Consider the following 57,671-nt stretch of genomic DNA (forward strand, 5'->3'; position numbering starts at 1 on the left):
CGCACGCTTTATCGAATGTCTTATCCTGATCCGCTGGACGCCCATCAACCTGGCGTCGGCGCTGCAATGCGATCTCTCGTGGGTCGAGGCGATGGAGGTCGGGAATGACGAAATTCCCGACGGCCTGGCGCTTTGGCTCGAAACCCTCGCGCAGGCGCATGCCGACCAGCCGCCGCCAAAGACCTATCGCGGCAAGCGGTCCAGGCTTTAAGCGTTGCGTTGCAATTCGGCATCGAGGCGATTGTACGTCGCCTGGATCATGTCGATATCGTTGATATGGCTGAGCACGGCCACTTCCACCATCACATTCGCGATCGCCGAATCGATCCGCAGGGGTGTTGCAGGGTGCGCGCTTGCGAGCGCCCGGCCGGCTTCTTCACTGCCGCCAAGCGCATAGAACAGATCCAGCGCCGATTTTAGGAAGAGCGTGCCGCGCTCGCAGGAGGATTGCGACGCGAGTGCGCTTTCATATTGCGCCGCCAGGGCGACCGCCTTGTTCTGTATTTCGCTCATATCGGGATTCTCGCGATCCTCTCCGCCGTCGCCTCTCGACCTATTCATTCCCGGCGAACCTAGTCCGAACCTGATGTTCCCGAATTCCTCCATCGCTCGCGCAATCCCGTCTGGCGCCATGAGGGCGGCAGCGTGGCCGAGTGGTAAGGAGAGCAGACTGGTAACGGCACGCCTCGGGATGGCATGTCAGGCGCCGTTCAGTCGCCTGGGGCTTTCTTTTTGAATGTCATCTTCACGACGTAGTCGCCGTTCCGCTTCCACTTGCGTTTCGTGCTCACCAGCATCTCAGGCCCGAAGGCCGCATCCGCTTCCGCGAACGCCCGCCGGACCGCCGCGATGGCGTGGTGATAGTCCGTGTTATCCCGCTTCGGCGCTTCGATCGCCGACTTCATGAGGGCCGTCACGCCCTCCTTTTCATCGCCCAATGCTGTAACTCCATGTAACCTTGGCGGCGTCGCTGCGATCGGCGATGGTCAACTCGTCGATAATCGCCTCTATTTCCTGCACCTTCCATAGGAACACAATGCGCATTCTCCTAATTCTTGGCTCCCGGGTCACTGGAACGATTGCCGGCATCTACCTGTTCGGGATGATCTGGAGAACCACGGCTCCGGACGGGGCGATGGCAATGGTCGTTGGCGGGGGCACGCCGGTCGTTCTGGCAACTTTGGCGTTTCTCGGCACGAAGGCGGCCGACGGCCAGCGGCCAAGTCTGCGCAATGCACGGACGTGGTTCGCGCTCCTGGGCCTGGCGGCCGCTGCGGCCGGAATGTTCCTGCTCTTGATCGTCGCCGCTTTTCTGGTGGTTCAGCGCGGCTAGACACCGGGCGCTCCGGCTCCGCGAATATGCCGACTTCGCCCCCCACGCGGGAAAGTCCCGCCTGCCCGTTCACGATGCAGGGCGCTATGCCTTACACCGCTTCGAAACTGCGCACGAACCGGTCCATCACCTCATCCACGTCGTCCATCGACAGGCAGAGCGGCGGGCACATGCGGATGACATTTCGGTAAGGGCCGGACCGGCTCGCGACGAGGCCGTTGCGGCGCGTTGCCTCGAAGACGGCGAGTGCCTCGTCCGGGGCGGGCTCCTTCGTCTGCCGGTCCTTGACGAGCTCGATTGCCAGCATCAGGCCTTCGCCGCGCACGTCGCCGACCAGCTCGAAACGATCCTTGAGTTCGGTGAGCCGTGCCTTGAGGGCACCGCCGACCTTTCGGGCGTTTTCCTGAAGCTTTTCCTCGCGGATGACCTTGAGCACCGCGCGGCCGGCGGCACAGGCGACGGGATTGGCGCCGTAGGTGTGGAACAGGAACTTGTCCGCCATCGATTCCGCCACGTCGCGCTTGGCGATGACGGCGCCGAGCGGGATGCCGTTGCCGACGCCCTTGGCGACCACGACGATATCGGGAACGACATCGTGGGATTCGAAGGACCAGAAGGCCTCGCCGGTGCGGGCGACGCCCGACTGCACCTCGTCGATGATGAGGAGGCCGCCGGCGGCGCGGATCTTCTCGGCGGCGCCCTTGATGTAGCCCTTCGGCATCGGCACGATGCCGCCATAACCCTGCACCGGCTCGATGATCATGCCGGCGAGGCGCCCGCTGGTCGAATAGTCGATCGCACGCTTGATTTCCGCGAGATAAGGCTCGACGCCTTCGCCATGGATGCCGCGATACTGGTTGGGCTCCGCCACGAAGGCGACGCCGCCGAGCTGCGGCACGTTGTGGCGGAAGCCGGCGATGCCGGTCAGCGCCTGGGCGCCGAAGGTCGCGCCGTGATAGCTCGAGCGCAGCGCCAGCATGTCGATATTGCCGGTATGCGCGCGCGCCATCAGAAGCGCCAGATCGATGGCTTCGGCGCCGGAATTGGTGAAATGCACCACCCAGTCATGGCCTTTCGGCATGGTTGCCGCCAGTTCCTCGGCATAGTGCGCCGGCACCGGATGGTAGAACATCGTTGTGCAATGGGTGAGTTCCGCGACCTGGGCTGTCGCGGCCCGCACGACTTCCGGATGCGCGTGGCCGACGGAAATGCAGAGGTTCATGCCGAGCAGGTCGATGTATTTGTTGTCGTTTTCGTCCCAGACATATTGTCCGCGACCGCGCTTGATGATCAGCGGATCCTTGAACGGCACGAACTTGCGCTGCGAGGCGGCGTAATACCGTTCGCGGCGCGCGACGATGCCGTCGGTCGACCAATCGATGTCCATCGCGGGCGGAAGTTGGGCCTGGTTCATGACGCGCTCCTCGTGAGATACGGGCCATGAAATCACCGAACGATCGACCTTGTCACGGTGAAACCACTGCATCAGAGAAACTGATGAAGCCGATTAGGCGTCAGATGTCCACGGTGCAGTATTCCGGAGCCAGCTGCGGCAGCCGGCGCGTGATGGTCTCCGAAAGAACCTCTGCCGAACGCCGCGCGAAGGCCTCCGGAATATCGCCAAGCTCCCGTTCGCGCGCCACCAGCTTCAGGCTGCGGGAGAAACCGGCGAAGGGCAGCGGATGCACGCCGATCTCCATGCCTTCGGCGAGGCCGTCGATCAGGAGCGTCGGCGTGAGGATGGTAAAACCCATGCCGTTGGCAACCGGCGCCATGACCACGCTCGACCGGTCACCATCCATGCCGCGCGGGATTTCGATCCGAAGACGGCTCAAATGCTGGTCGATGCGCATGCCGACGGGGGTTTCGCGGCTGAAGCGCACGAAGGGCAGCGTCTTCGCGATCTTGTGAATATCACCGACATCGCCGGCAAAACCCTTCGGCGTCACCAGCACGAATTTTTCCGTCATGATCGGAAAACGGATCAGGCCCTCGACCTCGAACATCTCGCTCGATGTCACCGCGAGGTCGGCCTTGCGGGCGCGCAGCAGGTTGATGTGATCGGTGGCGAGGCCCGCATAGAGGCTGAGTTCCGGCACGTTGAAGCCGTCGCGCGCCAGCACCGACAGAGCCGGCGCCAGCGTGGTGGCGACCGAGGCGAGCATGGCAATGCGCAGAAGCGGCAAAGGCGCCGAGTTGAGGCGGCGGACGTCCGTGCGCAATTCTTCGACCTCGCTGAGGATCGCGATCGAGCGGCGGTGCAGGGCGACACCGGCGCGGGTCAGCTCGATCGGTCGCAGGTTGCGGTCGAAGAGCCTCACGCCAAGCGCCGTTTCCAGGTTTTTCAGGTGCTGGGACGCGGCCGACTGGGTGATGCCGAGCATCTGCGCGGCCTGCGTCACATGTCGCGTTTCGACAACCGCAGCAAAGACTTCGATAGCACGGAAGAGGTTGAAATCGAAGCTACCCTTGAGCATGGAGGCCATCATCTGTTCGACACCATCAGTTTTTCTAATGAAGCGAAAATCGAGTTGAACGCAAGTCTCCTTCCCTGAATTCTCATGCTGGCGGCAGAGCGGGGTGACGTGCAGGTGACAGAAAGTGCGGGTATCGTAATCATAGGCGGCGGCGTCATCGGCCTTGGCATCGCCTATCATCTCGCCGAACGCGGCGTCAGCGATGTCGTGCTCATAGAGCGCAACCAGCTGACGAGCGGAACCTCCTGGCATGCGGCCGGCATCGTCGGGCCGTTGCGCGCCAGCCTCAACCTTACCCATCTCGCCCGCTATGCAATGGAGCTGTTTCCGGCACTGGAGGAGAAGACGGGCCAGAGTTCCGGCTACCAGCGCACCGGCGGCCTCTGGCTCGCCCGAAACGAAGACCGGATGGTCGAACTGCGGCGCATCGCCCATATGGGCGAGGTCACCGGCATGCATGTGGAGATGATCGGCCCGTCGATCATTGCCGAACGCGTGCCGAGCCTCTCGGTCGATGGCCTGGTCGGCGCGCTCTGGGTGGCCGAGGATGGGCAGGCGAACCCGGTGGATATCTGCGCGGCCTATGCCAAACGCGCCCGCTCGGCCGGTATCCGGCTGCGAGAGAATGTCGGCTGTGCGGGCTTCGACATCGAGAATGGCCGCGTCGCGGGCGTGAGGCTGACGACGGGCGAGACCATCCGCTGCGGCAAGGTCATCAATGCGGCCGGCGGCTGGGCGCGGGATGTCGGCGCGCTTGCCGGCGTGCCGGTGCCGTTGCAGGCCGTCGAGCACATGTATGTCGTCACCGAAGCGATCCCGGGGCTCGAACAGCCGTTTCCCATCGTGCGGGATCTCGACGAGGGCATCTATATCAAGGGCGATTCCGGCAAGCTGGTGCTCGGCGGCTTTGAGCCGGATGCAAAACTGTTCCAGACGAAAAGCGTGCAGGGCGGGCAGCCGTTCCTGGAGCTGCCGGAGGATTGGGAGCAGTTCGAGCCCTTCATGACGGCCGGGCTGAACCTCGTGCCGAAACTGGCCGATGCTGGCATCCGCCACTTCATGAACGGGCCTGAGAGTTTCACGCCGGACACAAGACCGCTGATGGGTGAATCGCCCTATCTGCGTGGCTTCTATGTCGCGGCTGGCTTCAACTCGACCGGCATGATGTCATCGGCCGGCGCGGGCAGGGCGATGGCGGAATGGGTGCTCGACGGCGAGCCGGGGCTCGATCTCTGGGCGCTCGATATCGCCCGATTCGATCGTTCGGCGGGGTCGAAATACTTTGCCGGCAAGCGGATGGAGGAGTCGGTTGCCGATCTCTTCCGCATGCACTGGCCTTACAAACAGGCCAAGGCGGGACGTGATGTCAGGCGTTCGGCCTTTCACCGGCAGTTTGCCGAGATGGGCGCCGTCTTCGGCGCCCCGACGGGCTGGGAACGACCGCTCTGGTTTGCCGGCAATGAGGCGGAACGGGACTTCCGCTACGCCATGGGCGAGCAGCATTGGTGGGCGGCTGCGGCGCGCGAGGCCAAGGCGATGGCGGCGAGCGCCGGCCTCTTCGAGCTCTCGCCCTTCACCAAGATCGACCTGCAGGGCCGCGATGCGCTGGCGCTGCTGGATTATCTCTGCGCCAACCGCATCGACGTGCCGGAAGGCAAGGCCGTCTATACCCAGATGCTGAACGCCGGCGGCGGCATCGAGGCGGATGTCACGGTGACTCGCTTCGGCGAGCGCCATTTCCGCGTCACCAGCGGTGCCGCAACCCGCCAGAAGGATGTCGCGTGGATCGCCCGACATGCCGAGGATCGCGGACTGGACGTCGTCGTCTCTGATGTCACCTCCTCGGAAGCCGTTCTGGCGGTGATGGGGCCGCAGTCGCGCGCACTGCTGCAAAGCCTGACGGACGACGACCTTTCGGATGCGGCATTTCCCTTTTCCGCATCGCGCCGCATCGATATCGGCATGGTCAACCTGCGGGCGACGCGCGTCAGCTTCGTCGGCGAACTGGGCTTCGAACTCTATGTCGCGACCGAGTTTGCCGAGCAGCTTCTCTCCACGGTGACGGAGGCGGGCAAGGCCCATGGGCTGGTGGCCTGCGGCCACTACGCGCTGGACGGCTGCCGGCTGGAAAAGGGCTATCGCCACTGGGGCCACGACATCGGGCCGAAGGAAACGCCGCTGGAAGCGGGCCTCGGCTTCGCGGTCGCCTGGAAGAAGTCCGGCTTCCTGGGCGAGGAAGCACTGCGCCGGCAGAAGGCGGAGGGCGTCACCAGGCGGCTGATGCATTTCGCCGTCGATGGCGCCAATCCGCTGCTGCTGCATGATGAGCCGATCTATCGCGACGGCCGGTTCGCGGGGCTGACGACCTCCGGCGGCCAGGGTTTTCGCACCGGGCTGGCGCTCTGCCTCGGCTATATCGCCTGCGTGCCGGGTGAACCGCGCGAGGCGCTTCTGACATCCACCTATGAAATCGCCATCGCGGGCCAGCGCTATCATCTGCGGCCGCTTGCGGAGGTTCCCTATGACGCTGCCGGGACCCGGCTGAGGAGTTGAACATGAGAACACAGGCACGGGTCGTGGTCATCGGTGGCGGCGCCATGGGCGTTTCACTGCTCTACCATCTGGCAAAGCGCGGCTGGAGCGACGTCATGCTGGTCGAGAAGACCGAGTTGACCGCCGGCTCGACCTGGCACGCCGCCGGGCTCTGCACGCATTTCGCCCACAACGCGACGATCATGGAAATGCGGGCGCATTCGATCCGGATGTATCGCGAGGGGCTGACGGCCGAGACGGGGCTGCCGACCGGCTTCCATGCCAGCGGCGCGCTGCGCGTCACCCGCTCGGAAGAGCGGATGAACGAGTTCCGCCACGTCCAGGGCATCGGCGACTTCGTCGGCCACGAATTCCGGATCCTGACGCCACAGCAGCTCAAGGAGATCTATCCGCTGGTCGAACTCGACGGCATCATCGGCGCCATCTACGAGCCCAATGACGGCCATGTCGACCCGACGCTCGCCACCAATGCCATGGCGACGGCGGCGCGCAATCTGGGTGCCGAGATCGTTCGCCACAATCCCGTCCTGTCGCTTCGCAAGAACGCCGCGGACGAATGGCTGGTGGAGACCACCAAGGGCACGATCGTTGCCGAGCATGTCGTCAACGCCGCCGGCACCTGGTGCCGCGAGATCGGCCAGATGATGGGTCTCGACCTGCCGGTCGTGCCGATGCTGCACCAATATGTCGTGACCGCGGAGGTGCCGGAGATCGTGGCGCGCATCCGTGCCGGCGAGCCGGAGCTGCCGATCATTCGTGACCCCGAGGAAAGCTGGTATCTGCGTCAGGAGCGCGACGGCTATATCGTCGGTCCTTACGAAAAGACCGCGCATCCCTGGGCCGTCGACGGCATTCCGCCGGCCTTCGGCATGGAGCTGATGCCGCCCGATCTCGACAGCATCGAACATATCATCGCCATGGCGATGGAGCGCGTGCCGGCGCTCGCCAATGCCGGCATCAAGACGGTCGTCAACGGCCCGATCACTTTCACGCCGGATGCCAATCCGATGGTCGGCCCGGCCTTCGGGGTGCCGAACGGCTGGCTGCTGACGGGCTCCAGCATGGGCGTCATGGAAGGCGGCGGTGCGGGCGCCTTTCTCGCCGACTGGATCGTCGACGGTGCGCCGCCGCGCGATGCGCTGGCGATCGACGGCCGCCGCTTCGGCAATTTCGCCGACCGCGACTATCGCATCGACAAGGCCGTCGAATGTTTCGGCCTGCAGTTCGGCATCCACTTTCCCTATGAAGAGCGCGAGGCCGGCCGGCCGCGCCGCGCGACGCCGGCCTACGACCAGCAGCAGGCCGAGGGCGCCGTCTTCGGCGCCGCCTATGGCTGGGAACGGCCCAACTGGTTTGCCAGGGACGATGCGGCACCGGACCTCACCTTCCGCCGCCCCGGCTGGTTCGAGACGGTGGCCGCCGAATGCCGCAACGTGCGCGACAATGTCGGCAGCGTCGATCTCTCCGCCTTCTCGAAATTCGAGGTCAGCGGGCCGGGTGCCGCGGACTTCATGGCCTCGCTCGGCTCCAACCGTCCGCCGGTGCGCGATGGCCGGATCGGCCTCATCCATGCGCTGACCTCGCGCGGCGGCGTCGCCTCGGAATTCACCGTCACGCGGCTTGCCGAGGATCGCTACTACCTCACCAGCGCCGCCTTTGCCGAACGGCGTGACGAGGATCTGCTGCGTTCCCGCGCGGGGGCCGGTGTCACCATCGAGAACCTGACGGAGAAGCGCGGCATTCTCGGCGTAGTGGGGCCGAAGTCACGCGACCTGTTGCAGGCGTTGACGGATGCCGACCTCTCGAACGTGGCCTTTCCCTGGCTGGCGGCCCAACAGTTGACTGTTGCCGGTGTGCCGGTGCTGGCGCTCCGCGTCTCCTATGTCGGCGAGCTGGGCTGGGAACTGCACGCCGATCTCGATCGCATCGGCGATCTCTACCGGGCTGTTTCAGGAGCCGGCAAGGGTTTCGGCCTGGCCCCCTTCGGCATCTACGCCGTCAACGCCATGCGGCTCGAAAAGGGCTATCGCGGCTGGGGCGCGGACCTCACGACGGAACGCACGCCGCTCGAAGCCGGGCTGGAGGCGCTCGTGCGAACGGAGGGCCGCAGCTTCATCGGCCGCGAGACGATGCTGGAGCGGGCCGCATCCGAAAACGCCTGGCGGATGGCGCTGTTTTCCGTCGAGGACGATGGCGTCTCGTTGCCCTTCTATAATCACACCGTCTGGCAGGACGATCAGGCCGTCGGCGTGGTGACGTCCGGCGCCTACGGCTTCCGCACGGGAAAACCTCTGGTGCTCGCCTATCTCACGCCGAAGGCGACGGCAGCGCCGATGCGCATCCGCGTCATCGACCGCGATCTCGCGATCACGGAACTGAAGGCGGCACCCTACGACCCCGACAATCTCAAGCCGCGCGGCATCGAAGCCGCCGTGCAGCAAATCAGGAAAGTGGGCTGAGCCATGGACACGACAAAAGAGAGCGCTTCGGACACGGTGCCGGAGCGCGGTCGTTCCCGCACCGGCGGCCGGTCGGGCCGGGTGGAGCAGCGCGCCAATGCGGCGCCCCCGCGAAAACCGTTCATCAACCGCAAGCTGGCGCCCTTCGAGATCCTCAACGAGGAAGGCCTCAACCTGATCGAGGGCAATGCCGACCGGCTGCTGAAAGAGATCGGCATGGAGTTCCATGACGATCCGGAAATCCTCGACATCTTCAAGAATGCCGGGGCGGATGTGCAGGGCACGCGCGTGCGCTTCGAGCCCGGCATGTGCCGCAAGATCATCCAGGCGACGGCGCCGCGTGAATTCCAGCAGCATGCCCGCAACCCTGCCAATACGGTGACGATCGGCGGCAACAACACGGTGCTCTGCCCTGCCTGGGGGCCGCCCTTCGTGCACGATCTCGACCGCGGCCGCCGCTACGCGACCTATGCCGACTTCCAGGATCTCATCAAGATCCACCAGATGATCCCGCATCTGCATCATTCCGGCGGCGTCGTCTGCGAGCCCGTCGACCTGCCGGCCAACAAGCGGCATCTCGACATGCTCTATGCCCATATCCGCCATTCCGACCGCTGCTTCATGGGCGCGTTCATCGGCGGCATGCGGGCGCAGGATGCGGTGGACATGGCGAAGATCGTGTTCGGCGAGGCGTTCGTCGGCAGCAATGCCGTGCTCTACAATGTCAGCAACACCAATGCGCCGCTGGTGCTCGACGCCAACATGTCGGGCTCGCTCAAGGTCTATGCGCGCAACAACCAGCCGGTCGCCTGCACGCCGTGGACGCTTGCGGGCGCGATGAGCCCGGTCACGGTGGCGGGCACCGTCGCGCAGGTGCTGGCCGAGGCACTCGCCACGCTCTGCCTCGTCCAACTGATCAATCCCGGTGCACCGTGCCTGATGGGCAGCTTCGCCTCGACGATCTCCATGCAATCCGGCGCGCCGACCTTCGGTACGCCGGAGGCGGGCAAGATGGTGCTCGCCTGCGGCCAGCTCGCCCGCCGGCTCGGCGTGCCGTTCCACACCGTCGGCACGCTGTCGGCCTCGAAGGTGCCGGACGCGCAGGCCGAGCAGGAGGCGACCTGGGGCCTGATGATGTCGATGCTCGCCGGTGCCAACATCGTCAACCACGCGACCGGCTGGCTGGAGGGCGGGCTGGTGACGGGCTACGAAAAGACCGTCATCGACGCCGATCTCTGCGGCAAGGTTTCCGCCTTCTTCGACGGGATCGATCTCTCGGAAAACGCCCAGGCGCTGGACGCCATCGCGGCCGTCGGCCCGGGTTCGCATTTCCTCGGCAGCGCGCACACCCAGTCGAATTTCATGAGCGCCTTCTACCTCTCCACCATCGCCGACAACAATTCCTTCGAGCAGTGGAGCTCCGAGGGCGGGCTGGACGCGGCGCAGCGCGCCAACCGCAAATGGAAACAACTGCTGGAAAGCTACCAGGATCCCGGCCTCGACCCGGCCATCGACGAGGCCCTGCAAGCCTTCATCGCCAGGCGCAAGGAGAGCATGCCGGACCAGAACTACTACTGAGAGGCGGCCGCTAATGCCGCCGATCAGTTTGGCTAATGATCCCAATTCCGTTGGAAGCGGACCAGCGATCTCAATACTTTATGAAAGAGCTCTACAAAAAGGGGAACCAGATGGGCCAACGTATTCTTACCACGGCATTGTTCTCGCTGCTGGCCGCCGGTGCCGTTCCGGCCCTCGCCGCCGACGTGACGATGCCGGACCCCAACTATGCCACGGCGACCGCCGTGATGAACGTCATCAAGGCCGCCGCCGAACAGGAACTCGGTCTCGAAGTTTCGACCGTCACCACCACGGCCGTGCCCGTCATCTGGGAGGCGATGGGCCGCAACAAGGGTGAGGTCGATATCTGGCCGGATGTGTGGCTGCCGAACCAGCAGGGGCTGGTCGACAAATATGTCGACGGCGACAAGACGGTGAAGCTGGCGAAGAACGGTTACGAGGCGGTGCAGGGATATTGCGTCACCAAGACGACCGTCACCGACCACAATATCAAGAGCGTCTACGACCTCGCCAACCCGGAAAACGCCAAACTTTTCGACAGCAATGGCGACGGCAAGGGCGAAATCTGGCTCGGCGCCTCCGGCTGGCAATCGACCAATATCGAGAAGGTGAAGGCACGCGACTACGGCTTTGCCGAATTCTTCGACCAGCAGGTGACCGAAGAGGCTGTCGCCACCGCATCGCTCGACCGCGCGGCCAAGGCCAACAAGCCGTGGGTCGGCTATTGCTACGGTCCGCACCAGAACTTCGCGCTCTACGACCTCGCCATGTTGGAAGAGCCGAAGAACGACCCGGCGAAATATGTCGTCGTGCAGCCGAACGACGATCCGGAATGGTTCGAGAAATCGAAGGTCTCGTCGGGTTATGCGACGACGACCGTCCATATCGGCTATGCCGCCTCGCTTGCGGAACGCCAGCCGGCGCTGGTGGAGGCGCTGGAGCGCATGAGCTTCAAGCCCGAGGACGTCAGCAAGATGGCCTATGAGATCATCGTCAACAAGAAGCCGGCGCCGGATGTCGCCAAGGACTGGATCAAGGCGAACACCGAGACGGTTTCGACGTGGTTTGGCCATTGACCGGGCGGCCCGATGACCGATCGGCAGAGGGCTGATGCAGACGGGCGCATGACTTATGGCGGTGAGCCGCTGATCGTCATGCGCAATGTCTGGAAGATCTTTGGCGAGCGGCAGGCCGAGGCGCTTGCCGCCCTGCGCGCCGGTGCGGCGGGCAAGCAGGAAATCGCCGAGCGGTTCAACTGCGTCGTCGGCGTCGCCGACGTCAATCTTTCGGTCGATCGCGGCGAGATCTTCTGCGTCATGGGCCTTTCCGGCAGCGGCAAGTCGACGCTGGTGCGGCATATCAACCGGCTTCTGGAACCCACGGCCGGCGAAATTCTTGTGGGCGGCGAGAACGTCATGGCGAAATCGCCGGCGGACCTGCGTTCTCTCCGCTCCCACAAGATCGGCATGGTGTTCCAGAATTTCGGCCTGCTGCCGCACCGCACCGTGCGCGACAATGTCGCTTTGCCGCTGGAGATCCAGCGTGCCTCGCGCCAGAAGCGTTTCGACATTGCCGAGGAAGCGCTCGAAAAGGTCAATCTTGCCGGCTGGGGCGACCGTTATTGCCATGAACTTTCCGGCGGCATGCAGCAGCGCGTGGGTCTTGCCCGCGCGCTTGCGGCCGATCCGGATATTCTTCTGATGGACGAGCCCTTCAGCGCGCTCGACCCGCTGATCCGCCGGCAGTTGCAGGACGAGTTTCTGTCACTCTCGACTGCCATGGGCAAGACCGTGGTCTTCATCACGCATGACCTGGAAGAAGCCGTGCGGATCGGCGACCGCATCGCGGTGATGAAAGACGGCATGATCCTCCAGGTCGGCACGCCGGAGGAGGTCGTCACCCGGCCGCAGCATGACTATGTCGAGAAATTCGTCACCGAGATTTCCCGCCTCAACATCCTGACGGCGCGCAGCATCATGGTGCCGGTCGGCGACCGTCACCCGGCCGGCCTTGCCGCGCTACCCTCGGTCCGTCCCGGCCAGGTACTGGGCGACCTCGTCGAGATCGCCGCCGGCCATTCCGGCGACATCGCCGTGCGGGATGCGGGCACGATCGTCGGCGTCGTCGACCGGACGGCGATCCTCAAAGGGCTGAAGCGGAGAGAGGCATCATGAGCGAGATTTCCTCAGAGGATGGGCTGGTCAGGGAATTCACGCGGCAGGGCGCGGACTATTACGCGCGCGTCTTCGCCCGCATCCGCAGCCATGCCGGCTTCACCTGGTCCTTCAACGGGGCCGCCGCTCTGCTCGGGCCGATCTGGGCCACCGCCCGCAACATCCCCGTCCTCTTCTGGCTCGCCTTGTTCCTCGAAACCCTCGCCGTCGCCCAGTTCGCCACCGGCTTTGCCGGCAATCTTGGCGGCGAGCAGCGCGTGCGCGCCGAGCGTCTCTTCAAGCAATCCGATGAGCGGCGCGTCGAGGCTGAGAAGGCCAAGACGGCGGGCGAGAGCAGCGCGGACAGCATGCTGCGCTCCGCCGATGGGCTCAAGGTCGCCGCGGAAAATGCCGCCCGGCAGGCCGAGGCCGCGGAGGCGCGCGGTCCGATGCTGATCGGCGCGGGCCTGCTGACATTGCTCGTCGGCAAACTCCTCGTCGGGGTACTGGCCAATCCGTTGCTCGAACGTCGTTTCAACCGGTGGCGTTCCAACCGGACGCTGCGGCACGGCTTCCATATGCCCGGCGCGCTGCTTGCGGCGGCGTTCTGTCTCCTTGCCTATGGGCTCGTCGCCTGGCGGGTCGCAGCACAGGCACCGCCGTCCTGGCTGATGACGGCGCCGGTCAATCGCGAATGGCAGGGGCTGGTTGCCGCGATGCTCGATCGCGCGCTGAAAGGGCTGTCGAAATCCGGCGAGGCCGTCTTCTCCGCCATTACCGGCCTCATCAACATCGTGCTCGACGCCGCGGCCAGCGCGCTGACGACGATGCCATGGCCGGTCACCATGGCGATGATCGTCATCCTGGCCTGGCAGCTTGCGGGAATTCGCGTCGCGATCTTCACCACCGCAGCGCTTGCCTATCTCGCCGTGCTCGGTTTCTGGGAGAAGAGCCTCGAAACGGTGGCCCTGCTCGGCACCTCGGCGGTACTCTGTCTCCTGATCGGCATTCCGCTCGGCATCTGGTGCGGGCGGCGCCCGGCGGTCTATACGGCGCTCCGGCCGGTCCTCGATTTCATGCAGACCATGCCGGCCTTCGTCTATCTCATTCCGGTCATCGCCCTCTTCGGCATCGGCAAGCCGCCCGGCGTCATCGCCACGCTGGTCTTCGGCACGCCGCCGGTCGTGCGCCTCACGGCACTCGGCGTGCAGGGCGTGCCGGCGAGCATTCGCGAGGCCGCAGAAGCCTATGGCGCCACCCGCTGGTTCCTGCTGACCCGCGTCGACCTGCCGCTCGCCGCGCCGTCGATCATGGCCGGCGTGAACCAGACCATCCTGATGTGCCTGTCGATGGTGGTCATCGCCTCGCTGATCGGCGCCAAGGGGCTGGGCGAGGATGTCCTGAACGCGCTGCAATATGCGGCGGTCGGCCAGGGCCTGCTGGCCGGGCTTGCCATTCTTTTCTGCGCGATGATCATCGACCGGATCGTGCAGGGCAAGGCGCGCTCCTGAACAGATTCATCGATAATGGGATGGGTTCCGCACGGCGCCCGTGCTACGAGGCCGGGAAAACAACGTTATGAGATACCCCGATGCTTCCCTGGATTGAGCTGGACCGCGCAACGATTCCCGGTGATGGCGGCGATCTGCGCCTGAAGCGGCGCGGCAGCGAATTCTCCATCATGCTCGGCTCGAACGAGTTGATGAACAGCCGGCTGAGCGGATCGGAAGAGGCGCTGGCGACGCTCGGCTGCGAACGCATTGCAGGCCGGAAAAACCCCGGCATTCTGATCGGCGGCCTCGGCATGGGGTTCACGTTGCGCGCCGCCCTCGGCGTATTGGCCGAGGATGCCCGCGTCGTGGTTGCGGAGCTGGTGCCGGCAGTCGTCGATTGGGCGCGCGGACCCATGGCGGATATCCACCAAGGCACGCTCGACGATCCCCGCGTCCACGTCCATGTCGGCGATGTCGGCGCGCTGATCCGGTCTAAGAAGGATGCCTATGATGCCATCCTGCTGGATGTCGACAACGGCCCCGACGGTTTGACGCGCGCTTCCAACGACAGCCTGTATGACCACAATGGTCTTCGAGCCGCAAAGCTCGCGCTTCGCGCGGGTGGCGTGCTTGCCGTCTGGTCATCCGCGCCGGACAGCGCTTTTACGCGCCGATTGCGCGATGTCGGCTTCGCCGCCGACGAGGTGAATGTGCGGGCCAATGGCAAGCGCGGCGGTGCCCGCCATGTCCTGTGGATCGCGACAAAACCGTCTCAGCCGAAGTAGCGCACGCGCACTGCGTCGATCGCGACCGCGATGAAGATCATGATGCCGCCGATCATGCCGACATAGAAGGACGGCACGGAGATGATCGCCAGGCCCACCTGGATGACGGTCAGGAGCAGCACGCCGCCCAGAACGCCGATGACGCTGCCGCGTCCGCCAAAAACCGAGACGCCGCCGATGATCGGTGCCGCGATGGCGTAGAGCAGGTAGCTCGAGCCCTGGTTGGAGGTGATCGCCATCTGCCACGAGGCGAGCAGGTAGCCGGCGACGCCCGCGAGAAAACCGGCGATCGTATAGGACAGGATCTTCACCCGGTCGACGCGGATGCCGGCGGAATTCGACGCCACCTGATTGCCGCCGACCGCGAAGATCGAGCGCCCGAGCACGGTGTGGCGCAGCAGCACATACATGCCGAGGATCGCCAGCACGAAGACGATCGGCATCAGCGGCCAGCCGCCGAGCGTCGTCTGGCCGATCCACACGTAGCCAGGGCTGAGGCTGGTGATGGTGCGCCCCTGCGTCAGCGCCAGCAGCGCGCCTTGCAGGATGATCATCATCGATAGCGTCTGGATCAGTGACACCATCTTGAGCTTGGTAATGCAGATCGCGTTGAAGAAGCCGATCAGCGTCGCCGCGCCGATGCCGATGAGGGCGGCGAGCGCGAAGGGCAGGCCGAGATCGGTGTTGGCCATCGCGCCGAGCGCCGAGGAGAAGCCGACATTGGCGGGGATCGACAGGTCGATTTCCGCCACCAGCAGCGGCAGCGCCATGGCGAGCGCGATCATGCCGAGCACGGTCGCCTGCACCATGATGTTCTGCAGGTTGAACAGGGTGAAGAAATACTGGTTGAACAGGCCGAAGATCACGACGAGCGCGATCAGCCAGATCCACACGACATTGTGCAGGATCCATCCCGTCGTCGAGCTTCGGCGGGTGCTGGTTGCGGGCGGCTTGGTCGTCTTGGCTGTCATGGTGGTATCGCTCATCTGAATGTCTCCTCTTGCGCGGCGCGCCGACCTCCTCGATCGGTGCATCCGGCGCTTTATCCGAGATTGCGCAGCCGGCTGCGCGAAATGGCCTCTCCCGCCAGTTCCTCCCGGATACGTCCGTTGTGGAAAATCAGCACGCGGTCGACCGCGCGCACCAGTTCGTCGGTGTCGGTGGAAATGATGATCACGGAAACGCCGGTGCGGCTCAGTTCGTCGACGATGCGCAGCACATCCTGCTTCACGCCGACGTCGATGCCGCGCGTCGGCTCGTCGAGCATCAGGAGTTTCGGCTTGGTGGCGAGCACCCGGCCGAGGCAGACTTTCTGCTGGTTGCCGCCCGACAGCGTATCCACCGCCACGCCACTGTCCGGCGCCTTGATGCCCAGCGACTGGAAATAGCGCTGCGACAGGGCGCGTTCCTGCTCCGCATTCATAAAGGCGCCCCTTGCAAGCGCCACCTCGGCCGACAGCGAAATATTCTCGGCGATCGACATCTGCGAGATGGAGCCGTCCTTGCGCCGGTCGTCGGAGAGATAGGCGATGCCGGCGGCGAAGGCCTCGGCGGGATGGGCGGGCAGGGTGCGTGCCTCTCCGTCCACAAACGCGATCGTCCCGGAAGAGGCCCGCTGCAAACCGAAAAGCGCACGCGCCAGCTCTTTGCCGCCGCCACCCGGCAGACCCGTGACGCCGACGATCTCGCCGGCGCGGATTGCCAGGGACGGCACGTCGAGCGTGCCGGAGCGGATGTCTTTCAGGATGACGGCCGGCGCACCGGCGGGGAATTGCCGTTTTTCACGCTCGAAGAGCACGAGGCCGCGCCCGAGCACCAGTTCCGACAGGTCCTCGGAGGTGAGGCTGCCGACATCCTCGGAGCCGCCGGCATAACGCCCGTCGCGCAGCACGGAAACGGCGTCGCAGATTTCCAGGATTTCGTCGTTGAAATGCGAGATGAAGATGAAGGTCACGCCCTCGCTTTTCAGCCGGCGCATGAAGTCGAAGAGCTGGGCGCGGTCGTCGACGGTGAGGGCGGCGGTCGGCTCGTCGAGGATGATGACCTTGCCGCCGGAAAACATCGCCCGCAGGATGTTGATCTTGCGCCGCGCCACGGCATCCAGCGCGCCGGCGCGGGCGTCGGCCGCAATGCCGGTGCCTTCCAGCATGCGCTCGGCATCCTGCCGCAGCTTGCGCCAGTTGACGAAGCCGAAGCGGCGTTGCGGCCAGATGCCGAGCATGAGGTTTTCGGCGGCACTCAGGTGGTCGATGATCATCGGCTCCTGCGTGACGAGGAAGACGCCGGCCTTCTCCATCGCCTGCACGTCCACATGCGCGAGCGGCTTTTCATCGAGGTAGATCGTGCCGGAGGTCGGCTTGCGCTGGCCGGACATGATGCCGACAAGCGTGCTCTTGCCAGCACCATTCTCGCCGAGCAGGCCATGGATGGTGCCGGCGCGGACCGACAGGTCGACATCCCGAAGGGCGACCAGGCCGCCATAGATCTTGCCCAGGTTTTCGACCCTCAGCACGGTGCGTGCCGCGGGTGAGGCCTCAAGTCGGGATGTCGGCGCTGTTGTCATGGGGTCCTCATGCTGGTGAAGGACGATGCCGCCCTCACGGCGGCATCGTCCCGTTCAAACCGGCGGCCTATGGGAGGCTGGCCGTGTCCGGTATCAGGTATAGGGGATGTTCCACTCCTTCTCGGCGATGTAACCCCAGTGACGCTTGTCGTCGGCGTTCGACGGATCGATGACGAAGGGCGGGATGATCAGCGTCGGCCCGGTCTTGCCGGCGACGATCTCGCCCTTCTCCCAGAAGTACTTCTTGTTTTCGTAGGCGCCGGTCGGAACGGCTTCCTTCTTCATCGCGTGCTTGGCCAGCATCTCCACGGCGATCTCGCCATAGGCGATCGGATCCTGCGAGACGCAGCCATCCATGTAGCCTTCCTTGATCCAGTTCAGCGCCACCGGCTCGCCATCGATATTGACGAAGATGACATGGCCTTCCTCGCCGACCTTCTTCCAGCGACCCTTCTGCTGGAGCGCGGTGACGATGCCGCGTGACGGGCTGTCGGACGGGGCGTGCACGGCGTCGAGGTTCGGGAATTCGGAGAGCGTCGAAAGCGTGACCGCCAGCATCTGGTCGAGCGCGCCTTCGGTCGGACGGGCCAGATAGTTGATGTCCGGATATTTGGCGAATTCCGCGTCCATGCCTTCCTTGCGCTGGCGCCAGGCGACGGATTGCAGCGCGCCGAAGCAATTGAGCACCGTACCCTTGGGGCTGCCATGTTTCTTGGTCAGGCCCTTGATGATCTCCTGCGCCGCCATGACGCCGCCGAGATGGTTGTCGAAGCTGACGGTGATATCGACCTCGCCGCCGTCGGTCGGCGTATCGATGATGGCGACGGGAATGCCCTGGCTCTTGTAGCGGTTGATGACGCTGACGATGGCCTGGCTGTCGATCGGATCGCAGACGATGCCGGCCGGGCTTTTGAGCATCAGGCTCTGCCATTGCTCAAGCTGGCGGGTGTTGTCGAAGCTTGCATTGGTCGCCTGGAATTCCCAGTCATTGGCCAAGACGGCCCGCTTCACGGCCTCTTCCTGGATGACGAAGAAATAGTAATCGAGGCTCTTGTTGCTGTAGGGCACGAAAGGCTTGGTCTGGGCAAAGACGTTGCTGCCACCGGCAAGCGTTGCCGCGCCCAAGGCCGCGCCTGCCTGCAGTAGGTGGCGACGGCTGATCTGAAGATTTGCGCTCATCTGGTTTCCTCCCTCGAAAAGCTAGCAAAACTAGATTTCCACTATATCGGTACGATGTCAATAGCGCTGGCCTGCGTCTGAAGTCTCCGGAAAACCCCGCTGACTAACTTTTCAGTATGAAAATCTAGTGCGTAAAATCAATGTGTTAATCGACACAGTTCCTGCCGGAACGACGGGGATCGAAAACCCCGGTTCCGGCGTCGTTTTCGCCAAGTCGGCAATGCCAGTCTACGTTGTTTTACTAGATTTTCGCATTTCCACGTAGGCAGAACCATCGAATTTTCCCACCACCATGCCATCGGATTCTCGCGTGAACAGGCCGTTTTCCACGACGCCGGGGATGCGGTTCAGTGCGATTTCAAGTTTGCCGGGCTCGGCAATCACGCCGCAATGGCAGTCGAGAATGAAATTGCCGCTGTCGGTGACGACCGGCAGTTCGTCGCGCATGCGCCGTTCGATGCGAATGCCGGAAATGCCGTGCTCGGCCAGCGTCTTCCTGACCATGCGGTCCGTCTGCTTCCAGGCGAATTGTACCACTTCCACCGGCAGCGGAAACCCGCCCAGCCGATCGACGATCTTGCTCTCGTCGCAGATGGTGATCATGCGCTTCGAGGCATGCGCGATGATCTTCTCCCAGAGCAGGCAGGCGCCGCCGCCCTTGATCATGTTGAAATCGCGGTCGATTTCGTCCGGCCCGTCGATGGTCAGGTCGATCTCGCCGATCTCGTTCGGCTCGGTGATCTGGATGCCGACGTCGCGGGCGACGTCGATGGTGGAGCGCGAGGTGGTGGTGCAGGTGAGCTTCAGGCCGCCCGCGACATGTTTGCCGAGCTCGCGCACGAAGAAATGCGAGGTCGTGCCCGAGCCGAGGCCGAGCTTCATGCCATCGCGCACGAATTCCTCGATGACGCGGCGTCCGGCCGCCTTCTTTGCTTCGTCCTGGGTGCTCATGGGGTCTGCATTCCTCCGGTCTTTCAGATCTTGTCGGTTTGCCAGCTGTCGAGCGCCGGCAGTTGGTCAGGAAACTCGGAACCGCTGATCACCGCCATGGAGGTGACCAGCATGTTGACGACGAGGTGATGGTTGAGGCGCGAGGCGATCGGCGTCAGCAGCTCCGTGCGCTCATAGGGCGTCACGGCGATGAGCACGTCGGAAATGCTCGCAAGCGGGCTGTCGGCCGCGGTTATCGAGACGACGCGCGCGCCGCGGGCGCGAACGGCGGTCGCGACCTCGACCATCTGCTTGGTATGGCCGGATTGCGAGAAGATCAGCGCCACTTCGCTCGGCTTCGAGGTCTCGGCATGCAGCCATTGTTTCTTGCGGCCGTTCACCGCCGCACAACGCAGGCCGAGGCGCTGGAACTTGTGCTCGGCATCCACCCCGGTGATCTCGGAAATGCCGCTGGAATAGATGCCGATCCAGGTCGCGCCGTTCAAGAGTTTGGCGCCGGCCTCGATCTGGGCGGGGATGATGTCCTCCAGCCCGCGCTGGATGGCGTTCAGCGAGTTGCGCGCCGTCTTGCGCACGATGTTCTCGACCGAATCCCCGGCGACGATCTGCTCGTAGGCGAAAGGGGCCGAGGGCACGAGGCTCTGGGCGAGGTAGAGCTTGAAATCCTGATAACCCTGGAAGCCGAAGCGCCGGCAGAAGCGCATGATCGTCGGATCGCTGACGTCGCATTCCTCCGACAGCTTCGCCATGCTCATGTGGAGCACCTGGTTGGGCTGCGTGCTGACGAAGCGGGCGACGCGCGCTTCCGCCGTGCCCATCTCGTGGCTTTCCTGCAAAATGCGTTGCAACAGGCTATCGCTGGTCATTCCTGCACGTCTCCTTCGACAAGCGGTTGGCGCAGGGTGGCGAGGTCGGAAAGCCGGGTGAGGCGGTAGGCCGGCGCCACGTCGAGCTGCCGGCCGGTCCCCCAGGGAACGGCGTAGAACGGCACCCCGGCGCGCGCCGCCGTGGTCTGGTCCACGGTCGTATCGCCGACATAAACCCAGCGCCCGGCCGCAAGGCCCATGCGCGTTGCGACAGTCAGGAGATGAATCGGGTCCGGTTTGCAAGCCGGCACGTCATCGGCGCCGGCGACGGCGTCGAACAGATGGCCGATGCCGAGGATGTCGAGGATGCGCAGCGTCAGCGCGTGCGGCTTGTTGGTACAGATGCCGAGGCGGAAGCCCGCTCCATGCAGCACATGCAGGTCTTCCTTCACGGCCTCGTAGAAGCGGGTCAGGCGCGAGGGCGTGCGGTTATAGGCGGCGAGATAACCTTTGACAGCGCGGTCCACCGTTTCGTCGTCGCTTGGCAGGCCGAGTTCCACCATCATGTCCAGCAACAGGCGGCGCGGCCCGTTGCCGATGAAGCGCTCGACAAAAGCGACCTCCAGCTGCGGCCAGCCCTGTTCGGCGAAATATTCGTTGACGCTAGCGGCAATGTCCGGCGCGCTGTCGATCAGCGTGCCGTCCAGATCGAAGATCAGGCCCTCGCATTCCTGGTCGCGTGTCGTCATCGCTGCTGCCCTCATGTCTGAATGTCGTCGAACGCGCGCGACAGCGCGTGCAGATTGTCGCGCAGCGCCGGATAAAGCGCCTGATAGACCGCAAAGCCGGGGCTTAGCCGCGCCCGGCCCGCCGCATCCGCTGCCTCGCGGGTGAGGGGACGGCACAGTGCCGCCGCCTGTTCCGGCGTGTCGTAAAGGCCGATGCCGAGGCCCGCAACCAGCGCTGCGCCAAAGGCAGCGCCTTCCGCTGCTCCCTGTGTCGTCACCACGTCGCAGCCGAAGAGATCGGCCTGCATCTGCCGCCACAGCACCGAGCGGGCGCCGCCGCCGGAAGCCTTGACGACGCTGGCCTCGATGCCCGCCTCGCGCATCACGGTGAAGATGTCGTAGAGCGCGAAGGCGACACCCTCCATCACGGCACGCGCCATGTCGGACGGCCCGTGCAGCCCCGTCAGACCGATAAAGGCGCCGCGCGCATCCGGATCGGAATGCGGCGCGCGCTCGCCGTTGAGATAGGGCAGGAAGACGAGGCCGCGGCTGCCGGCCTGGCTTTCGGCGGCCGCCGCGGCGATCTCGTCATAGCTCCAGTCGCGGCCGGCGGCGAAACCGCGCAGCAGGCGCTGGAACCAGCTCATGGCGAAACCGGCATTCAGCGTCACGCCCATCGCATGCCACTTGCCCGGCGCGACATTGCAGAACACCTGCAGGCGGCTGCCGGGATTGTCGATCGGCCGGTCGAGCGCCGAGGCGACGATGCCGGCGGTGCCGATCGTCGTCTGCACGTCGCCGGGCGCAATCACGCCAGAACCGATGGTCTGGATGACGCTGTCGCCACCGCCGCCGACCACGGGAATGCCCTCGGCGAGCCCGAACAGCTCCGCGCCGGAGCGACTGACGCGGCCGGTGATCTCCGGCGATTCATGGCAGGGTGCAAACAGGCCGGCGTCGATATCGAGCTTTTCCATCAGCGAAAAGCTCCAGGCGCGGGCGCGCACGTCGAACAGGCCGGTGCCGGAGGCATCGGAAACCTCCGTCGCCTTTTCGCCGGTCAGCACCAGCCGCAGGTAATCCTTGGGATTGAGCACCTGCTTTAGCCGGCCGAACAGGTCCGGCTCATGGTTGCGCATCCAGGCGATCTTGCCGCCGGTATAGCCGAGCAGCATGCGGTTGTTGGTGTAGCCTCGCAGCGCCGCGTCGCCGCCGGCTTTTTCCGTCAGCGCTTCACATTCCGCGCCGTTGCGCTGGTCGTTCCAGAGCAATGCCGGGCGCAGCACGCGGTCGGCCTCGTCGAGCGGCGTCAGCCCGTGCATCTGGCCGGAAAGGCCGATCGCGCGGATTTCGACGTCGCGATGGGCGGCAACGAGCCGGCCGACAGCCTGGCGCGTGCCCTCGATCCACAGCGCCGGATCCTGCTCCGTCCAGCCGGGGCGCGGCTGGGCGAGGTCGTAGGTCGCGGTCTCGCTGCCGATCAGCGCGCCGTCGGTCGCGAGCAGCAGCGCCTTGCAGCCCGATGTTCCGATATCGATCCCGAGGACGGCCTGCCGCATGGCTCACAGCCCTTCCGGCTGGTCGAGGCGGATGCGGATATGCTTGAAATTGAAATATTCTAGCATGCCCTCGCGGCCGTGCTCATAGCCGACGCCGCTCTGCTTACGCCCGCCATAGGGTGCGTTCATCACCCCGGCATCGACATTGTTGACGGCGACATTGCCGTAATCGAGCCGGCGCGACAGGTGGCGGATCTCGGCGGCATCCTGCGTGTAGAGATAGGAGGCAAGCCCATAGGGCGTGTCGTTGGAGAGGTTCACCGCCTCCTCCAGCCGGTCGAACGGCATGACGCCGACGAGCGGCCCGAACGTCTCCTCCGTCATCACCTTCATCGTGTGATCGCAATCGGCGACCACGGTCGGGCGGAAGAAATGACCCTTGGCAAAGGCCTCGCCTGGCGGCCGGTCACCGCCTGCGGCAAGCCGGGCGCCCTTGGCGAGCGCGTCCTTCAGGTGGTCGATGGTCTTGTTCAGCGGCTCTGTCGAGGCCATGGCGCCGATATCGGCATCGGGCTGCGTGAGCCCGTTGGCGACGGTCAGCTCATCGGCAGCCTTCGCAAGCCCGGCGACGAAAGCCGCATAGACCGGTCGTTCGACATAGATGCGGTTGATCGCGATGCAGATCTGGCCGTTGTTGCGGAAGCTGCGCCGTGCGGCACCCTTGATGGCTGCGGCGAGGTCTGCTTTCGCGGTGACGATCATCGGGCAATTGCCGCCGAGTTCCAGCGACAGGCGCTTGATGCGCGGGCAGGTCTTCTGGATGTGCAGGCCGACGGCGGAGGAGCCGGTGAAGGCGATCTTGTCGACATCCGGATGCTCGACCAAAGCCTGGCCGACGACGGAGCCGGAACCGGTGACCACGTTGACGACGCCTGCCGGGATCTTCGCCTCCTTCACCTTGGCTGCGATGGCGAGCGCGGTGAAGGGCGTCAGTTCCGCTGGCTTGACGACGATGGTGCAGCCTGCGGCCAGCGCGCCGCAGAGCTTCCAGCCGATCAGCTCCGCCGGATAATTCCACGGCGTGATGGCGCCGACGACGCCGATCGGCTCGCGCACCACATGGCTTTCGCTGTCGGTCGTGTCGTTCGGAATGATCTCGCCATGCACGCGCACCGCCTCTTCCGCATAGAAATGGCAGGCTTCCGCCAGCTTCAGGATCTCGCCGCGCGCCTCGTTGACCGGCTTGCCCTGTTCCAGCGTCATCACCTTTGCCATGGCGTCAGCATCGGCGGCGATGACCTCGCCGAGGCGATGTAGTGCTGCGGCGCGCACCTTGGCGGGCGCTGCCGCCCAGTCCGGAAAGGCCTTGCGGGCGGCAGCGACGGCGGCGTCGATTTCGTCCTGGCTCGCGAGCGCGATGGAGCCGATCTCCTCCAGCGTCGCTGGATTTTGCACGGGAATCGGGCGGCCGCGCCCGGTCACGAAATCGCCGTCGATAAACAGTTTGCCGCTGAGCTGGTCGAGCATTGTACCCATCGTTCTTGCAGTGGACTTCAAGGGCGCCTTCGCGCCGGATCGCTGCAATATATAGTATAACTACGCATCCACAAGCCCTGTCGCCGCCACGAATTCGATTTTTGCGCCTGCGAAATCACGTTGCGTTGCAGCAGCAAAGTGACAGTAAATCATTGTGTTGATGAAATATTTTGTGCGCGGACACGCCCGCTGCCGCGACGCTCGCATTCCTCGGCGTATTTTGGATTGACGAAAAAATGAAGTAATACTAGTAATGTCGCATCCCAAGGAGGACTTCTCATGAGCATCGATTTTCCGAAGGCTGCGCGCCTCGTCGGCCGCGTCTGGCGCCCTGAACTGGAAGGCCCGTCCGTCGTCATCGTGCGCGACGGCGTGCTGTTCGACGTCACGCGGGAGGTGGCCACCGTCGCCGACTTCCTCGACCGGGATTGTGTCGCGACCTTCGACGCGCTGACCGGCGAACGGCTCGGCCCCGTCGAGGATTTCGTCGCGAGCCCGGCGGAGATGGGCAATGGTGCGCCCCGCGCCTGCCTGCTCGCCCCCTGCGACCTCCAGGCGCTGAAGGCCTGCGGCGTCACCTTCGCGCGCAGCATGATCGAGCGTGTCATCGACGAGCGCACCGCCGGCGACCCGCAGCGCGCCGAGGAAATCCGCCAGCGCATCGGCGACCTGATCGGCGGCAGCCTGACCAATGTGCGCGCCGGCTCGGAAACGGCCGAACATGTGCGCGGCGTGTTGCAGCGCGAGGGGCTGTGGTCGCAATATCTGGAAGTCGGCATCGGGCCGGATGCGGAGGTCTTCACCAAATCGCAGCCGATGTCGTCCGTCGGCCACGGCGCGCTCGTCGGCGTCAACACGATTTCACGCTGGAACAATCCGGAACCGGAAATCGTGCTCGCCGTCAACAGCCGCGGCGAGATCCGCGGCGCGACGCTCGGCAACGATGTCAACCTGCGCGATGTCGAGGGCCGCTCCGCCTTGCTGCTCGGCAAGGCGAAGGACAACAACGCCTCCTGCGCCATCGGCCCCTTCATCCGCCTGTTCGACGAGGGTTTCGGCATTGCCGATATCGAGAAGGCGGAACTGAGCATGTCGGTCCGCGGCGAGGACGGGTTCGAACTCGCCGGCCGCTCCAACATGGCCGAGATCAGTCGCGCGCCGGCCGAACTGGTGCGCCAGACGCTGTCGAGCCATCAATATCCGGACGGCTTCATGCTGTTCCTCGGCACGATGTTCGCGCCGACGCAGGATCGCGGCACACCGGGCAGCGGCTTCACACATCAGGAGGGCGATGTCGTGGAGATCTCCACACCGCTGCTCGGCACGCTCGCCAACACCGTCACCTCCTGCGACAAGGCCGCCCCCTGGACCTTCGGCACGCGCGCGCTGATGCGCAATCTCGTGCAGCGCGGAGTTTTGGGGTGATGCGTGTCGTCGTCACCGATTACGCCTTCGGAAATGTCGACCGGGAGCGTGCGACCGCTATGGCGGTGGCCGCGGCCTTTTCCGAACACCAGTGCCGAAGCGAGGAGGAGACCATTGCCGCCGTGCGCGATGCCGATGTCGTCTTCAACAATTTCGCGCCGATGAACGAGCGCACCATGGGCGTCATGGCGCATGGCGCCACCGTCATCCGATACGGCGTCGGCGTCGACAATGTCGACCTGGAAGCGGCGCGGCGGCTGGGCGTGCATGTCTGCAACGTGCCCGATTACGGCGTCGAGGAAGTCGCCGATCACGCCGCCGCCATGGCGCTTTCGCTAGCGCGCAAGCTCGGCCGCTATGACGCCGGCATCCGCGCCGGCAAATGGAAGATCGGCGCGATGGTCGATCATGTGCGCTCACTCGGACAATCGACCGTCGGGCTTGTCGGCTTCGGCCGCATCGCTCGCGCCTTTGCTGCGCGCATGCAGGCTTTTGGTGCCACGATCGTCGCCTATGACCCCTACGTTTCCGCTGCCGATAGCGCGACGATGCTGCCCCTCGACGATGTCATTGCGCAGGCCGATATCCTTTCGCTGCACGTGCCGCTGACGCCGGAAACCCGGCATATGATCGGCAAGGCCGAGATCGCCCGCATGCGCAGGGGCGCGATCCTGATCAACGTCTCGCGCGGTGGGCTGGTCGATGAAATGGCACTCGCCGACGCGCTTGCCAGCGGCCATCTGGGCGGCGCCGGGCTGGATGTGTTCGAGAAGGAGCCGCTTCCGGCAGGGGCGCCGCTTCGCGACGCGCCCAGTACGATCTTCTCGCCCCATGCGGCCTTCTTTTCCGATGCCTCGGTCGAGCGCCTGCAACGGCTGGCGGCGGAAGAGGGTTTGCGGGCGCTGAAAGGCGAGCCGCTGCGTTGCGCCCTGACATGATGGAGACGCCGATGGCCTATCTCAAGCAATTCGATCTCACCGGCCGCACGGCGCTGGTGACCGGCGCGGGTCAGGGCATCGGCGCCGAATGCGCCGCAGCCCTTGCCGAAGCCGGCGCGCATGTCCATTGCACCGATCGCGACGGCGCCCGCGCGACGGAAACGGCGAAACGGCTGAAAGCCGCCGGCTTCAGCGCCGATGCCCATGCGCTCGACGTCACCGACACCGCCGCCCTCGAAACCCTGGCGACGGCGCTGCCGCCGCTCGACAGCCTGGTCTGCAATGCTGGCGTCGTCACCAACACGCCGGCGGAGGAGATGGGGGACGACGAGTGGGAGCGGGTGATCTCCGTCAATCTCACCGGCGTGTTCAAGACCTGCCGCGCCTTCGGCCGGCGGATGCTTGCCGCAGGCCGCGGCTCCATCGTCACGATCGGCTCGATGTCCGGCAGCATCGTCAACACGCCGCAGCCGCAGTGTCACTACAATGCCTCGAAGGCCGGCGTGCATCACCTGACGCGTTCGCTTGCGGTCGAATGGGCCAAACGCGGCGTGCGCGTCAACGCGGTCGCGCCGACCTACATCGCCACCCCGCTGCTCGACAAGCTGAACGAACAGCCGGAGCTCATCCGCCGCTGGCTGGACCTGACGCCGATGGAGCGATTGGGCAAACCCTCGGAAATCGCTTCGGTCGTCCTGTTCCTCGCCTCGGACGCTTCGAGCCTGATGACCGGCTCGATCGTGACGGCCGATGGCGGCTACACGTCGATCTGATCGCTTGCTCGGTTGTGGCAATCTCCAGAATCTCTCTTGTCATGTTGTAAGTACAACATTATAGGATGAAGAGAAGATATCTGGAGGGTGCCATTTATGTCCGAACGCCGTGAGCTGGCGAACGCCATTCGTTTCTTGACCGTCGACGTCGTGCAGAAGGCGAATTCCGGGCATCCCGGAACCGCCATGGGCATGGCCGATATCGCCGAAGTGCTGTGGAACGATTTCCTGCGGCACAATCCGGCGAATCCGAAATGGCTGAACCGCGACCGCTTCGTGCAGTCGAACGGCCATGGCTCGATGCTGATCTATTCGCTGCTGCATCTGTCCGGTTACGGCTTGACGGTCCAGGACCTGAAGGATCACCGAAAGCTGCATTCGAAGACGCCGGGCCACCCGGAATACGGCATCACGGCAGGCGTCGAGATCACGACCGGCCCGCTCGGCCAGGGGTTTGCGACGGCGGTGGGCATGGCGTTTGCGGAACGCAAGCTGGCGCAGGATTTCAACCGTGACGGTTTTCCGGTCGTCGATCACTTCACCTATGTCTTCGTCGGCGACGGCTGCCTGATGGAGGGCGTTGCGCAGGAGGCGGCCTCGCTTGCCGGCACGCTGAAGCTCAACAAGCTGATTGCCGTCTACGACGACAACAAGATCTCGATCGACGGCGAGACGCCCGGCTGGTTCGCCGACGACAGTGCGGCGCGGTTCCGCGCGCTCGGCTGGAACGTCATCGCCGACGTGGACGGGCACGACGCCGCGGCCATCGCCGCCGCCTTCGCTGCCGCCCGCCGGTCTGAAGACAAGCCGACGATGATCTGCTGCAAGACGATCATCGGCTATGGTTCGCCGAACAAGCAGGGCAAGGAAGAGGTGCACGGCGCGCCGCTCGGCACGGACGAGGTGGCCCGGACGCGCGAACATCTCGGCTGGAAACACGAGGCCTTCGTCGTGCCGGAGCCCGTCATGCAGGCCTGGGACGCCCGCGCGCGCGGCGAGCGGGCGGAAGCCGAATGGAACACGCTCTTCGCGGAGTACAGGAAGCAATATCCCGATCTTGCCTCGGAGCTGGAGCGCCGCGGCGCTGGGAAGCTGCCGGACAATATCGATGCGGTGGTGGCAGGCGAGGTGACGCGAATTCTTGCCGCCACGCCCGTCAAGGAGCCGATCCGCAAGGCCTCGAACCGTGTTATCGGCAATCTCCTGAAAAGCGTTCCCGAGGTGATCGGCGGCTCGGCCGACGTGTCGATTTCCACGCTCGCCTGGACGGGTGCTGCCCGCTCCATCACGCCCGACGATTTCTCCGGCAACTTCGCGCATTACGGCGTGCGGGAATTCGGCATGTCGGCCATGATGAACGGCATGGCGGCGCATGGCGGATTGATCCCCTACGGCGCCTGTTATCTCGTCTTCAGCGATTACAGCCGCAATGCCGTGCGTCTTGCCGCGCTGATGGGCCTCAAGGCGATCTTCCTCTACACGCATGATTCCATCGGCGTCGGCGAAGACGGGCCGACGCACCAGCCCTGCGAACAGCTTGTAGCCTTGCGCGCGATCCCGAACATGTCGCTGTGGCGGCCGGGCAGCGAGCTGGAGGCGCTGGTCGCCTGGGAGCACGCGCTGAAGCGGCAGGGGCCGAGCGTGGTGGTTGCCGCGCGGCAGGACGGCGGTGTCTTCAACCATTCGTCGGGCGATCTCGATGGTATCCGCAAGGGCGGCTATGTGCTGAAGGATTCGGCGGGCAAGCCGGATGTCGTTCTCGTCGCGACCGGTTCGGAACTCGGCCTCATCCTCGAAGCGGCGGCGGTGCTTGAAGGACAGGGCAAAGCGGTGCGCCTCGTCTCCATCCCCAACGGCAACCTTTTTGCGCGGGAGGATCGCGACTACCAGAACAGCGTGCTTGCCTTCGGCACGCCGACGGTCTTTGTCGAGGCGGCGTCGCCGCTTTACTGGTACCAGTTCCTGAAGGGGCCGGGTACGGTCGTTGGCGTCGACCGCTTCGGAGAATCGGCGCCAGGACCGGAGATCTATCGCCTGATGGACCTGACGGCCGAGCGGGTCGTCTCCGAGGCCGAGCAACTGCTGCGTTAATCACAAGGGACGGGGAAGACATGTATCTCGGCATCGATCTTGGCACCGGTTCGGTCAAGGCCCTTCTGATCGACGACGGCGGCAAGGTCGTTGCCGAGGCCTCGCGTGTCTATCCCGTCTCATCCTCCGTGCCGGGTTATGCCGAGACCGCACCGGCCGACTGGTGGGCGCAGACGGTGGCGGCCGTGCGCGCCTGCTGCGAAGGGCGCGGTAGCGAGGTCCGTGGGATCGGCCTGTCCGGCCAGGCCCACGGCCTCGTCATCCTGGGCGCTGACGCCAAGCCGCTCCGGCCCGCCATTCTCTGGGCAGACCAGCGGGCGACGGCCGAGATGGATGCCGTGCTCGCCCTGCCGGAAACGGTGCGCCGCCCGCTCGCCAATCCCGTTATCAGCGGCATGGCGGGCTTGTCCCTGCTGTGGCTGAGGCAGAACGAACCGCAGACCTACGCCGCGATCCGCCGCATCCTTTCTCCAAAGGACTGGCTGCGGCTCATCCTGACGGGCGAGACCGCGACGGAGCCGGCCGATGCGTCGATGACGCTGCTTTACGATGTCGGGGCTGACCGCTGGGCGACGGACTTTCTCGGCTCGCTGTCGATCGATCCCGCAATCCTCGCGCCGGTCGTCGAGTCCCACGCGGTGGCGGGCCGGTTGACGGGTGCGGCCGCGGCGGAACTCGGCCTTGCGCCCGGCACGCCGGTGGCCGCCGGCCTTTCGGATACGGCCTCCTGCCTGTTCGGCATGGGACAGACAAAACCCGGTTCGACCATCCTCCAGGTCGGCTCCGGCATCCAGATCATGTCGGTCGTCGAGGCCATCGAGCCGCGGGTCCAGCCCTTCTACAACAGCTATCGCGGCATCGGTCGCAGCCTCTACTCCATGGCCGCCTTGCAGAATGGCGGCACGGTGTTCGAATGGGCGCGCATGGTCCTCGGCGCCTCCTGGCCGGAAATGTACCATGCGGGTTTCGAGGAAAACGAAGGAAACGGCGGCATCGTCTTCCTGCCCTATGTCACGGGGGAACGCGCGCCGCTGCTCGATCCGAATGCCTCTGCCACCTGGGCCTATATGCGCCTCGGCTGCACGCGAAACCAGCTCATCCGGTCGGTCTTCGAGGGCGTGGCGCTAGCGGTGCGCGACAGTTGGGATGCGATGAAGGGCATCGGCGTTTCGGCCGACCGCATCCTGCTGACGGGTGGCGGCAGCACCGATCCGCGCTGGCAGCAAATGCTGGCCGATATTCTCGACATGCCGCTGGTGCCGGCGCATGATCTCGGCAATGCCACCATCGGCGCCGCCTATCTCGGCGGCATCGCCGCCGGCCATTGGCGCGGCCCGGACGATATTCCCTTTCCGGACGAGCTTGGCGCGCCGGTCGAGCCCCGGCCGTTCGAGGGGCTTGACGATCTCCTTGCCCGTTTCCGCGCAACCTATCGCGGCCTGAAGCATATCTGAGGCTCAATACGTCCGGTGCAGGTCGATGGTCAGCCGCGTGCGATCGGGATGATGCCAGGACTCGTAATATTCGAGCACCTGCTTGTTCTGGTCAAAGGTGACTTCGCGGTTGAACAGGACGTAGCTGTTCATCTCCACATGCAATTGCGCGGCGATCGCCTCTTCATCGATGCGGGCAAGCTCGACCTGGCGTTTTCCGGTCGTCGCCACCGCGTCGTAACGCTTGGCAAGGTACTGGTAGAGCGAGACCTTTTCCAGGTCGTTGGATTGCAGCAGGTCGGGAAAGCGCGAATAGGGCAGGTAGTTGCGCACCACGAGGAAAACCACGCCGTCCGCATAACGCAGGCGCTCCAGGAAGATCGCGTCGTTTTCGCCGATCTGTTCGGCAATGTGGGCCGGCGGCTTGATGCGCTCCTGCTTCAGCACCCGGGTCGTCAGCTTGAAGCCGGCCTTGGCCATGCTTTCGAGCAGCGGATCGAGCTGCTGGACAAGCGCGATCGGCACCTTGCGCTCCAGCACGAAGGCGCCCCGGCCGCGTTCCGTCTCGATGAGGTTGTCATGGGCGAGCGATTGGAGGGCCTGGCGGACGACGCTGCGCGACACGTCGTACTGCTCGCAGAGTTCGCCTTCGGTCGGCAGCTTGCTGCCGGGCGGATAGGCGCCCGTCTCGATGGCCGCCCGCAGCGTTTCTGCCAGCTGGAAATAAAGCGGGATGGGTGAATTGCGTTCGATGCTCATGCGAATCTCTTCCTCCCGGACCAGGGCCAGCCGACTGTGCCTGTTGTTCCCATGACATGACAAGCGGACATCTCGAAAAGCATCGGCTCTCTTTGCAGGCTGTTGACACCGGGAACCTAGTTTGAGTATGTTGTCCGTACAACATTACAAACGGCTATCCTGATATAGCAGAATAGGCCGACGACATCAAATCCGGGAGTTGCAAGGTGGGTGTGAGTGAAGCTGTCATCGAGGGTGTATCGGCGCCGCGCGTCGTCGCCAAGGCGCGCAATTCAGGTCCGCATCCGTCCAATCCCGGCGTCGCGTTCTCGATGGATCCGGTCGAGGCGGTGCGCGTCAATCTCTCGGCCGCCGAACGCCGTACGGCCTCGCTTGCCGGCCGCCGCACCGTCAAGAAGGAGTGGCAGGCCGCCTGGCTCGTGCGGGCGATCGAATGCATCGACCTCACCACGCTCAGCGGCGACGACACGGAAGGTCGCGTGCGCCGGCTCTGCGCCAAGGCGCGGCAACCCCTGCGCGAGGATCTTCAGGAAGCGCTCGGCCTTGCGAACCGCCGCATCACCACCGGAGCCATCTGCGTCTATCACCGTTTCGTGGCGACTGCCGTCGATGCCCTGAAGGGCAGCGGCATTCCGGTCGCGGCCGTCTCCACCGGCTTCCCGGCAGGCCTCTCGCCGTTCGAGACGCGCCTCAAGGAAATCGAGGCGTCCGTTGCCGGTGGCGCCGCCGAGATCGACATCGTCATCACGCGCGAGCATGTGCTGCGCGGCAACTGGCAGGCGCTCTACGACGAGGTGAAGGCTTTCAAGAAAGCCTGCGGCCCGGCGCATATGAAGGCCATTCTGGCGACCGGCGACCTCCAGACGCTGCGCAACGTCTCGCGTGCCTCGTGGGTCGCGATGATGGCGGGGTCCGATTTCATCAAGACGTCGACCGGCAAGGAAGGCATCAATGCCACGCTGCCGGTGACGCTGATCATGCTGCGCGCCATCCGCGACTATCGCGAGATGACCGGCCATGTGGTCGGCTACAAGCCGGCCGGCGGCATCTCCACCGCCAAGGATGCCATGGCCTATCTCGCGCTGATGAAGGAGGAGCTCGGCAATGACTGGCTCCAGCCGAACCTCTTCCGCTTCGGCGCCTCCTCGCTGCTCGCCGATATCGAGCGCCAGCTCGAACATTATGTCACCGGCCGTTACGCGGCCTTCAGCCACCACGCCATGGCCTGACGGCGGGCGAGGGGAGAATAGAAATGTCGATTGCAGAGATTCTTGACACGATGAGCTACGGCCCGGCCCCCGAAAGCGACAAGGAAGCGCGCGCCTGGATCAAGACGCTGGGCGGCGAGACGAAGCTGTTCATCGGCGGCGCCTGGAAAAAGGCGAAGACCGGCGAAAGTTTCGAGACCATAGCACCGGGTTCCGGTGAGGTTCTGGTGCGTGTCGCCCAGGCGGGTGCCGCCGATGTCGATGCCGCCGTCAAGGCCGCCGCCAAGGCGCAGCCGGCCTGGGCCGCACTTCCGGGCCATAGCCGCGCCCGCTACCTCTATGCGCTGGCCCGCCTCATCCAGCGCCACAGTCGCCTGTTTTCCGTGGTGGAAACGCTCGACAACGGCAAGCCGATCCGCGAGACCCGCGACATCGACATCCCGCTCGTCGCCCGCCACTTCTATCACCATGCCGGCTGGGCGCAGCTGATGGATGGCGAACTTGCCGACCGCGAGGCGCTCGGCGTCTGCGGCCAGATTATCCCGTGGAATTTTCCGCTGCTGATGCTCGCCTGGAAGATCGCGCCGGCCATCGCGCTCGGCAATACGGTCGTGCTGAAGCCCGCCGAATATACCTCTCTCACCGCCCTGCTCTTCGCCGAAATGTGCCAGAAGGCCGGCCTGCCGGAAGGTGTGGTCAACATCATTACCGGCGACGGCGCGACGGGCGAGGAGATCGTCAAGCACCCCGGCATTGCCAAGATCGCCTTCACCGGCTCCACCGAGGTCGGCCGCCGCATTCGCGAGGCGACCGCCGGCACGGGCAAGAGCCTGACGCTGGAACTCGGCGGCAAGTCGCCCTTCATCGTCTTCGACGATGCCGATCTCGATGCGGCCGTCGAAGGCGTGGTCGATGCCATCTGGTTCAACCAGGGCCAGGTCTGCTGCGCCGGCTCGCGCCTGCTGGTGCAGGAAAGCATCCACGATCGTTTCATCGCCAAGCTCAAGGCCCGCATGGAGACGCTGCGCGTCGGTGATCCGCTCGACAAGGTCATCGACATCGGCGCCATCGTGCATCCGGTGCAACTGGAGCGCATCCGCTCGCTCGTCGAGGCGGGTGTGAAGGAAGGCGCCACCCTGCACCAGCCGAAGGCCGGTGTTCCGGGCAAGGGCTGCTTCTATCCGCCGACGCTGTTGACCGGGGTGCATCCGGCCTCCACCGTCTCGCGAGTCGAGATCTTCGGCCCCGTGCTCGTCGCCACCACCTTCCGCACGCCCTCCGAGGCCGTGGAGCTTGCCAACAACACGGAATACGGCCTCGCCGCCTCCATCTGGAGCGAGACCCTGTCGCTCGCCCTCGACATCGCGCCGAAACTGAAATGCGGCGTCGTCTGGGTGAACGGCACCAACATGTTCGATGCCGGCGTCGGCTTCGGCGGTTACAAGGAATCCGGCTTCGGCCGCGAGGGCGGCCGCGAAGGGCTTTCCGCCTATAGCCGGCCAAAATGGCTCGCCAAGGCGAAGGCGATCGTCGAGAAGCCGGCGGCCCAGGCGACCGGCGACGTGCTCTCCACCGGTTTCGTCGATCGCACGGCGAAATTCTATGTCGGCGGCAAGCAGGCCCGGCCCGATGGCGGTTATTCGCGCGCCATCGTTTCGCCCTCCGGCGCGCTTGTCGGCGAAGTCGGCGAGGGCAACCGCAAGGACATCCGCAACGCCGTGGAGGCCGCGCGCAAGGCGACATCCTGGAGCACCGCCAGCGAGCACAACCGCGCGCAGATCCTCTATTACATCGCCGAAAATCTCGATGCCCGCGCCGGCGAGTTCGCCGACCGCCTCGCCGCCATGACCGGCCAGCGCCGGCAGGATACGATGCGCGAGGTTTCCGCCAGCGTCTCGCGCCTGTTCTCCTACGGCGCCTGGGCGGACAAGTATGAGGGCGCCGTGCACAAGCCGCCGATGCGCGGCGTGGCGCTTGCCATGAACGAGCCGGTCGGCACGCTCGGCATCGTCTGCCCCGAAGAGCCCGGCCTGCTCGGCTTCGTCTCCACCTTCGCACCGGCCATCGCCCTCGGCAACCGCGTCGTCGTCGTGCCGTCGGCAAGCCAGGCGCTCGCCGCCACCGATTTCTATCAGGTGCTGGAGACGTCCGACGTGCCGGATGGCGTGCTCAACATCGTGACGGGCGACCGGGATGCGCTGGCGCTGGAACTCGCCAAGCATGAGGAAGTCGACGGCATCTGGTACTTCGGTCCCGCCGCCACAGCCGGCGCCATAGAAAAGGCTTCGGCCGGCAACCTCAAACAGGTCTGGACGGAGCAGTTGCAGCGCGACTGGTTCGATGCGCGCCTGGGCGAGGGCCGGGAGTTCCTCGCGCGTGCCACGCAGGTGAAGAATATCTGGGTGCCCTACGGCGAGTAGGGCAGGGGAGGACGGCGGGCCACCCCGGCCCGCCTGAGAAAATGCCGGGCGGCGAGACGGCCTCCCGCATCGATATCGAAGACCGACGGTCCGCAGGGGGCCGCGCTTTTGCGCGCCCACCCTTTCGTGCGGCCGGAGATCAGGCATTGTAGACGGAGGAAAGACGTGTATCTCGAACGTTTCAGGCTCGACGGCGAACTGGCCGTCATCACGGGGGGAGGGCGCGGCATCGGGCTTGCGAGCGCCGATGCGCTGGGCGAAGCCGGCGCACGGCTCGCCCTCATCGAGCGTGATCCAGCCCTTCTGGAAGAGGCGCGCGCGACCCTTCAGGCCAAGGGCTACGACGTCTCCGTGCATGAGGGCGACGTCACCGACGCCAAGCGCATGCAGGCGATCGCCGACGAACTGGCCGCCAAGGGCGGCGCCTCCATCCTCGTCAACAATGCGGGCATTGCACTGAGCGACATTCCCGCCGAGGACATGGAAGACGAACGCTGGCTCAAGGTCATCGATGTCAATCTCAACGGCGTCTACTGGTGCTCGCGCGCCTTCGGCCGGCACATGCTCGACGCCGGTCGCGGCGCCATCGTCAATGTCGGTTCCATGTCGGGCTTCATCGTCAACCGGCCGCAGCCGCAGGCGCATTACAACGCCTCGAAGGCCGCCGTGCACCACCTGACCAAGTCGCTTGCCGCCGAATGGGCGCCGCGAGGCGTGCGCGTCAACGCGGTGGCGCCCACCTATATCGAAACGCCGCTCAACGCGCTCGTCGAGAACAACCGACCCATGTTCGATCGCTGGATCGATTCCACGCCCATGGCGCGCATGGGCAAGGACCACGAGGTCGCAAGCGTGATCCTCTTCCTGTCCTCCCAGGCAGCCAGCCTGATGACCGGATCGATCGTGCTTGTGGATGGAGGATACACGCTCTGGTGACTGCATCGTGCCGGGTGCCGCACCGCGTCGTGTTTGCCACAATAGCATGCAAACAAGTCAACTAGGAGGAGTTACCATGACCACGATCAAGACGCTTCTGGCAGGGTCCGTCGCCCTGTTCTGCCTCACCTCTGCCGCCATGGCGGCGGATTGCAAGGTGGGCCTCACCATGCCCTCGCTCAATGCGCCCTACTTCGCCGCGCAGGTCGCTGCCGTCGAGAAGGCCGCCAAGGACGCGGGCTGCGAAATCACCACGGCGGACAGCCAGAGCGATTTCTCCAAGCAGATCAACGACGTCGAAGACATGATCGCCAAGGGGATCAACATCCTCATCATCAATCCGCGCGATCAGGAAGCGCTCGTGCCGGTCGTCAATGGGGCAACCGCCGCCGGCGTCAAGGTCGTGGCCATGGACTCGACGCTGAATCCTAAAGCGAATTTCATCTCGCAGGTCCGCTCTTCCAGCGACGAGAACGGCCGCCTGGTCGGCGACTGGATCGCCAAGACGATGAAGGGCACGCCGATCAAGATGATCCTGCTGTCCGGCAACCAGGGCAATCCGGGTGGGCTCGAGCGCCGCATGGGCGTCATCAAGGGCATTACCGAAGCGCAGCTCGTCAACGAAGGCGCGGTCAACCTGCAGATCCTCGGCCAGGGCTGGGGCGACTGGGCGACGGACGGCGGCCTGAAGGCGGCGGAAGACCTGTTCCAGGCCCATCCGGACGCTAACCTCGTCGTCGGCGAGAACGATTCCATGGTGCTCGGCGCCGTGCAGGCGGCCAAGGCCGCAGGCCTCGACAAGATCCTCTTCGCCGCCGCTGCCGACGGACAGCGCGAGGCGCTGGCGATGATCAAGGACGGCGCCTACGGCGCAACGGGCCTCAACGATCCGGACCTCGTCGGCCGCACCGCCTTCGACGTCGCCTACAAGGCGCTGAAGGGCGAACTGCCGGCGGACTTCCCGAAGGAGTACTTCACGCCCGCCGACGTGATCTCCAAGGACAATGTCGACAAGTATTACAAGGCCGATTCCGTTTTCTAAATCGACAGCGAGAGAAGGATGCACCGGTTTCCGGTGCATCCCTTCGGGAGCCCAATGACAGAACTTGTCAGTCTATCCGGTATCCGGAAGAACTATGCCGGCGTGCAGGCGCTGAAGGGCGTGGATTTCGATCTGAAGGCCGGCGAAGTGCATGCGCTTGTCGGCGAAAACGGCGCGGGAAAATCCACGCTGATGCGCGTGCTCGGCGGCGAGACGGCGCCGACTTCCGGCAGGATCCGTCTTTACGGCGATGCGGTACAGTTGTCCGGCCCGCGCGATGCGACGAGCCGCGGCGTGTCCGTGATCCATCAGGAGCTGGCGCTGGCGCCGGACCTGACGGTGGCCGAAAACATCTTCCTCGGGCGCCTGCCGCGCCTCGTCAATCACGGCGCACTGCGCAGGGCGGCACGCGATATCCTCGACCGCCTCGGCTTCTCCATCGACCCCGCCGTGCAGGCCGGCCGCTTGACGGTCGCCCACCAGCAGGTGGTCGAGATCGCCAAGGCGCTGTCCAACAAGGCGCGCATCATCGTCTTCGACGAGCCGACCGCCGTGCTCGCCAACAGCGATGCCGAGCGGCTGCTCGCGATCATCCGCGAATTGCGCGCCGGCGGCACCGGCGTCGTCTACATCTCGCACCGCCTGAACGAGGTCTTCGACCTCTCCGACCGCATCACGGTGATGAAGGACGGCTCGCATGTCGAGACGCTGGAAACCGCCGCGACCGATGTCGATGCGGTGATCGCCCGCATGGTCGGCCGCCAGATGTCCGCGCTGTTTCCGCCCAAGGACGGGCGCGTGCCCGGCACGGTGATCGTCGACGTGCGCAACGTCACCCGCGGGCGCAAGGTCCGTGATGTCAGCTTTTCCGTCCGCGCGGGCGAGGTCGTCGGCCTCGGCGGGCTCGTCGGCTCGGGCCGCACGGAGGTCGCGCGCCTCGTCTTCGGTGCCGACAAGATGGATTCCGGCACGGTCGAACTCAACGGCAAGCCTTTGCACCTCTCCTCGCCGCGCGATGCCGTGCGTGCCCAGATCGGCCTCGTTCCGGAGGATCGCAAGGAACACGGTGTCATCCTCGATGCGCCGATCCGCATCAACACGACGCTCGCCAAGATCCGTAGCATCACCCGTTTCGGCATCCTGAACGTCGCCAAGGAACGGCAGGTCGCAACGGCGCTCGGCGCCGAGATGCGCCTCAAGGCGTCCAGCGTCGACGCGCCGGTCTCCAGCCTTTCCGGCGGCAACCAGCAGAAGGTGGCGCTCGCCAAGTGGTTCCATGCCGATTGCGACCTGCTCATCCTCGACGAGCCGACGCGCGGCGTCGATGTCGGGGCAAAAAGCGAAATCTACAATTTGATCAACGACCTGGCCAAAGCCGGCAAGGCGGTTCTCGTCATCTCGTCCGAACACCAGGAGCTGTTCGGCATTTGCGACCGCATTCTCGTGATGGCGGAAGGCGCCATCGTCGGTGAACTCGCCGAAGGCGCGTTCACCGAGCAGCAGCTTTTGACGCTGGCAATGACCCAGTCAGCCAGGAACAGGGATGAGGCAAGCCTATGACCAGTACACCCGCAAGCGCCGCCGCGCCGTCGTCCCTTGCGCCCCGCATTCTGGAGGCCGTCCGCCATTACGGCACGCTCGGCATCTTCCTGGTGCTGGTGATCGTCGCGTCACTGTGGTCCGATGCGTTCCTGACCGAGCGCAACCTGATGAACGTCGTGCGCCAGGTCGCCTCCGGCGCCGGCATCATGGCCGTCGGCATGCTCTTCGTCGTGCTGACGCGCGGCATCGACCTTTCGGGCGGTTCGATTGCCGCCGTCGGCTCGGTGCTCTGCGCCCATCTCATCGCCGCGCAGGGTTTCAGCGTGCCGCTGGCGATCCTGCTGGTCATCGCGACGGGGGCGGCCTGCGGCGTGGTCACCGGCTTCTTCGTCGCCTATATGCGGCTGCCGTCCTTCGTCATCTCACTCGCCATGATGGCGATCGCCCGCGGCATTTCGCTGATCGTCAGCGCCGGCCGTCCGATCACCATGGGAGAGCCCGGCGCGTCGCTCGTCGATTTCGGCAGCGGTTTCTTCCTCGGCATCCCGCAGCCGGCCATCCTGATGCTGCTGATCTACGCCATCGGCGCCGCGGTGCTGACCTATACGAGCTTCGGCCGCATCGTCACCGCCATCGGCTCGAATGAGGAGGCCGTGCGGCTCTCCGGCGTGCCGGTCGAGCGCTACGTGCTGTCTGTCTATGTCATCAGCGGCGCGTTGGCGGCGGTCGCGGGTATCGTTGCGGCCGGGCGCACGGGCATCGGCACGCCGCAGGTCGGCGTCGGCGCGGAGCTTGATGTCATCGCAGCCGTGGTCATCGGCGGCGCGAGCCTGATGGGCGGGCGCGGCAACATGTTCAACACGCTGCTCGGCGCGCTGATCCTCGGCATCATCACCAACATCATGAACCTTGCCGGCGTGCCGGGTTATCACCAGAACGTCTATCTCGGACTGATCATCATCCTGGCGATGCTCATCCAGTACGTCACCGCCCGCTCGCGGCGCTAAACCCGGAGAAGATCATGTCCCGTTCCTTCGGCAGTCCCAGCCGGTAACATCCAGCGCCGCGGTGAAATCGCGCGCCTCGGCGAACATCTGGCGGCGCTTGGCAGCAATCCCCTCGTCCTCATCGATGCCGACAAAAGAAGCGTCGTGTATCATGGCCTTGCTCCCTGGCTTGTGGTGCGGGCGAAAGCCCGATCAACCATTCGGGGTCAAAGGAGCAGGCAGGGCCTTGCTTGGCCTCGGCTGTTTAAACCAGCCCGAAAGAACGGCCGCCTGCCTGCATCGGCGGGGATGCGCATCCCCGCCGATGCGTCAAGTAAAACACATCTCATCAACACAAGCCCGACCATGGCGGAGAGAGTGGGGTGAGGTTTGCCAACAAAAGGCCCCCGGCGGAGAGGCCGGGGGTCTTCGTTGGTTGACTCAGAAGCCGCCGACCACGAAGCCGCCATCGACCGGCAGGTCCGTGCCGGTGATGAAGACGGCGGCGGGGGAGGCGAGGAAGAGCGCGGTGCCGACGAGGTCGTCCACCGTGCCCCAGCGCTTCAGCGCCGAGCGCTGGGCGATCTTTTCGGCCGGCACGGGGTCGGTCCACAGGCCCTTGGTCATGTCGGTCTTGTGGTAGCCGGGCGAGATCGCGTTGACGCGGATGCCGTCAGGGCCGAAGGCGTGGGCGAGGTGGCGGGTGAGGCCGAGCACCCCCGATTTGCTGGCGCCATAGGCCGGCACGAGCGGATCACTGACATAGCTGAGCATGGAAGCCGTGTTGAGGATGACACCCTTCGAGGCCTTCAGCAGCGGCAGCACGGCCATGGCGAAGCGCATCTGGCTGTTCAGGTTGACGTCCATCACCTCCATATAAGTTTCATCCTCGAACTCGGCGTCGGGACGGGCAATGCCCGCGCCGTTGACGAGAACGTCGAGCTTGGAAAGCGTCTTTGCGAAGGCCTTGATCGCCTCCGGGTCGCGCACGTCGACGCGCTCGAAGCGGATGCCCTTGTTCTCCGGGTCTGCTGCCGCGGCCTTCAGCTTCGTCTCCGAACTGCCAAGCGCCACGACCGAACCGCCGAGCCGGGCAAAACCCTGGGCGATGGCAAGGCCGATGCCGGACGAGCCGCCGGTGACCAGGATGTCCTTGCCGGCAAACAGGTCCGGGCGAAACGTGTCGATAATGTCCTTCATGATTTCCTCCTTCAATGGGGTGATTCAGGGCCGATCGCCGGCCGGGCGGATCTGGGCGGCAAGCGCGTCCATGTCGTCGTAGAGCGCCTTGCTATGATGGTAGAGCCGGTCGAACACCGGCTGGACGTGGCCGTAGACATCGACCCAGGCAGGATCGGGCGTGATTTCATCGGCGTAACGGACATAGGCGTCCGCCGCGTCCTCCGGCCGGGAGAACCGGCCCGTCGCGGTCGCGGCCATCGCGGCGCAGCCGACGAGGCCGCATTCCGGCTCCTGCGGCACGAGCACCGGCGTGTCGAAGACGCTCGCCTTGATCTTCAGCCAGAGCTTCGTGCGCGCGCCGCCGCCGGCGGCGATCATGCGCTCGAGCCGCTTGCCGGAGCTATGCTCCATGATGCGGATATGGCGGGCCATGGCAAAGGCGATGCCTTCGAGGATCGCCCGATGCAGGTGCTCCATGCCGTGCACCGCGCCAAGCCCGAAGAACTGCGCGCGCGCGTTGCGGTGCTGGCCGAGGCGCTCGCCGGTGAGAAAGGGCATGAACAGCAGAGCCTCGGAACCGGGCGGCGCCTTCTCGGCCCGCTCGACGATATCGCTATAGCTCAGCGCGCCGTCGTGGAAGGCGCGGCGCGCCCAGCGCATGCCGTCGCCGCCGGTTTCGAGCAGCACGAAGGGCGCCCAGTTGCCCTCGATCGTCGCGACGTTGGAGATTTCGGGATCGAGCAGCGGTTTTTCCGCGATCATCGTGACGATCGCGCCGGTGCCGGTGCTGTCCGAGCCGAGGCCAGGGCGGCAGGCGCCCGAGCCGAGCAGCGCCATCGGATAATCCGCCCCGCCCACCATGACCGGCGTGCCGGCGGCGAGCCCGGTCGCAAGTGCGGCTTCCTCCGTGACGTGGCCGATGATGTCGAGCGGATTGCGGATCGGCGGCAGCAGGCGGGCATCGAGCCCCATACGCTCGATCATCACTGGCGACCAGGCGACCGTGTCCGGGTTCATCAGGAAGCTGCAGGAGGCGTCGCCGGTATCCATGGCGATTTCGCCGGTCAGCCGGAAGTTGATATAATCCTTCGGCATGATGGCGACGGCGCTGCGCTTGTAGGCTTCCGGGTCGGCATCGCGCACCCATTGCAGCTTGAAGCCGGGCCAGGCGGGCGTCGGCGTGTTGCCGCTTTCACCGAGATAGCTTTCGGGCGCGTTCTCGGCTTCGAATTTGCGCACAAGGTTCAGTGTGCGCTTGTCGTTCCAGAGCGGCGCGGTATCGCGGGTCAGTTGCCCCGCATCGTCGAGGAGCACGAGGCCGTGCATCTGGCCGCAGATGGCGACGATGGAGATGCGCTCGCGCGCGCCCTCGCCCTTGTCCAGCACGGCGCGGACCGCGATGCAGGCGCCCTCCCACCAGTCGAGCGGTCGCTGCTCCGCCCAGCCGAATTGCGGCACGATCTGGTCGTGTTCGCGCGCGGCGATCTCGACGATCCGGCCCGCGGTGTCGATGAGCGCTGCCCGCACGCTGCCGGTGCCGACGTCGATGGCGAGAAAAAGCTCCCCGGTCACGGTGCAACCTCCCTAAGGGCGGCGAGTGCGCCCGACAATGCCTGCTGTTGTTCGGCGGCATGACGATAGGCGACGAGCGCGGCCTCGTAGACGGCGCGCGTTTCCGCCGCGGGTTCGCTGCGGCCTTCCGCAACGTGTAGCGCACGGATCGGCAGAAAATCCGTCCAGAGCCCCATGCCGACGAAAGCCAAGGCAGCTGCGCCAAGGGCTGCGGCCTGCTGGTCGATCCTCGTCTTGACGATCGTGCAATCGAAGATGTCGGAAAAGACCTGCCGCCAGAAGGCGCTGCGGGCACCGCCGCCCACGATGATCATCTCCGAGCCGATGGCAGTCATGCGGCGCAACTCGTCGAGCGCGACGCGGAGGCCGAGCGCCACGCCCTCCAGCGCCGCGCGTATTATGTCGGCGCGGCTATGTTGCAGGTCCAGCCCGACGAAGCCGCCGCGCACCGCGGGGCCGCCTTCGAAGCTCGTGCCGCCGCCGAGCGTGGGCACGAAGATCAGGCCGCGCGCACCGGCCGGCGCTTCGCCGGCAAGGCGGAACAGTTCGTCATGCACGTCGATGCCGGCCGCTTTGGCGGCCTGCTTTACGTCCGGCAGCAGCGTGTCGGTCACCCAGTTGACGCTGGTGCCGGAGGAGAAGATCGAGGTCGCCGAGATGAACATGCCCGGCACCACATGGGCGAAGACGAAGGGGCGCACCCGGTCGTCGAGCAGGGGCTCGGATGAAGAAACGGTGATCCAGCTCGACGATCCCATCGAGGCATAGGCGTCACCCTCCAGGAAGGTGCGGCCGCCGAGCGCCATGCAACTATTGTCCACGCCACCCGCGACCACCTTGACGCCCGGCGGAAGGCCGAGTTGCTTCGCGACATCGGGCAGGACCTCGCCGAGAATGTCGGTGGAGGCGACGGTTGCCGGGAAGAGGTCCGGGCTGAGACCGGCCGCTTCGATCAGTTCGGGCGAATATCCTTGCGCCTTCAGATCGTAGACGCCGGTGCCTGAGGCATAGGATGGATCGGTGGCGATGCGGCCGGTCAGCAGAAGGTTGATATAGTCCTTGGTGCCGATGATCGTTCTTGTGCGGGCGAAGATATCGGGCGCGTTCCTGCGCAGCCAGATTGCCTTGAACACAGTGTAGAGCGGAGCCGGGAAGCCGTTGCCGGTCTTGCGATACCAGGCGTCCGGATCGACCCGTGTGAAGAAGTCCTCCGCTTCTACAACGGCGCGTCCGTCCGACCAGAGCGGCACGAATTCCTGCAACAGGGCGCCGTTCTCGTCGAGCGGAATGCAGCCGAGGCTGTGGCCGGAGATGGCGATGGCGCGGATCGAGCCGGGATCCACGGCGGGATTGCCGAGCAGCGTCTTCAGGCTCGCGCAAATGGCGTCCCACCAGTCCTCGGGGCGCTGCTCGTGGTGCGAGGAGGATGGGTAGAACGTCTTGTAGGACACGACCTCTTCCGCAATGCAGGTGCCATCCGGGCGGAAGATCGCCGTCTTGACGCCCCCGGTGCCGAGGTCGAATGCTGCAACGGTATCGGCCATGGTCTCAGCCCGCCGTGCCGGTTATGTCGAGGCGACCGCCGGGCAGGGCGGCGCACGCGCGCACCAGATCGACCGCGACCTTCGTGTTGATGCCGAAGCGGGTAACGCCGAGGCGCACCATGGCGGCAATGCTTTCCAGCGAGCGGATGCCGCCCGAGGCTTTCACTTCGACCGCGCCGTCGACGGTATCGATGATGAGCTTCAGCTTTTCCGGCGTCGTGGCGCTCGGCGTCCAGCCGGTGCCGGTCTTGACGAAGGCGGCGCCGCTCTCGGCGACGATCCCCGAGGCGGTGCGGATCTCGTCGTCCGTCAGATGGGCGAGTTCCAGGATGACCTTCAGCGGCACCGGCGCAATCGCCTCCACCACGGCGCGGATATCACTGCGCACATAGTCGAGATCGCCGGATTTGAGGCGGCCGACATTGATCATCATGTCGAGTTCCTGCGCGCCGTTTGCGGCAAGTTCCGTGGCCTCCGCCACCTTGGTCCGGGTTGTATGCCCACCGGACGGGAAGCCGACCGGGCCGCCGACGAGCGTCAGCCCGCCTGTAGGCACCAGGCTGCGCAGCAGCGGCACGAAATTCGGCAGCACATGGGCGGCGATGAACCCTTCCGCAACGGCGATTTCCGCCAGCTCCCGCACGTCCGCCTCGGTATGGAAAGCCTGGACGGCGCTGATGTCGATCAGGGCGGCGAGCTCGCGGGGCGAGAGCGAAACCGGCGTCGGGGAGCGGTGGCGGGTGTTGTGCATCTCTATGTCTCGTTGCTCATTCTTAGGTAACGGAGGTTGCGCTTCATGCCGGTGAAGAGTTCGACATGTTCGGCGCCGCGGCGCAGCGCCACGCTGGTGGAGAGGATATCGATCACCGTCAGCGCGGCGATGCGGGAGATGGTGGGCGTGTAGATATTGGTGTTTTCCAGCGTCTCGACCTTCAGCACGAGATCGCAGAACTCGACGAGCGGCCCATCCGCGCCGACGATGCCGATGATCTGGCAGCCGTTTTCGCGTGCCCGGCGGGCGGTCTCGATGATCGCCAGCGTCGCGCCCGTATTGGAGATGACGACGGCGACGTCGCCCGGCTTCAGCATGGAGACGACCATGATCTGCTGGTGCGCATCCGTCTCTGCGCCGCAGGGCACGCCGAACAGCGGGAATTTCTGCTGCGCATCGCGCGCGACGATGCCCGAGGCACCGAAGCCGAAGAAGTCGATGCGGTTCGCCTTGGCGAGCATGTCGACGACCTGGCCGACCTTGACCGGATCGAGATGGTTGCGCACCCAGTCGAGGCTGGTGATCGTGTAGTCGAAGATCTTTTCCGAGACCTGGGCCGGCGTGTCGTTGCCGTCGATGACCGAATGGGTCGCGGATACGCCGAGCGCCAGGCTTTGCGCGAGGCGCAGCTTGAAATCCTGGTAGCCCTGGCAGCCGACCGAGGCGCAGAAGCGGATGACCGTCGGCTGGCTGACATCCGCCCATTCGGCCGCCTCCGCGATGGTCGCGTTGATCACGCGCTTCGGATCGGCGAGCACGAGTTCGGCCACCTTGCGATCCGACTTGCGGAGCTCTCCGCGCTTCATGCGGATGACCTCCAATATGTTGTTATTGTTGCCGCCAATCGGTTTGGGCTGGAGCGCGCTGGTTGACATGGAGACCCCCGGGATCACTTGGACAATCGGTATTCAACCGACAGCTTTGCCCGATGGAGCCGCGCCCTGCAATCAGCCGCCGCCGATTTGGCATCGATCGTCGCAGGGTCCTCGGTGTTGAAGGCGAACATGCCGTAGTGGTGCGCGATCATGTCCGCCGCGCCGATCCGGTCCGAAAGCACACAGGCTTCGTCCAGCGTCAGATTGCCGGCGATGCCGGCTTGCGTCAGCTCCGGCCGGCGACCATTGACCGGTAATAGCGCGAGATCAACCTTGAAGGGCGCGACCTCGTCGACGAGCCCTTCGAAGGGGATCGTATCGCCGGCATGGTAGAGGCGGACGCCGTCGCTCTCGACCACATAGCCGAGAAACTTGTGCCAGCCTTCTTCGGAACGTTCGAGTGTCTCGTGCGCGGCGCGGATGGCGGTAATGGCGAGGCCGGGCAGGGGTTCGATGCGCTCGCCGGCATCGACCGCGATTAGCCTGTCGGAGCCAACGCCGATGCGCTCCTTCGCGGCCTCGATCGCGGCGCGCGGTACGACGAAGCGGCAATCCGGATTGGCGGCGGCGATCGGCGTCAGCGTCTGCTGGTCCATATGGTCGGTATGGTGATGCGTCACCAGCACGAGATCGACCGGGCCGATTTCGGACGGCTGGATGGGGGCGGCCACCAGGCGGTCGTGCTCGAAGCGCTTGCCCTGGTATTTCTGAGCAAGGCTGTCGGAAAGATAGGGATCGACGACGATGCGATAGCGGCCGGTCGCGATGACGAAACCGGCCTGCCCGAGCCAGTAGAGCCGGACGTCGCCGGCCGGCGCTGCGAGCCGCGCGGCAAGCGTTTCCGAAAATGGCACGGGCAAGAGCGACGTCATGCGGCGTTCTCCCTGACCAGCGCGGCGAGCAGGTTTTCCACGGCGATCGCCGTCGCCTTGCTGACGCTCTCGTCGGTCAATCCGCCGATATGGCTGGTGGCGATGACGCGCGGATGGCTGGCAAGCGAGCCTGGGGCCGGCGGTTCCTCGACGAAGACGTCGGTGGCGTAGGTCTGCAACCGGCCCTCGTCGAGTGCCGCGCGCACCGCATCCTCGTCCACCAGTGTTGCGCGGGCCGTGTTGATGAGGATGGCGTTGGGCGGCATGAGCGCAAGACGGGCCGCATCGACGATCGGCTTGCCGTCTGCAGGCGCCGGGCAATGCAGCGAGACGATGTCCGCTTCCGCAAAAACCTCGTCCAGGCTCGCCCATTTGAACGGGCCGTAGACCTCAACATTCGGGCGGAACGGATCATGGGCGACCACGTTGGCCCGCATCGACGAGACGGCGCGCGCGACGCGCTTGCCGATGGCGCCGCAGCCGATGATGCCGACGGTGCGTTCGGCGATTTCCTTGCCGCGAGACCGCGGCCAGCCGCCGGCCCGGATGCCCGCCGTCTCGGTGGGGATGTGGCGGAGGGAGGCGAGGATGAGGCCCATCGCAAGCTCCGCCACGCCGACCGCATTGGCGCCCTCGGCCTTGAGCACGCGGATGCCGCGGCCCTTGAGCAGCGATAGCGGCAGGTTGTCGATGCCGGTGCCGTTGCGGCTGATGGCGCGCAGGCTGTCGGCGGCGGCAATCACACGGTCGGAAACCGGCTCCACACCCGCGAGCCAGCCGACGCAGCCGGGCACGAGGTCGAGCAGTTCTGCCTCGTCCGGCATGCGGCCGGGCGTCGGGAACACGAGGTCGAAACCGGCTTGGCGCAACGGTTCCAGCTCCGGCGGCGGATCGAGCGAGAGCGAACGGGGCGTGACGAGAATACGCTTCATCCCTTTGCCGCCTCAATGGCGATGCGCGAAATCTCGTCGAAGGACGGGCCGGAGGTCGGGATGTCGATATCGAAGACTTCGGCGATGACCTGCGTCCAGCCATGCAGGAAATAGGTCCAGCCGTCCTCGACCTGCAACCCACGCGCCGCCTGCTGGCGCCGTGCCTGATCGAGAAAGACGAGATCGCCGCGGTAGTTCAGGTCCCAGGCAATCGCCCGCTCGGGGAAGATGCCGGCATCGGTGATCGGCGAGCCGGGCGCGTCCTTGCCGAGCCCGGTGGCGTTGATGACCAGCGATCCGGGTTTCAGTGCGGCCATGGCGGCGTCGTTCAGCTCCGGCCGGTAGGCCAGCACGTAGTCGATCTTTACGCGGGCGTTCATGTCCTGGTGGATGCGCCGCAGCTCGTCGAGACGCGGCTGCGACCGGTTGGTGACGACGATGCGGGACGGCACGTCGGTGCCGCGGCTTTTCTGCATGAGGTGCCAGGTGATGGCGATGGTGGAGCCGCCGGCGCCCATAGAAAGCACTTCCGCGCCGGTATCGGCAAAATGGCCTTCCGGCACGAAACCGTCGATCGCGAGGCCCGACGAAATGGGGTCCTTGGCATGGCAGATCAACTTGCCGTCGCGTTTCGACAGGCAGCTCGTCTCATGCATGAGCAGCGCATGCGGGTCGATCACGTCGAACATGTCGCGTGCCGCATTGAACAGGTCGATCTTGTGGGTGGTGACCAGCGCGCCGAGCGACAGCGGGTCCGTCTTGATGAAGGCGACGGCCTCGCGATAGGCGGTCGGGTCGGCATGCAGTGGAAAATCGATGCCCTTCAGCACAGCGTCCTTCAGCCCGAGATGACGCGCCCAGGCGGGGAAAACCCGCATGATCGAGCTCTTCGCCGTCGTTACGCCGATGAAGTAGAAGGTCGGCCGGGTCGCGGGTTGATAGCGGCTCATCGGTTCGCCTCGCGTGCCTCTTTGGCCTTTGCCACCGCCGCGCGCGCCTTCGCCGTGATGTCGGCCCAGCGGCCTTCGCCGATGTCCGCTTTCGTCGCGATCCAGGTGCCGCCGACGGCGGCCACGGCGCCGAGCTTCAGCCACTCATGCATGTCGTCGAGGCTGACGCCGCCGGTCGGCACGAAGCGGGTGCCGAGATGCGCGAAGGGCGCGCTGATCGCCTCCAGCATAGCGGGGCCGCCGGCGGCCTTCGCCGGAAAGAATTTTGCGAGCTTCAGGCCGTGGCGGGTGACGGCGGTCAGGTCGGAGGGTGTCATGATGCCGGGCGCGAAGGGGAAGCTCTTGCCGTTCGCGGCCGTGACGATCTCCGCATCGAAACCGGGCGCAAGGCCGAAGCGGGCACCGGCGGCAATTGCTGCGTCGAGCGCTTCCGGCGTCAGGATCGTGCCGGCGCCGACCAGCAGTTCCGGCCGCTTGTCGGCCATGATCGCGATGACTTCGGCGGCGGCTTCGGTGCGGAAGGTGATCTCGGCAAGCGGCAGACCGCCTTCGAGAAGCGCATCGGCGAGCGCGACGGCATCGGAGGCGCGGTCGATGGCGATGACCGGAACGACGCCGAGCTTGGCTGCCTGATCGAATGGAGCACTCATGCGGTTTTTTCCTTCTCCTGATGGCCATAGAGGGCGGCGATCGTCGCCGCGTCCCGCATCCGCCAGCCGGCATTGTCGACCTGCTTCCAGCCGCCCTTGCCGTCGTCGACGATGCGGGCGCGCATGCCGCCGGCCTTGGCGATGCAGTCATAGTCCTGGCCGGAATCGGCGGGATAGCAGAACAGCATCACCAGTTCCTCGTCGCCGACATTGACGGACCGGTGGATCCAGTAAGGCGGCACGTAGCAGACGGTCTGGGCGTCGATTTCGACGATGCGGATCTCGCCTTCGGGCGATTCCATCAGCATGAGGCCGCGGCCCTTCTGGCCGTAATAGATTTCCGGCCGGTCGGCCTGCCGGTGGATATGGCCGCGGGTGACGAAATATTCGTCGCCCACCTTGCCCGGCAGCATGCGGGTGACGCCGAAGATGAGATCGCCGGACCGCTCGTTCGGCCGGAATTCCGAGACCTCGTAGACGACCGTGTCGCTCCACCCGGCCTGCATGGCGGAGAAGGCATCCGCATCCGCATAGAGACCCTCGAGATCGCGGAAACGCTTCTGGTAATCGCCCGTGGCATCGCTCATGGCGCCGGTCTGAAGATCGACCTTGCACCCGACGGGCTCGAATAGCTGTGTCAAAACTGGGTCCTCGTCTCTGTCATTTTTTCGGCATTTGTTTTGCGCAATTCCGGACACAAAACCGCTACGCACTTTTGTTGGACTTGCTCAGACGATGGTGTAGCCGCCGTCGATCATCAGGTTTGCGCCGTTGACCATCGCGGCCGCACCGCTGGCGAGGTAGAGCACCGAGGCGGCGATCTCCCACGGCTTGGCGAAGCGTCGCGTCGGGATGGCGGCGCGGGCGCGCTCGCCCTTTTCGCCGGCCCAGCCGGTCAGCCCGAGTTCGGTCTCCACCACGGTCGGCGAGAGCGCGTTGACGGTAACGCCGCGCGGTCCCCATTCCAGCGCCATGCAGTTGGTCATGCCGATGATGCCCGCCTTGCTGGCGCAATAGGCGACATGGCCCTCGATGCCGATCACGGCGGCCTGCGAGGCCATGTTGACGATGCGGCCGGATTTGCGTTCCAGCATGCCCGGCGCAACGGCGCGCGCCATCAGGAACGAGCCCTTGAGGTTGATGGCGAGCGTGCGGTCCCACTCCGCCGTCGGATAGCTTTCCGCCGGCGCCAGCGGCCCGATGCCGGCATTGTTGACGAGAATGTCGATCCGCCCGAAGGCCTCGGTCACCGCTTGAACGGCGCGCTCGACACCCGGTTCGTCCGTCACGTCCACGACATGGGCGATGTGGTGGGGGCCGAGCGAGGCGGCAACATCGGCAACGGAGGGATCGCGGTCGAGCAGCGCGACGCGCGCCTTCTTCGCCGCGAAGGCTTCGGCAATCGCCCGGCCGATGCCGGTCGCCGCACCCGTGACCACCACGGTCCTGCCGCTGAAATCGAGCAGGTCATCGAAGGAAGGTATATCCGTCATGTCAGAATTCCTGGCCAGTGTGGGTGATCGTCATCTCCTGGAGATTGACGTCCTGCGGCAGCTGGTAGGCAAAGAGCATGGTGCGCGCGATGTCGTTGACGTCGAGGCCGCCATCCAGCTGCTTGCGGCCGTTGTCCCAGAATTCGTAGGCGTTCCGGTGGGTGATGGTCTTGTCGATCTCCGACTTGGCGACGCCCGGCGAGATGACCATGACGCGCACCCGGTGGGCCGACATGGTCTGGCGCATGCCCTCGCTCACGGCATGCACGAAATGCTTGGTGCCGCCATAGACATCATGATGCGGATAGACTTTTCGGCCGGCAATCGACGAGACATTGATGATCGTGCCGTGGCGGCGTTCCTTCATCCCCGGGGCGACCGCATGCATGCCGTTCAGCACGCCGAGGCAGTTGATGTCGACGAGGTCGCGCCACTGCTCCGGGTCCTGCTCGTCGAGACGTGCGAGGCGGGAGATGCCGGCATTGTTGATCAGGCAGTCGACCGGGCCGAACTTTGCCTCGCCCTCGGTGATCGCTGCGACCAGCGCCGCATGGTCGCGCACGTCGGCGTTGACTGCCAGCGTATCGGGGAGGCCCATCGCATCGATTAGCTCGGGGCGGCGGGCGATGAGGAGCAGCGGATACCCGGCGGCGGAAAAGACGCGGGCGGTTTCCTGTCCTATGCCGGCGCTGGCGCCGGTAATCATGACGAGGGGTTTTCTGTCGGTCACGGCTTACCTCCCGCGGGTCAGGCGATGCTGCGCGAAAGGGCGTCGAGCGCCAGGATCGCATCGCGAACCGCGGGCACGGTGATGGTGACGGGCGTGGCATAGATGATGTTGCCCGGCCGGCAGGCGGCTTCCGCCACACGCTCGATCTTGGCGGGCACGTCGTCGACGACTCCGAGGTCCGAAAGCCTGGTCGGCAGGCCGACGCTGCGGCAGAAGCGGATCATCGCCTCGATTTCGGCATGATCGCGGTTTTCCAGCATCAGCAGGCAGAGCGTGCCGAAGGCGACCTTTTCGCCGTGGAAATAGCCATGGATTTCTTCGAGCACGGTCAGCCCGTCATGAATGCCGTGGGCCGCCGAGCAGCCGCAATTCTCGAAGCCGAGGCCTGACAAGAGCGTGTTCGCCTCGACGATGTTTTCCACCGCCTGGGTCAACAGACCGGCCTCGACGGCGATCTTCGCCTTCACGGCATCGCGCATCAGCACGTTCTGGCAATGCCGGGCGATCGCCATGCCGGCTTCGGTGGTCGGAAAGCCACCGGCGACATAGTTGTCGGTGCGCGATTCGATGTTGGAGCGGGCCTCGAACCAGGTCGAAAGCGCATCGCCGATGCCGGCGACGAGGAAACGCGCGGGTGCTGCCGCGACCAGCGCGGAATCCACGACGACGACATCCGGATTGCGGGGCAGGCGGAGGGAATCCTCATAGACGCCGTGTTCCGAATAGCGCACGGCAATCGCGCTGCAGGGCGCATCCGTCGAGGCGATGGTCGGTGCGATGACGATGCGGGCACCGGTGTCGATGGCGACGATCTTGGCGGTATCCGCCGTCTTGCCGCCGCCAACGCCGACGAGAACGTCGCTGCCATGCTCGATGGCGATTGCCCGCACACGCTCGATTTCGGAGGTGCAGCATTCGCCGCCGAACCGCTCGAAGCGGATGTCGAGGGCGTCGCCGGCGCTCTTGCCGATGCGCTCGCTGAGCGTGTCGAACAGCACGCGGTCGATCAGCACGAGGGCGCGTTTGCCGAGCGGTGCCAGGTAGCTCGCCAGCTTGTCGATCTCGCCTGCGCGCTGGATATATTTGTTCGGACCGCCGAATGCGCGTGCCATTCAATTGCTCCCGTATCTCTTTGCTGTGAAGGTCAGTGGATGGTGTAGCCGCCGTCGATGGTGAGCACCGAGCCGGTGACGTAGCTGGCGGCATCGGAGGCGAGGTAGAGCACGGCGGCCGCCACGTCGCTCGGCTTGCCGGTGCGGCCCATCGGCGTCATGCCGAGCCAGATCTTCGACCATTCCGGGTCGTCCAGCCCGCCCTGCGTCATGGCGGTTTCGATATAACCGGGCGCCACTGCATTGATGCGGATGTTGTTCTTGGCAAATTCGCCGGCGAGCGACTTGGTCAGCATGTGCACGCCGGCCTTGCTGGCATTGTAGGCGACCTGGTTCTGCGGAAGATTGCTGATATAGCCGGAGATCGAGCCGATATTGACGATCGATCCACGCCCCGCCGCAACCATCGTCTCGATCGCCGCCCGGCAGCACCAGAAGAGGCCTGTAAGATTGGTGTTGATCACCTCGTCCCAGGTTTCCGGTTTGACGTGGAGGCTGTCGCCACGGCGCGCGATGCCGGCATTGTTGACGAGGATATCGAGCCCGCCAAGCTCGGCGGCCGCCTGCTTCACGACCGCCTGCGCGGCGCTTTCGCTGGAAATGTCGGCGGGCAGGTAGAGCGCTTCGATGCCCTTGCCGGCCAGGTGCCGGACCGCCTTTTCACCCTCGTCGCGGGAGCGCGCGGAGATGGCGATGCGCGCACCGGCCTCCCCGAGCGCCTCGGCGCAGGCAAGCCCGATGCCACGACTGCCGCCCGTCACCAGCGCGACACGACCATCCAATCTGAAAAGCTCAGCGTACACGATCCCCTCCCGGTAGCGCCCTCCTTGGCGCCTCTAAAAATGTAGTTTAGCTACCTTGACAATCGAGTGTCAATCCGAAAATCTATGCCGCAGGGATGGAATTTATCGAAATCGAAGGTAAGCGCGGCCTAATTCGCGTCGTAATTTCGATAAAATGTAGCTGAGCTACGGGAGGATAGCAAAATGGGCGTTCAGCCGCGCTACCGTTTTCGGTTGGGCGACGTGGGTGGCGATGCGTCAGCGGCGCGTCGTTCGGCGCCGTCCCTTGGCCGGCGCCACGGCGGCTTCCGCCTCCCGCGCGGTCACCGCAGCCAGATAATGTTCCCGCGTCGCTTCGATGTGGCGGCCCATGAGGTCCACGACGGCATCGTCGTCGCCGGCCACCACCAGCTCCGCCAGCCGCACATGCTCCTCAAACGAGGTGGCGTTGAGCGAGGGGGCGAGCGACAGGCGGTTGCGCAACGCCTGCACCCGGAAGGCGATCAGCTCGTAGGCCTCCATGAGATAGGCATTGTCGGCAAGCTCGAAGAGCACCCGATGGAAGCCGCCGTCGAGGGTGCGGTAGAGCTCCGCGTTGTCGGCGTCGAGCGACTTGCGCATCTTCTTGACGATGTCGGCCCATTGTTTGGCCAGCGCCCGGCGATCGGTGGCAAGCGCCATGCGAAGGGCGGCGAGTTCCAGCACCTCGCGCAGTTCGGAAAGTTTGCGGACCTGGTTTGCATCCATGTCGAAGACGAACGAGCCGCGTTGCGGATGCACCTCGATGAGACCTTGCCGCTTCAGCACCATCAGCGCCTCGCGCACCGGCGTCTTGGAGACGCCGAGTTCGGTGGCGAGCGCGATTTCGGAGAGCGGTTCGCCGAGCTGGAACACGCCGCGCACGATGCGGTTGCGTATTTCCTGGGCCGCCAGGTCGGTCAGCGACGGACCGCGGTCGAGTGTATTCATAGGGTCTCCCTTCCTTGCAGGGGCCGACGCAGGTTCGCCGAGCCCTCAACTATTTACACTGAGATATTAGATATGATACGCTAATTCTCGTCGTCTGCAATCTCCTAGGTTGGGTCCGATATGTCCGTCCAGACTCTAGTTGCCCCCGATTTGCTCCAAGCGCGAGTCGAAACTGCGCTGCGCAACGCCGGCGCGTGCGAGGCGTCCGCCGCTGCCGCGGTGCGGGCGTTGATGCATGCTTCGCGCATCGGGGTCGACAGTCACGGCGTGCGGCTGGTGGTTCACTACGACAAGGTTCTGCGCGGCGGGCGGGTCAACGGAACGCCGAACATCACGGTCCGTAAGACGGCGGCTGCGACGGCGATCGTCGATGGCGACAATGCGCTCGGCCACCATGCAGCCTATGTCGCGATGGACACGGCGATCGAACTGGCGCGCGACAGCGGCATCGGTGCGGTCGGCGTCATCAACTCCTCGCATTTCGGTGCCGCCGGTGCCTATGCGCGGGTCGCCGCGGAAGCCGGCTTCATCGGTTTTGCGACCACCAATTCCGACAGCGTCGTGGCACCCTTCCAGGGTCGCGAGGCCTTTCACGGCACGAATCCGTTGGCCTTTGCGGCACCGAGCGGCGGTGAAAAGCCTTGGCTGCTCGACATGGCGACCTCGTCGATCCCGCTCAATCGCCTGCTGCTCTACAAGTCGCTCGGCGTGCAACTGCCGCAGGGCGTCGCCGTCGACGAGGCGGGCGCGCCGACCACGGACCCCACTTCTGGCAAGACGCTCCTGCCGCTCGGCGGCGTGGATTTCGCCTTCAAGGGGGCGGCGCTTGCCGGCGTCGCGACGCTGCTGTCGGCCGTTCTCCAGGGCATGACGCTCGATCACGCCTTCATCCCCATGGTCGGCGGCGACGATTATTCGACACCGCGCCAGATGGGCCATTTCCTTCTGGCCATCGATCCGGACCGTTTTGGCGGACGAGCGATCTTCCATGCCGGCATGTCCGCCTATCTGGAGGCCCTGCGCGGCGCCCCGGCGCAGGAGGGCGCCGAGGTGCTGGCGCCGGGCGACCGCGAATGGCGCGTCGAAGCCGAGCGTTTGCAGACCGGCATTCCGGTCGATCCCGATACCGCGGCGTTCCTGGAACTGCCGCGGAGCCCGGCCGGACCGGCCGGACAGTCCAAGGAGAACACAACAGCATAGCCATCACGCGCCGGGGCAGGGAGCCCATGGCCGTCAACCGGGAGGAATGAAATGAAATCCATGCTGAAAAAGGGTTTGCTGGTCGCAGCACTGATGACCTCGACGGCGCCGGTCGCCATGGCGCAGGAATGCGTCGATGCGGACCGCGTGCCGATCACCTGGTCTACCATCGCCGGCTTCTACACCGATGCCATGGCGAACCTCGTCGCGGGCTTCGAGGCGAAGAACTGCGTCAAGGTCAATGTCATCAACATCGACAACTCGCAGCTCTACAACAAGCAGGTCATCGAGATGGTCGGCCAGACCGGCGCCTATGACGTCGTGACGCTGGAAACGTCGGAAAAGGCCGAGTTCGCCGAAAACGGCTTCATCCTGCCGATGACGGACTATTTCGCCGACAAGAAGGCGCAGCTCGACGATGTCGCGCCGACGCTCGCAGCACTGACGACGCAGTACAAGGGCGACGTCTGGGGCCTGCCCTATTACACCTATACCGCCGGCTATATCTATCGCGCCGACCTGTTCGAGGATGCGACCGAGAAGGAAGCCTTCAAGAAGCGTTTCAACTATGATCTGGCCGTGCCGGCCACCTGGGCGCAGCACCGCGATATCGCCGAATTCTTCACGCGCAAGGCCGGCGAGACCCTGAAGGGCGAAGCACTCGCCAAGGACTTTTACGGCGTCGGCCTGATGGCCGGTCCCTTCCCGGAAATCCAGGATGAAATGTCCGGCGTGCTGTGGTCGCAGGGCGCGGATTGGCTGACGGACGAAGGCAAGGTGCCGGTCGACGCGGTCGAAAAGGCGATGAACGACTATCTGGCGCTGATGAAATTCGCCCCGCCGGCAGCGCTCACCGTCACCTATGACGGCGTGATGAACCAGATGAAGGACGGGCAGATCTCCCAGACCTATTCCTTCTTCCTCGATCAATGGCCGAACGCCGTGACGACCGAAACCAGCGTGCCGGGCGCCAAGATGGGCGTTGCCGAGGCGCCGGAGAAGAAGGCCTATATCGGCGGTTTCCTGCTCGCCGTCTCCGCATCGTCCGCCCATCCGCAGGAGGCGATGGACTTCGTCGCCTATATCGGCGGCCATGACGCGCAGATGGAGTTCGCCAAGGCGGGCGGTACGTCGACGCTGATGAGCGTGCTCTCCGACCCGGCCTTCGCCGCGCCGGAAAGCCACACGAAGACCGGCCACTTCTCGACCCTGCTGAAGATCTTCGATTCGATGAAGGGCTTCCGCTCGAACCTGTTCGACACGCCCTTCGGCGCCAAGATCTACAACACGATGCAGATCCCGCTGCAATCGGCGGCTGCCGGCCAGATCGACGCCCGCGCGGCTGCCGAACAGCTCGCCGCCGAAGTCGAGAAGATTTGCGGCGGCCCGTGCCCGATCGGCAAGTGATCGAAGCATCGATCCAAGCTTTGCATGGTGGGCACCCGCCCACCATGCAGTTTGATTTGAAAGGCGGGTTTGCCCGCCCAAAAGTTTCTTCTGGAGGAGTTTGATGTCGCAGTCGCTATCCGTGTCGGCGTCGCAGGAAAAAGGCGTGGCGAGCCCAACCGCCATGTCCGATCGCTGGTTCTCGATCCTTCTTGTCGTGCCTGCGATGGTGGTCATCCTTGTCTTCGCGCTGCTGCCGCTCGCCTATGCGCTCGACGTGTCCTTCCGGTTCGCCGACCTGACGCGCGGCCGCATCGGCGATTTCGTCGGCCTCGACAACTACCGGACGGTCCTGCATGACAGCGCTTTCTGGAGTTCCGTCTGGGTCACGCTGAAATTCACGCTGACGGCCGTCACGCTCGAAATGGTGCTGGGCATCGCCATCGCCTTCCTGATCCACGGCGCAACCGTCGGCAAGGGCGTCATCCGCAGTCTGATGATCCTGCCGCTTGCCACCTCGGCGGCGGTAACGGGCCTGTTCTGGCGCTATCTCTATGATCCGCAGTTCGGCCTGATCAACTATTTCCTCGGCCTCATCGGCCTGCCGGAACCCAACTGGCTCGGCGACTATACGATCGCGCTCTGGTCGGTCATCCTGTTCGACGTCTGGCAATGGACGCCCTTCGTGGCGCTGATCGCGCTTGCCGGTTTGCAGGCGCTGCCGAAGGAGCCGTTCGAGGCCGCCGAACTCGATGGCGCCAGCACCTTCCGCGTGCTTCGCACCCTGACTTTTCCGATGCTGAAGCCGGTGCTGTTTCTCGTCCTCGTGCTGCGCACCATCGACAGCGTGCGCCTCTACGATGCGGTCGCGGTGCTGACGCGCGGCGGGCCGGGCACGGTGACCGAGACCATGACCTTCTATCTCTACCGAACAGGACTGAAGCTGTTCCGGATGGACTATGCCTCCACCATGGCGATCTTCTTCCTCTACGCCATGCTGGTCG

General features: G+C 65.1%; 52 protein-coding genes (1 of these 52 running past the window's edge). 23 read left to right on the plus strand and 29 right to left on the minus strand.

The features are described 5' to 3' along the window. On the plus strand, positions 1-211 hold a 211-nt coding region (locus VGN93_RS07870), incomplete at its 5' end, for a hypothetical protein (RefSeq protein ID WP_327507010.1). Here the strand turns inward: VGN93_RS07870 and VGN93_RS07875 are convergent. Both VGN93_RS07875 and VGN93_RS07880 read right to left on the minus strand, forming a co-directional pair. After that, positions 208-513, minus strand: a complete 306-nt coding sequence (locus tag VGN93_RS07875; RefSeq protein WP_319314602.1) for a hypothetical protein — start codon at positions 511-513, stop codon at positions 208-210. The genes VGN93_RS07870 and VGN93_RS07875 overlap by 4 nt on opposite strands. A 197-nt stretch (positions 514-710) precedes the next feature. Next, entirely contained in the window at positions 711-938 is a 228-nt protein-coding gene (locus VGN93_RS07880) for a hypothetical protein (RefSeq protein ID WP_327507011.1), read from the minus strand. 98 nt (positions 939-1,036) lie between these two features. On the opposite strand from VGN93_RS07880, the gene VGN93_RS07885 reads away from it, so the two are divergent. Beyond that, positions 1,037-1,333, plus strand: coding sequence for a hypothetical protein (locus VGN93_RS07885; protein ID WP_327507012.1), 297 nt, complete (start codon positions 1,037-1,039; stop codon positions 1,331-1,333). Between the two features lie 91 nt (positions 1,334-1,424). Here the strand turns inward: VGN93_RS07885 and VGN93_RS07890 are convergent, their stop codons facing one another. Next, positions 1,425-2,747: an aspartate aminotransferase family protein gene (locus VGN93_RS07890; protein WP_327507013.1), complete on the minus strand. Its 1,323-nt coding sequence runs from the start codon at positions 2,745-2,747 to the stop codon at positions 1,425-1,427. 100 nt (positions 2,748-2,847) lie between these two features. Then, positions 2,848-3,810 carry a LysR family transcriptional regulator gene (locus tag VGN93_RS07895; protein WP_319314613.1) on the minus strand — a complete coding sequence of 321 codons (963 nt, stop codon included), beginning with the start codon at positions 3,808-3,810 and terminating at the stop codon, positions 2,848-2,850. 114 nt (positions 3,811-3,924) lie between these two features. On the opposite strand from VGN93_RS07895, the gene VGN93_RS07900 reads away from it, so the two are divergent. The 7 genes from VGN93_RS07900 (at position 3,925) to VGN93_RS07930 (ending at position 14,831) form a co-directional block, all read left to right on the plus strand. Continuing rightward, the gene (locus tag VGN93_RS07900) at positions 3,925-6,363 is read left to right on the plus strand and encodes an FAD-dependent oxidoreductase (RefSeq protein ID WP_327507014.1); all 2,439 of its coding nucleotides are present in this window, start codon (positions 3,925-3,927) and stop codon (positions 6,361-6,363) included. Between the two features lie 2 nt (positions 6,364-6,365). After that, positions 6,366-8,822: an FAD-dependent oxidoreductase gene (locus tag VGN93_RS07905; protein ID WP_327507015.1), complete on the plus strand. Its 2,457-nt coding sequence runs from the start codon at positions 6,366-6,368 to the stop codon at positions 8,820-8,822. 3 nt (positions 8,823-8,825) lie between these two features. Next, the gene (locus VGN93_RS07910) at positions 8,826-10,400 is read left to right on the plus strand and encodes a trimethylamine methyltransferase family protein (RefSeq protein ID WP_327507016.1); all 1,575 of its coding nucleotides are present in this window, start codon (positions 8,826-8,828) and stop codon (positions 10,398-10,400) included. A gap of 110 nt (positions 10,401-10,510) precedes the next feature. Continuing rightward, positions 10,511-11,476: a glycine betaine ABC transporter substrate-binding protein gene (locus VGN93_RS07915; RefSeq protein WP_327507017.1), complete on the plus strand. Its 966-nt coding sequence runs from the start codon at positions 10,511-10,513 to the stop codon at positions 11,474-11,476. Between the two features lie 48 nt (positions 11,477-11,524). Continuing rightward, the gene (locus VGN93_RS07920; RefSeq protein WP_327507018.1) at positions 11,525-12,574 is read left to right on the plus strand and encodes a betaine/proline/choline family ABC transporter ATP-binding protein; all 1,050 of its coding nucleotides are present in this window, start codon (positions 11,525-11,527) and stop codon (positions 12,572-12,574) included. Then, the gene (locus VGN93_RS07925; protein WP_327507019.1) at positions 12,571-14,064 is read left to right on the plus strand and encodes an ABC transporter permease; all 1,494 of its coding nucleotides are present in this window, start codon (positions 12,571-12,573) and stop codon (positions 14,062-14,064) included. The genes VGN93_RS07920 and VGN93_RS07925 overlap by 4 nt, the downstream gene beginning before the upstream one ends. A gap of 80 nt (positions 14,065-14,144) precedes the next feature. Then, entirely contained in the window at positions 14,145-14,831 is a 687-nt protein-coding gene (locus VGN93_RS07930; protein WP_327507020.1) for a hypothetical protein, read from the plus strand. Here the strand turns inward: VGN93_RS07930 and VGN93_RS07935 are convergent. From VGN93_RS07935 to VGN93_RS07970, 8 genes are all read right to left on the minus strand, one after another. Then, positions 14,819-15,817, minus strand: a complete 999-nt coding sequence (locus VGN93_RS07935; protein WP_327507021.1) for an ABC transporter permease — start codon at positions 15,815-15,817, stop codon at positions 14,819-14,821. The two genes, VGN93_RS07930 and VGN93_RS07935, sit on opposite strands and share 13 nt — an antisense overlap. A 56-nt stretch (positions 15,818-15,873) precedes the next feature. Further along, positions 15,874-17,394, minus strand: a complete 1,521-nt coding sequence (locus VGN93_RS07940; RefSeq protein ID WP_327507022.1) for a sugar ABC transporter ATP-binding protein — start codon at positions 17,392-17,394, stop codon at positions 15,874-15,876. Positions 17,395-17,487: 93 nt separating this feature from the next. Further along, the gene (locus VGN93_RS07945) at positions 17,488-18,573 is read right to left on the minus strand and encodes a sugar ABC transporter substrate-binding protein (protein WP_327507023.1); all 1,086 of its coding nucleotides are present in this window, start codon (positions 18,571-18,573) and stop codon (positions 17,488-17,490) included. A 228-nt stretch (positions 18,574-18,801) separates the two neighbouring features. Beyond that, positions 18,802-19,524, minus strand: coding sequence for a ribose 5-phosphate isomerase A (gene rpiA / locus VGN93_RS07950; protein WP_327507024.1), 723 nt, complete (start codon positions 19,522-19,524; stop codon positions 18,802-18,804). Positions 19,525-19,547: 23 nt separating this feature from the next. After that, positions 19,548-20,390: a MurR/RpiR family transcriptional regulator gene (locus tag VGN93_RS07955; protein ID WP_256116614.1), complete on the minus strand. Its 843-nt coding sequence runs from the start codon at positions 20,388-20,390 to the stop codon at positions 19,548-19,550. Continuing rightward, entirely contained in the window at positions 20,387-21,079 is a 693-nt protein-coding gene (locus VGN93_RS07960; protein WP_327507025.1) for an HAD-IA family hydrolase, read from the minus strand. The genes VGN93_RS07955 and VGN93_RS07960 overlap by 4 nt, the downstream gene beginning before the upstream one ends. 11 nt (positions 21,080-21,090) lie before the next feature. Then, a complete protein-coding gene (gene xylB / locus VGN93_RS07965) occupies positions 21,091-22,617 on the minus strand; it encodes a xylulokinase (protein ID WP_327507026.1) in 1,527 nt (508 codons plus the stop codon). Positions 22,618-22,620: 3 nt separating this feature from the next. After that, the gene (locus VGN93_RS07970; RefSeq protein ID WP_327507027.1) at positions 22,621-24,084 is read right to left on the minus strand and encodes an aldehyde dehydrogenase family protein; all 1,464 of its coding nucleotides are present in this window, start codon (positions 24,082-24,084) and stop codon (positions 22,621-22,623) included. A gap of 288 nt (positions 24,085-24,372) precedes the next feature. On the opposite strand from VGN93_RS07970, the gene VGN93_RS07975 reads away from it, so the two are divergent. From VGN93_RS07975 to VGN93_RS07995, 5 genes are all read left to right on the plus strand, one after another. Beyond that, the gene (locus VGN93_RS07975) at positions 24,373-25,518 is read left to right on the plus strand and encodes a fumarylacetoacetate hydrolase family protein (RefSeq protein WP_327507028.1); all 1,146 of its coding nucleotides are present in this window, start codon (positions 24,373-24,375) and stop codon (positions 25,516-25,518) included. Next, a complete protein-coding gene (locus VGN93_RS07980) occupies positions 25,518-26,456 on the plus strand; it encodes a C-terminal binding protein (RefSeq protein WP_327507029.1) in 939 nt (312 codons plus the stop codon). Before VGN93_RS07975 ends, VGN93_RS07980 begins: the two co-directional genes overlap by 1 nt. Before the next feature lie 11 nt (positions 26,457-26,467). After that, positions 26,468-27,229, plus strand: coding sequence for an SDR family NAD(P)-dependent oxidoreductase (locus tag VGN93_RS07985; protein ID WP_327507030.1), 762 nt, complete (start codon positions 26,468-26,470; stop codon positions 27,227-27,229). Between the two features lie 96 nt (positions 27,230-27,325). Next, positions 27,326-29,320, plus strand: coding sequence for a transketolase (gene tkt, locus VGN93_RS07990; protein ID WP_327507031.1), 1,995 nt, complete (start codon positions 27,326-27,328; stop codon positions 29,318-29,320). 20 nt (positions 29,321-29,340) lie between these two features. Further along, positions 29,341-30,774 carry a xylulokinase gene (locus tag VGN93_RS07995; protein ID WP_327507032.1) on the plus strand — a complete coding sequence of 478 codons (1,434 nt, stop codon included), beginning with the start codon at positions 29,341-29,343 and terminating at the stop codon, positions 30,772-30,774. A 3-nt stretch (positions 30,775-30,777) separates the two neighbouring features. On the opposite strand, the gene VGN93_RS08000 is transcribed toward VGN93_RS07995, so the two are convergent. Beyond that, positions 30,778-31,512, minus strand: coding sequence for a GntR family transcriptional regulator (locus VGN93_RS08000; RefSeq protein WP_327507033.1), 735 nt, complete (start codon positions 31,510-31,512; stop codon positions 30,778-30,780). A gap of 311 nt (positions 31,513-31,823) precedes the next feature. Here VGN93_RS08000 and deoC (VGN93_RS08005) point away from each other — a divergent pair, with 311 nt between their 5' ends. The 6 genes from deoC (VGN93_RS08005) (at position 31,824) to VGN93_RS08030 (ending at position 39,667) form a co-directional block, all read left to right on the plus strand. Further along, positions 31,824-32,741: a deoxyribose-phosphate aldolase gene (gene deoC, locus VGN93_RS08005; protein ID WP_327507216.1), complete on the plus strand. Its 918-nt coding sequence runs from the start codon at positions 31,824-31,826 to the stop codon at positions 32,739-32,741. Between the two features lie 23 nt (positions 32,742-32,764). Then, positions 32,765-35,140 carry an aldehyde dehydrogenase family protein gene (locus VGN93_RS08010; protein ID WP_327507034.1) on the plus strand — a complete coding sequence of 792 codons (2,376 nt, stop codon included), beginning with the start codon at positions 32,765-32,767 and terminating at the stop codon, positions 35,138-35,140. A gap of 165 nt (positions 35,141-35,305) precedes the next feature. Further along, positions 35,306-36,076: an SDR family NAD(P)-dependent oxidoreductase gene (locus VGN93_RS08015; protein ID WP_327507035.1), complete on the plus strand. Its 771-nt coding sequence runs from the start codon at positions 35,306-35,308 to the stop codon at positions 36,074-36,076. 76 nt (positions 36,077-36,152) lie between these two features. Next, the gene (locus VGN93_RS08020; protein ID WP_327507036.1) at positions 36,153-37,118 is read left to right on the plus strand and encodes a substrate-binding domain-containing protein; all 966 of its coding nucleotides are present in this window, start codon (positions 36,153-36,155) and stop codon (positions 37,116-37,118) included. 54 nt (positions 37,119-37,172) lie between these two features. Further along, entirely contained in the window at positions 37,173-38,678 is a 1,506-nt protein-coding gene (locus tag VGN93_RS08025; protein WP_327507037.1) for a sugar ABC transporter ATP-binding protein, read from the plus strand. Continuing rightward, entirely contained in the window at positions 38,675-39,667 is a 993-nt protein-coding gene (locus VGN93_RS08030) for an ABC transporter permease (RefSeq protein ID WP_327507038.1), read from the plus strand. The genes VGN93_RS08025 and VGN93_RS08030 overlap by 4 nt, the downstream gene beginning before the upstream one ends. A gap of 12 nt (positions 39,668-39,679) precedes the next feature. Here VGN93_RS08030 and VGN93_RS08035 read toward each other — a convergent pair whose 3' ends face one another. The 16 genes from VGN93_RS08035 to VGN93_RS08110 all read right to left on the minus strand — a co-directional run bounded on the left by VGN93_RS08035 (position 39,680) and on the right by VGN93_RS08110 (position 54,081). Further along, positions 39,680-39,820, minus strand: a complete 141-nt coding sequence (locus VGN93_RS08035; RefSeq protein WP_327507039.1) for a hypothetical protein — start codon at positions 39,818-39,820, stop codon at positions 39,680-39,682. Between the two features lie 267 nt (positions 39,821-40,087). Continuing rightward, positions 40,088-40,846 carry an SDR family NAD(P)-dependent oxidoreductase gene (locus VGN93_RS08040; RefSeq protein ID WP_319314696.1) on the minus strand — a complete coding sequence of 253 codons (759 nt, stop codon included), beginning with the start codon at positions 40,844-40,846 and terminating at the stop codon, positions 40,088-40,090. 24 nt (positions 40,847-40,870) lie between these two features. After that, positions 40,871-42,400 (minus strand): FGGY-family carbohydrate kinase, encoded by a 1,530-nt coding sequence (locus VGN93_RS08045; RefSeq protein ID WP_327507040.1) that lies wholly within the window; start codon positions 42,398-42,400, stop codon positions 40,871-40,873. Continuing rightward, entirely contained in the window at positions 42,397-43,944 is a 1,548-nt protein-coding gene (locus tag VGN93_RS08050) for an FGGY-family carbohydrate kinase (RefSeq protein ID WP_327507041.1), read from the minus strand. Before VGN93_RS08050 ends, VGN93_RS08045 begins: the two co-directional genes overlap by 4 nt. Positions 43,945-43,948: 4 nt before the next feature. Next, a complete protein-coding gene (gene deoC / locus VGN93_RS08055; RefSeq protein WP_327507042.1) occupies positions 43,949-44,695 on the minus strand; it encodes a deoxyribose-phosphate aldolase in 747 nt (248 codons plus the stop codon). A 2-nt stretch (positions 44,696-44,697) separates the two neighbouring features. Beyond that, the gene (locus VGN93_RS08060; RefSeq protein ID WP_256116639.1) at positions 44,698-45,591 is read right to left on the minus strand and encodes an SIS domain-containing protein; all 894 of its coding nucleotides are present in this window, start codon (positions 45,589-45,591) and stop codon (positions 44,698-44,700) included. Between the two features lie 14 nt (positions 45,592-45,605). Then, on the minus strand, positions 45,606-46,463 hold the full coding sequence (locus VGN93_RS08065; RefSeq protein ID WP_327507043.1) for an MBL fold metallo-hydrolase: 858 nt from the start codon (positions 46,461-46,463) through the stop codon (positions 45,606-45,608). Continuing rightward, the gene (locus VGN93_RS08070; protein WP_327507044.1) at positions 46,460-47,395 is read right to left on the minus strand and encodes a phosphoglycerate dehydrogenase; all 936 of its coding nucleotides are present in this window, start codon (positions 47,393-47,395) and stop codon (positions 46,460-46,462) included. Before VGN93_RS08070 ends, VGN93_RS08065 begins: the two co-directional genes overlap by 4 nt. Continuing rightward, entirely contained in the window at positions 47,392-48,345 is a 954-nt protein-coding gene (locus VGN93_RS08075; RefSeq protein ID WP_327507045.1) for a shikimate dehydrogenase, read from the minus strand. The genes VGN93_RS08070 and VGN93_RS08075 overlap by 4 nt, the downstream gene beginning before the upstream one ends. Beyond that, the gene (gene eda, locus VGN93_RS08080; protein ID WP_327507046.1) at positions 48,342-48,995 is read right to left on the minus strand and encodes a bifunctional 4-hydroxy-2-oxoglutarate aldolase/2-dehydro-3-deoxy-phosphogluconate aldolase; all 654 of its coding nucleotides are present in this window, start codon (positions 48,993-48,995) and stop codon (positions 48,342-48,344) included. The genes VGN93_RS08075 and eda overlap by 4 nt, the downstream gene beginning before the upstream one ends. Next, positions 48,992-49,636, minus strand: a complete 645-nt coding sequence (locus VGN93_RS08085) for a glucose-6-phosphate isomerase (protein ID WP_319314721.1) — start codon at positions 49,634-49,636, stop codon at positions 48,992-48,994. The genes eda and VGN93_RS08085 overlap by 4 nt, the downstream gene beginning before the upstream one ends. 87 nt (positions 49,637-49,723) lie before the next feature. Then, a complete protein-coding gene (locus VGN93_RS08090; RefSeq protein ID WP_319314724.1) occupies positions 49,724-50,488 on the minus strand; it encodes a GolD/DthD family dehydrogenase in 765 nt (254 codons plus the stop codon). A 1-nt stretch (position 50,489) separates the two neighbouring features. Next, positions 50,490-51,218: an SDR family oxidoreductase gene (locus tag VGN93_RS08095; RefSeq protein WP_319314727.1), complete on the minus strand. Its 729-nt coding sequence runs from the start codon at positions 51,216-51,218 to the stop codon at positions 50,490-50,492. A gap of 17 nt (positions 51,219-51,235) precedes the next feature. Next, positions 51,236-52,330 (minus strand): glycerol dehydrogenase, encoded by a 1,095-nt coding sequence (locus VGN93_RS08100; protein ID WP_327507047.1) that lies wholly within the window; start codon positions 52,328-52,330, stop codon positions 51,236-51,238. A gap of 32 nt (positions 52,331-52,362) precedes the next feature. Further along, positions 52,363-53,133, minus strand: a complete 771-nt coding sequence (locus VGN93_RS08105) for an SDR family NAD(P)-dependent oxidoreductase (RefSeq protein ID WP_327507048.1) — start codon at positions 53,131-53,133, stop codon at positions 52,363-52,365. A 237-nt stretch (positions 53,134-53,370) separates the two neighbouring features. Then, complete coding sequence (locus VGN93_RS08110; RefSeq protein ID WP_327507049.1) at positions 53,371-54,081, minus strand: GntR family transcriptional regulator; 711 nt, start codon at positions 54,079-54,081, stop codon at positions 53,371-53,373. Positions 54,082-54,201: 120 nt separating this feature from the next. Here VGN93_RS08110 and VGN93_RS08115 point away from each other — a divergent pair, with 120 nt between their 5' ends. From VGN93_RS08115 to VGN93_RS08125, 3 genes are all read left to right on the plus strand, one after another. Beyond that, the gene (locus VGN93_RS08115; protein ID WP_327507050.1) at positions 54,202-55,281 is read left to right on the plus strand and encodes an Ldh family oxidoreductase; all 1,080 of its coding nucleotides are present in this window, start codon (positions 54,202-54,204) and stop codon (positions 55,279-55,281) included. A gap of 51 nt (positions 55,282-55,332) precedes the next feature. After that, positions 55,333-56,688, plus strand: a complete 1,356-nt coding sequence (locus VGN93_RS08120) for an ABC transporter substrate-binding protein (protein WP_327507051.1) — start codon at positions 55,333-55,335, stop codon at positions 56,686-56,688. Positions 56,689-56,833: 145 nt separating this feature from the next. Further along, a protein-coding gene (locus VGN93_RS08125) for a sugar ABC transporter permease (protein ID WP_319314745.1) crosses the window boundary here: on the plus strand, positions 56,834-57,671 show its 5' portion. The gene runs 62 nt beyond the window's last position; only the first 838 of its 900 coding nucleotides appear in the window; it begins with the start codon at positions 56,834-56,836; its stop codon lies beyond the right edge, outside the window.

Source organism: Shinella sp., from assembly GCF_035998705.1.
In the GTDB taxonomy this organism is placed as follows: Bacteria; Pseudomonadota; Alphaproteobacteria; order Rhizobiales; family Rhizobiaceae; genus Shinella.

Bases quoted from the DNA above. Each gene is read 5' to 3' on its own strand.
- VGN93_RS07875 (WP_319314602.1), bottom strand. From the start codon at position 513: ATGAGCGAAATACAGAACAAGGCGGTCGCCCTGGCGGCGCAATATGAA.
- VGN93_RS07885 (WP_327507012.1), top strand. From the start codon at position 1,037: ATGCGCATTCTCCTAATTCTTGGCTCCCGGGTCACTGGAACGATTGCC.
- VGN93_RS07890 (WP_327507013.1), bottom strand. From the start codon at position 2,747: ATGAACCAGGCCCAACTTCCGCCCGCGATGGACATCGATTGGTCGACC.
- VGN93_RS07895 (WP_319314613.1), bottom strand. From the start codon at position 3,810: ATGCTCAAGGGTAGCTTCGATTTCAACCTCTTCCGTGCTATCGAAGTC.
- VGN93_RS07905 (WP_327507015.1), top strand. From the start codon at position 6,366: ATGAGAACACAGGCACGGGTCGTGGTCATCGGTGGCGGCGCCATGGGC.
- VGN93_RS07910 (WP_327507016.1), top strand. From the start codon at position 8,826: ATGGACACGACAAAAGAGAGCGCTTCGGACACGGTGCCGGAGCGCGGT.
- VGN93_RS07915 (WP_327507017.1), top strand. From the start codon at position 10,511: ATGGGCCAACGTATTCTTACCACGGCATTGTTCTCGCTGCTGGCCGCC.
- VGN93_RS07920 (WP_327507018.1), top strand. From the start codon at position 11,525: ATGACTTATGGCGGTGAGCCGCTGATCGTCATGCGCAATGTCTGGAAG.
- VGN93_RS07925 (WP_327507019.1), top strand. From the start codon at position 12,571: ATGAGCGAGATTTCCTCAGAGGATGGGCTGGTCAGGGAATTCACGCGG.
- VGN93_RS07930 (WP_327507020.1), top strand. From the start codon at position 14,145: ATGCTTCCCTGGATTGAGCTGGACCGCGCAACGATTCCCGGTGATGGC.
- VGN93_RS07935 (WP_327507021.1), bottom strand. From the start codon at position 15,817: ATGAGCGATACCACCATGACAGCCAAGACGACCAAGCCGCCCGCAACC.
- VGN93_RS07940 (WP_327507022.1), bottom strand. From the start codon at position 17,394: ATGACAACAGCGCCGACATCCCGACTTGAGGCCTCACCCGCGGCACGC.
- VGN93_RS07945 (WP_327507023.1), bottom strand. From the start codon at position 18,573: ATGAGCGCAAATCTTCAGATCAGCCGTCGCCACCTACTGCAGGCAGGC.
- rpiA (WP_327507024.1), bottom strand. From the start codon at position 19,524: ATGAGCACCCAGGACGAAGCAAAGAAGGCGGCCGGACGCCGCGTCATC.
- VGN93_RS07955 (WP_256116614.1), bottom strand. From the start codon at position 20,390: ATGACCAGCGATAGCCTGTTGCAACGCATTTTGCAGGAAAGCCACGAG.
- VGN93_RS07960 (WP_327507025.1), bottom strand. From the start codon at position 21,079: ATGACGACACGCGACCAGGAATGCGAGGGCCTGATCTTCGATCTGGAC.
- xylB (WP_327507026.1), bottom strand. From the start codon at position 22,617: ATGCGGCAGGCCGTCCTCGGGATCGATATCGGAACATCGGGCTGCAAG.
- VGN93_RS07970 (WP_327507027.1), bottom strand. From the start codon at position 24,084: ATGCTCGACCAGCTCAGCGGCAAACTGTTTATCGACGGCGATTTCGTG.
- VGN93_RS07975 (WP_327507028.1), top strand. From the start codon at position 24,373: ATGAGCATCGATTTTCCGAAGGCTGCGCGCCTCGTCGGCCGCGTCTGG.
- VGN93_RS07980 (WP_327507029.1), top strand. From the start codon at position 25,518: ATGCGTGTCGTCGTCACCGATTACGCCTTCGGAAATGTCGACCGGGAG.
- VGN93_RS07985 (WP_327507030.1), top strand. From the start codon at position 26,468: ATGGCCTATCTCAAGCAATTCGATCTCACCGGCCGCACGGCGCTGGTG.
- tkt (WP_327507031.1), top strand. From the start codon at position 27,326: ATGTCCGAACGCCGTGAGCTGGCGAACGCCATTCGTTTCTTGACCGTC.
- VGN93_RS07995 (WP_327507032.1), top strand. From the start codon at position 29,341: ATGTATCTCGGCATCGATCTTGGCACCGGTTCGGTCAAGGCCCTTCTG.
- VGN93_RS08000 (WP_327507033.1), bottom strand. From the start codon at position 31,512: ATGAGCATCGAACGCAATTCACCCATCCCGCTTTATTTCCAGCTGGCA.
- deoC (WP_327507216.1), top strand. From the start codon at position 31,824: ATGGATCCGGTCGAGGCGGTGCGCGTCAATCTCTCGGCCGCCGAACGC.
- VGN93_RS08010 (WP_327507034.1), top strand. From the start codon at position 32,765: ATGTCGATTGCAGAGATTCTTGACACGATGAGCTACGGCCCGGCCCCC.
- VGN93_RS08020 (WP_327507036.1), top strand. From the start codon at position 36,153: ATGACCACGATCAAGACGCTTCTGGCAGGGTCCGTCGCCCTGTTCTGC.
- VGN93_RS08025 (WP_327507037.1), top strand. From the start codon at position 37,173: ATGACAGAACTTGTCAGTCTATCCGGTATCCGGAAGAACTATGCCGGC.
- VGN93_RS08030 (WP_327507038.1), top strand. From the start codon at position 38,675: ATGACCAGTACACCCGCAAGCGCCGCCGCGCCGTCGTCCCTTGCGCCC.
- VGN93_RS08035 (WP_327507039.1), bottom strand. From the start codon at position 39,820: ATGATACACGACGCTTCTTTTGTCGGCATCGATGAGGACGAGGGGATT.
- VGN93_RS08040 (WP_319314696.1), bottom strand. From the start codon at position 40,846: ATGAAGGACATTATCGACACGTTTCGCCCGGACCTGTTTGCCGGCAAG.
- VGN93_RS08050 (WP_327507041.1), bottom strand. From the start codon at position 43,944: ATGGCCGATACCGTTGCAGCATTCGACCTCGGCACCGGGGGCGTCAAG.
- deoC (WP_327507042.1), bottom strand. From the start codon at position 44,695: ATGCACAACACCCGCCACCGCTCCCCGACGCCGGTTTCGCTCTCGCCC.
- VGN93_RS08060 (WP_256116639.1), bottom strand. From the start codon at position 45,591: ATGTCAACCAGCGCGCTCCAGCCCAAACCGATTGGCGGCAACAATAAC.
- VGN93_RS08065 (WP_327507043.1), bottom strand. From the start codon at position 46,463: ATGACGTCGCTCTTGCCCGTGCCATTTTCGGAAACGCTTGCCGCGCGG.
- VGN93_RS08070 (WP_327507044.1), bottom strand. From the start codon at position 47,395: ATGAAGCGTATTCTCGTCACGCCCCGTTCGCTCTCGCTCGATCCGCCG.
- VGN93_RS08075 (WP_327507045.1), bottom strand. From the start codon at position 48,345: ATGAGCCGCTATCAACCCGCGACCCGGCCGACCTTCTACTTCATCGGC.
- eda (WP_327507046.1), bottom strand. From the start codon at position 48,995: ATGAGTGCTCCATTCGATCAGGCAGCCAAGCTCGGCGTCGTTCCGGTC.
- VGN93_RS08090 (WP_319314724.1), bottom strand. From the start codon at position 50,488: ATGACGGATATACCTTCCTTCGATGACCTGCTCGATTTCAGCGGCAGG.
- VGN93_RS08100 (WP_327507047.1), bottom strand. From the start codon at position 52,330: ATGGCACGCGCATTCGGCGGTCCGAACAAATATATCCAGCGCGCAGGC.
- VGN93_RS08110 (WP_327507049.1), bottom strand. From the start codon at position 54,081: ATGAATACACTCGACCGCGGTCCGTCGCTGACCGACCTGGCGGCCCAG.
- VGN93_RS08115 (WP_327507050.1), top strand. From the start codon at position 54,202: ATGTCCGTCCAGACTCTAGTTGCCCCCGATTTGCTCCAAGCGCGAGTC.
- VGN93_RS08120 (WP_327507051.1), top strand. From the start codon at position 55,333: ATGAAATCCATGCTGAAAAAGGGTTTGCTGGTCGCAGCACTGATGACC.